The sequence below is a fragment of the Methylobacterium sp. genome (assembly GCF_028290105.1).
Lineage (GTDB): Bacteria > Pseudomonadota > Alphaproteobacteria > Rhizobiales > Beijerinckiaceae > Methylobacterium.
On record NZ_JAQGKL010000016.1, the window covers coordinates 1 to 51,873 of the forward strand.

Sequence of the window (51,873 nt, forward strand, 5' to 3'; positions counted from 1 at the left end):
CGGCGCCCCGCCGGCGGAGCCCGCCCCGGGGAAGCCGGGCGCCTGGGCACGCCTGTGGTCCGCCCTGCGAAGCCGCACGGGCCGGGACGCCTGATCCCGCCGCGATCCCCTTTCCCTTCCCGACACTCCCCTTCCCTCCCCTCCCCGACCCTCATGCTCCCGGAGCGTCCCATGAACATCCTGTCCCTGCGCCGTTCCCGCCCGCTCGCCCTCGGCGTCGCGATGCTGGTGGCCCTCGCCAGCCCGTGCGCCGCACAGGGCGCGGCCGTCGCCCTGCCCTGGGGCGACGTCCTCGCCAGCGCCGTCCAGGGCCTGGGCTCCGTGCTGGTGCCCCTGGCCGCGACCGCCGCGCTGGCGGCCCTGGCGCGCCTGGCCGGGCCGCTGCGGGTGCTCGTCACCACCACCCTGGTCGAGCGCCTCGTGCGCAACGTCGGCGATTACGCGATCAACGCCGTGGCGGGCGCGGTGCGCGGGCGGACCCTGACGGTGCCGGTGGGCTCGGCGGTGATCGCGGGCGCGGTGCAGCACGCCCTCGACCAGGCGCCCGGCTGGCTCGTGCGCGCGGCCGGCGGAATCGACGGGCTCGGCGAGAAGGTCTTCCGCAGCCTGCCCCTCGAAGAGGCGGCGACGGAGGCCAACACCCTCGCCCCGGCCTTGCGGGCGACGCGGGCGTCCCGGTCGCGGTCCGCGCCCTGACGGCGCGGCGTCGCGATGGGGATCGCGCCTTTTGAGGAGATCGGACCCCTTTTGAGGAGATCGGACCTTGGAAAAGATCGCCCTCGAAGCCGCGCGTCTCCTCGTCTCCCAGGAAGGCGCCGGCTGGATCGTCGCCGTCCTGCTCGGGCTCGCCTGCCTCCACCTGCACCGAGAATCGCTTCGCGCGCAGGAGGCGCGCCTCGGCGATACGGGGGCGACCGCCACGGCGCTCGAACGCGCCTCGCAGACCAACGCCGCCGTGGCGGCGGCCCTCGAGAGCCGGACCCGCGTGCTCGAGGACCTGTCGCGGCTCGCGGCCGAGATCGCGCGCGGCATCGAGCGCAACGACGAGCGCGCGCGCGAGAAATTCGACGAGATCCTGCGCCGGCTCGCCGAGCCCCGGCCCCGCCCCTGAGGACGACGCCATGAACCGCATCCGCCGCCTGCTCACCCGGCACCCGGATCGCCGCCGCAGCGCGGCCCTACGCCTGCGGGTCGCCCGCGGGCGCTTCGAGCGCTCGACGCAGGCCCTGCGTAAAGCCGCCCTCGATCACATCGACGATCAGGTTCCGATCGGCACGATGCTGGAGGCGACCCTGGCCCGCCTGACCACGCCGGACGGCGGCCTCGGCTGACCCCGCCGTCCCGACGCCCGCGCAGCCCGACCCTGCCCGCGCGGCCGGGTCGGGAACCGAATGGCCGAGGTTGTGCTTGGCTCCGCATTCAGGGCGCATTCAGTGCCCCGAGCCTAGATCTCCGGTCCATGCGTATCCTCCTCGCCCTGTTGTTGATCGGACTGACCGTCGCGGGGTTCGCGACGGGTTCGATCGACACGCTCGCGGAGGAGACCCCCGGGACCGGCACCGTCGCGGTGCCGCTGACCGCCATGCCCCGCAGCGAGACCTGCCTCAGCGCGGCGGACCTGCGCGAGGCGGTGGCCGACAAGCGGGTGATCGCCCCCGTGGCGGCGATCCGCGCCGCGCGACAGGTCATCCCGCGGGCGGAGATCCAGCGGGCGCGCCTCTGCCGGAACGACGAGACGCTGGTCTATTTCCTGACCGCCCTGCGCCGGGACGGGCAGTTCGTCCACGTCATGGTCGATGCCACCACCGGGCAGGTGACCGGTCCGTGAGGTCGGCAAGCGTGTTTCGCGTAAGGCGGGAGCCGTCTAACGTGCGGCACTCGGGCAGGACGTGTTCCAGGCCAGTATCGTAGGAGTTCGGGACCGTGCGCTTGCTCGTGGTGGAGGACGACCGGGACATCAACCGGCAGGTGGTGAACGCCCTCGAGGAGGCCGGCTACGTGGCCGACAAGGCCTTCGACGGCGAGGAGGGCGGCTATCTCGGCGAGAACGAGCCCTACGACGCGATCATCCTCGACATGGGCCTGCCCAAGACCGACGGCGTCAGCGTGCTCCAGAAATGGCGCCGGGCCGGCATCAAGACGCCCGTCATCATCCTCACCGCGCGGGACCGCTGGTCGGACAAGGTCGACGGCTTCGACGCCGGCGCCGACGACTACGTCACCAAGCCGTTCCACATGGAGGAGCTGATGGCCCGCGTGCGCGCCCTCCTGCGGCGCGCGGCCGGCCACGCCACCAGCCAGATCGCCTGCGGGCCGGTGGTGCTAGACACCCGCTCGGGCCGCGTCTTCGTGGACGGAAACCCCGTCAAGCTGACGAGCCACGAGTACCGCCTGCTGTCCTACCTGATGCACCACACCGGCCGCGTGGTCTCGCGGGCCGAACTCACCGAGCACCTCTACGACCAGGATTTCGACCGCGACTCGAACACCATTGAGGTCTTCGTCGGCCGCCTGCGCAAGAAGCTCGCGGTGGACCTGATCCAGACCGTGCGGGGCCTCGGCTACCTCGTGGACCCGACCCAGCCGCCGCCGCGGGTGTGATGTCAGCGCGTTCCGGCGAGGTCGGTCTGCGAAAAGTCGTTTCCCTTGAAGAGCAGGGGAGCGGCCTGGATCGTCGCCATCGCATAGGCGAAGCAATCACCCATGTTGAGTTGGGCCGGATGACCTGTTCCCTTGCCGTAGCGAGCGAAGGCTTCGATCGCCCGCACGCCCGCCTCCGGTGGAATCGCCACAAGGTGGATGTCGGCGGCCTTCAGGAAGGCGGACAGGTCCGCCTGCACGATGTCGACATGGCTCTGCCGCTTCCGGCACAACGCCAGCACCGTTTCATAGACGGCAATAGCGGACGTGCATCGGTCGGAGGCGAGTTCCAGGCGATCGAGGAGTTCGTCGCTGCCGGTCTCCGATGTCAGGATCGCCACGAGGGCCGACGCGTCGACAAACATCAGGCATCACCGCTGAGTTCGTCGTAGAAGGCTTTGTCGGCTTCGAGCCCGGTGGGTGGGTAGGAGGCGATGCGTTCCTGGATCGGCCGAATCCGGTCGCGCAAGCTGGGCTTTTCGGTCTCGCGGCGCAATTCGTTTCCGACAGCCAGCTTGATCGCGTCCGTGAGGGCGATGCCTTTCTGTTCCGCGAGCGCGCGCACGAGGCGGTCGGTCTCCGGGTCACGGATGTGAAGCGCCATGGTCGATCCTTTCATCCCACGCATGTACATAAGGCTGTCGCCGCGTCTACACCAATCCGTCGCCGTATCGGGCGCATAACGAGACGCGGATCACGCATGACGACGAGACCCGCATGATCGCCTTTCCCAACTGGCTCCCGATGCGTCGGCGCTCCATCGCCGTGCGCCTCGCCACCTCGGCGCTGCTGGCGAGTTCCGCGATCCTGCTCATCGCCGCCTGGATCCTCACCACCCTGTACCGCGAGAACACCGAGCGCGCCTTCGACAGCCGGCTCCTCGTTTATGCCAACAACCTCGCCACCGACCTCGTCTCGCCCAACGATCCCGAGAGCCGCTCCTTCACCCTGAGCGACCCGCGCTTCGACCTGCCGCTCTCCGGCTGGTACTGGCAGATCGGGCGGGCGGACGCGAAGCCCCGCGACCTGCGCACCTCGCGCTCGCTGGTCGGCGTGCCCCTGAAGGCGGCGGGCACCCCCGACACCAAGGCCGGCGTCGGCCAGATCCGCCAGGGCTACGGCCGGGCGCAGGACGAGCGCCGCCTGCGCATCATCGAGCGGGACGTCGATCTCGGCGAGGAGGGCCGCTACACCGTTCGGGTGGCCGGGCCCGCCGACGAGATCGAGAACGACGTCGACCGCTTCCGGTTCTCGCTGATGGTCACCTTCGGCCTGCTGGGCCTGTCGCTGGCACTCACCACGCTGCTGCAGATCCGCTTCGGTCTGGCGCCGCTCGCCAAGCTGCGCACGGCGCTCGGCGCCATCCGGCGGGGCGAATCCGACCGGATCACCGGCGAGTATCCGCGTGACATCGCGCCCCTGGCGGGGGAGGTGAACCTGCTCATCGAGACCAATCGCGAGATCCTGGAGCGGGCGCGCACCCAGGTCGGCAACCTCGCGCATGCCCTCAAGACCCCGCTCTCGATCATCGTCAACGAGGTGGGTGCCGCCGACGCGCCGGGGGAAGTCGCGGCCAAGATCCGCGAGCAGGCCGCGGTGATGCGCGACCAGGTGAACTATCACCTCGACCGCGCCCGCGCCGCCGCGCTCGCCGGCACGCTCGGCACCTCGACGGAGGTCGAGCCGGCGCTCGCCGGCCTGGTGCGCACCTTCGGCAAGATCTACCGCGACAAGGACATCGCCTACGAGGTCCACGTGCCGGCGGGCCTGCGCTTCCGGGGCGAGCGTCAGGATTTCGAGGAGATGATCGGCAACCTCGTCGACAACGCCTCGAAATGGGCCCAGGGCCGCGTGGCGATCCGGGCCGAGGCCGTGGGCAAGGACGATTATCCCCACCTTCTCGTGGCCATCGAGGATGACGGGCCGGGCCTCGCCCCCGAGGACCGGGCGGCGGTGCTCGGGCGCGGCCGCCGCCTCGACGAGACCAAGCCGGGATCCGGGCTCGGCCTCTCCATCGTGGCCGATCTCGCCGCCCTCTATCGCGGGCGCTTCCGCCTGGAGGAGGCGACCCTCGGGGGCCTGCGGGCGGTGATCGAAGTGCCGGGCGACGCGCCGGCGGGCGTCACCCCGCACTGAGGCCGAGCCAGGGCGTCCGATTGATCCGCCGGACGTATCCGCTAAGGTTGCAACCCGCTCACCGACAGCCGCGCGTGACACCGTGTCGCCCGAGGTCCGCATCGTGCCGGCGGAGAGCCGCGTCTACATGCGGGCGGGGCAGCATCTGGGGCGTGATGACGGCACTCTGGTTCATTCTGGCGTTCATGACCGGCGCGGCGGTGCTCGCCCTGCTCTGGCCGATGTCGCGCCGTCCGCATCCGGCCGTCACGCCGGAGACCGGCGGACTCGCCACCGAGACGGGCTTCTACGAGGATCAGCTGCGCGAGATCGCACGCGACGAGGCGCGCGGCCTGATCGCCGCCCCCGAGGCCGAGGCCGCCCGTACGGAAGCGGCGCGCCGCCTGTTGCGGGCCAACCGGGCCGGCGTCCCCGTCGTTCCCGGCATGGCCGAGCCGGCCCTGCGCCAGCGCCGCGCGGCCTCCGCCTTCGCCCTCTCCACCATCCCCCTCGTGGCGCTGATCGCCTACGGGATCTACGGCTCGCCGCACATGCCGGCCCAGGGCGCGGCCGAGCGCCAATCCGTGCAGAACGCCGACCAGGATCTCCTCAAGGCCATCGCCCAGATCGAGGCCCGGCTCGCCGCCGAGCCCACGGACGGGCGCGGCTGGTCGGTGCTGGCCCCCGTCTACATGCGGATGGGGCGCTTCGACGACGCGGCGCACGCCTACGAGGCCGCGACCCGGCTGCTCGGCGAGACGCCACTGCGCCTGTCCGATTGGGGCGAAGCCCTGGTGGCTGGCGCCAACGGCGCCATTCCACCTCAGGCCAAGACCATCTTCCAGCGCGCGATCGACCTCGACGGCCAAGTCGCCAAGCCGCAATTCTACCTGGCGCGGGCGGCCGAACTCGACGGCGACATCCCCGGGGCGATCCGGCGCCTCCAGGCCATGGCGGACGCGGCACCCGCCGATGCACCCTGGCTTCCCCTCGTCACCGAGAACCTGACGCGCCTGAGGGGGGAGGCCCCAGGCCAGGCCCCCGATTCCGGCGCGGCCGCCGCGCTCCAGGCCCTTCCACCGGCCAGCCGTGACGGCGCCATCCGCGCCATGGTCGACAGCCTCGACAAGCGGCTCGTCGACCGGGGCGGCAGCCTCGACGACTGGCTCCGGCTGGTGCGCTCCTACGGGGTGCTCAAGGAGCGCGACAAGGCCAGCGCCGCCCTGGAGCGGGCGCGCAAGGCGCTCGCGGACGATCCCGAGGCCAGGGAGCGTCTCGACGCGATGGCGCAGGAGGCCGGCCTCACCGCCGCTCCGGCGCCTATCGCGCCCGCACCTTCCGACGATGCGGGGCGCGCCGGCACCGAGGCCGCCGTTGCGGCGGTCAAGGCGATGCCGGTGGCCGAGCGCGACGCCGCCATCCGCAGCATGGTGGCTGGCCTCGACCGCCGTCTCGCGGCCAAGGGCGGCAGCGTCGACGACTGGCTGCGCCTCGTGCGGTCCTACAGCGTGCTCGGCGAGCGCGAGCGTGCGGTCCAGGCCCTGGATCGAGCCCGCATGGCCCTGAGCCCCGATCCGGGTGCGATCGAGCGCCTCGACGAATTGTCGCGCGAACTCGGGCTTCGCCCGGCGCCGCCTCGCTCCCCGGGGCAGGCGGCCAGGCCCTAGGGACGCCGCCCGAGCCCGGCCGGCTCCGCCCCCTCTGACAATCGGTCCCGGCTCCGGCCCTTGACCGCGCCAGCCGGCCGGCCGACACCGGGAGCAACCCAAAGTCTTATCCTGGATCATGTTCGCAGGCGCCCGACGCACCACGCGAGCCCACCGAAACGGAACCGACACCTCTGACCCGCGAGAGCTTCCCGTGACCCGCAAGAGCCGCCTGTGACCCGCAAGAGCCGCCGCCTCGCCCTGATCGCTGCCTGCGGTGCCGTGCTGGCCCTGGCGCTCGGCCTGATCCTGTCGGCGATGAGCGGGTCGATCGTGTTCTTTCGCTCGCCCACCGAGGTGGCCTCGCAGGTCGTGACGCCGGGCACGCGCTTCCGCCTCGGCGGCCTCGTCAAGGACGGCTCGCTGCAGCGCGGGCCGGACCAGACCGTCGACTTCTCGGTGACCGACACCAACGCCACCGTGCAGGTCCAGTATCGCGGCCTCCTGCCCGACCTGTTCCGCGAGGGCCAGGGCGTGGTGGCGGAGGGTACCCTGCAGCCCGGCGGCGTGTTCCGAGCCGACACTGTGCTGGCCAAGCACGACGAATCCTACATGCCGCGCGAGGTCGCCGACGCGCTCAAGGCGCAGGGGCGCTGGCAGGAGGGCAAGGGCATGACGGTCGCGCCCGCGAGCCAAGCGTCGGAATCGAAGGCGTCCGAGGCGCAGCCCGCGCCGGCTGCCGACAAGACCCTCGGCCAGCGCAGCGAGCGATGATGCGCGGGCTCCATCGGCAGACCCTTACCCGGAAGGACATCCCACCTTGCTGATCGAGGTCGGCCATTTCGCGCTGGCGCTGGCGCTCGCCCTGTCCCTGGTCCAGGCGGTGATGCCGGTCTGGGCCGCGCGCTCGGGAGACGGCGCCCTGCGGGCGGTGGCGACGCCGGCCGCGCTCGGTGCCTTCGCCTGCATCCTGTTCAGCTTCGGCGCGCTGACCTACGCCCACGCCACGTCGGACTTCTCGGTTCTCAACGTCATCGAGAACTCGCACACGACGAAGCCCTTCATCTACAAGCTCTCGGGCGTATGGGGGAACCACGAGGGCTCGATGCTGCTCTGGGTCCTGATCCTCGCTTTGTTCGGGGCACTCGTGGCTGTGGCGCGCGACTCCGTGCCCCCGACGCTGCGGGCGAACACGCTGGCGGTGCAGGGCCTGATCACCTTCGTGTTCGTGCTGTTCATCATCACGACCTCGAACCCGTTCACGCGGGTCAATCCGGCGCCGGCCGAGGGCAACGACCTCAACCCGCTGCTGCAGGATTTCGGCCTCGCGGTGCATCCCCCCCTGCTCTACATCGGCTATGTCGGCTTCTCGATCACCTTCGCCTTCGCCATCGCGGCGCTGATCGACGGGCGCATCGACGCCGTCTGGGCCCGGGCCGTGCGGCCCTGGACCCTGACCGCCTGGAGCTTCCTGACGCTCGGCATCGCGTTGGGCTCGTACTGGGCCTATTACGAGCTCGGTTGGGGCGGCTGGTGGTTCAGGGACCCGGTCGAGAACGCCTCGCTGATGCCCTGGCTCGCCGGCACCGCGCTGCTGCACTCCACCGTCGTCATGGAGAAGCGCGATGCGCTGAAAGTCTGGACGGTGCTGCTCGCCATCCTGACCTTCTCGCTCTCGCTGCTCGGCACCTTCATCGTGCGCTCGGGCGTGCTGACCTCGGTCCACACCTTCGCCACCGACCCGACGCGCGGCGTCTTCATCCTGGCGATCCTGATCCTGTTCATCGGCGGCTCGTTCACGCTGTTCGCCTGGCGCGCTCCGATGCTGCGCCAGGGCGGCATCTTCGCGCCGATCTCCCGCGAGGGCGCGCTGGTGATGAACAACCTGTTCCTGGCCGCCGCTTGCGCTACGGTGTTCGTGGGCACGCTCTATCCGCTGCTCCTGGAAATGCTCACCGCCGAGAAGATCTCGGTGGGGCCGCCCTTCTTCAACTACACCTTCATTCCCCTCGCGATCCCGCTGCTCCTCATCGTGCCGTTCGGCCAGACCCTGGCCTGGAAGCGCGGCGACGTGCATGCGGCGACCCAGCGCCTGTTCGCGGCGCTCGCCGTGGCCCTCGTGGTCGGGCTCGCCGTGCTGGCGCTGACCTGGGGGGGACCGATGATGGCCCCCGTCGGCATCGGCCTCGGGGCCTACCTCGTCGTCGGCTCGGTGATGGAGATCGTGTCCCGGGCGCGCGGCTACGGCGCCAGCCGCACCCGGGGTGCCGCCGCGATCTGGCGCCGTACCGTGGGCCTGCCGCGCTCGGCCTGGGGCACCGCGCTCGCCCACGCGGGTGTCGGCGTGGTGGTGCTCGGCATCGCCGCGCAGGGCTGGGCCACGGAGGGGTTGAAGACCCTGAAGCCCGGCGAGTCCCTCGCCTCCGGCCCCTACGTGGCGACCCTCGACCGGGTCGGCCCCCGGGCGGGCGAGAACTACGCCGAGACCACCGCCTTCCTCACCGTCCGCAATGCGGGCGGCGACTTCGTGGGCACCGTGGAGACGGGCAAGCGCTTCTACCCGAGCCGCAAGATGACGGTGACGGAATCCGGACTCCTGACCATCGGCGCGAGCCAGGTCTATGCCAGCCTCGGCGAGGTGCTGCCGGAGGGCGCCATCGGCCTTCGCCTCTACTACAAGCCCCTCGTCCTGCTGATCTGGCTCGGCGCCGTGGTGATGGCGCTCGGTGGCGCGGTCTCGCTTACCGACCGGCGCATGCGCGTCGGCGCCCCGGCGCGGGCGAGGCCCAAGTCCCTGCCCTCCGACATGGCCGCCGCCGAATGAGCCGCGCCTTCATCCGGCGCGGGGCGCTCGCGCTGTCCCTGCTGCTCGCCGCAAGCGGCGGAGCCAGGGCCGTGCAGCCGGACGAGGTCCTGAAGGACCCGGCCATGGAGGCGCGGGCGCGGGACATCTCCTCCGGCCTGCGCTGCCTCGTCTGCCAGAACCAGTCCATCGACGATTCCGATGCGCCGCTCGCCCGGGACCTCCGGCTGATCGTGCGCGAGCGCCTGAGGGCCGGCGACGACGACGCGCAGGTGCAATCCTACGTGGTCGGGCGCTACGGCGAGTACGTGCTCCTGCGCCCGGTCTTTGCGCTCCACACCCTGCTCCTCTGGCTCACCCCCGTCGCGGTGGTGGCCCTCGGACTGTTCGGACTCTGGCGCCTGTCGCGCCGCCGTACCGATCCGGCGCCGCAGGCCTTGAGCGCCGACGAGCGGGCACAGATCGCCGCGCTGACCCGGCGCGACTGAGGGCCTGCGTCTGCGAGTTCGGGGCGCCTCGCTTTCGCCCCACTGGGACGGAAGATGGCGATGGGTGCGGGCCTGCGCGGCCGGTGCGCCTTTACGATTTCTTCACCCTGAGCCGCGAGCGTCCCGTGCCATGCCGATCGCGCCGCTCCGCCTCCTCACCATTCTCGGGACGACACTCGCGGCCGTGAGCCTCGCCACGCCGAGCCTTGCCCATCCCCACGTCTGGGTGACCACCAAGGCGGAGATCGCCTACGGCGAGGGCGGCCGGGTCACGGGCATCCGCCATGCCTGGACCTTCGACGCCTCCTACTCGGCCTTCGTGACCCAGGGGCTCGACGCCAACAAGGATGGCAAGCTGACCCCGGACGAGCTCGCGGGCCTTGCCGCCGAAAACACCGCGAATCTCGCCGAATTCGCCTACTTCACCAAGATGAAGGTCGCCGGCAAGGAACAGGCCTTCGCCGACCCCACCGAGCCCCGCATGGCGATGGAGGGCGACAAGCTGACCCTGAGCTTCCTCCTGCCCCTGAAGAATCCGGTGGCGCAGGGGCGCGGGGTCACGGCCGTCGAGGTCTACGACCCCACCTTCTTCGTGTCGTTCGCGCTGGCGGAAGGGACCGACGTCGCCCGCCTGTCCGGCGCCCCCAGCGGCTGCGCCGCCACGGTGACGCGCCCGAAGGCCGATCCCGCGGCCGAGGGCAAGACGGCGGACGGAAAGACGGCCGAGGCCAAGCCGGGCATGTCGGAGGCCTTCTTCGAGGCCCTGACCTCGGCCTCGAATTACGGCGTCCAGTTCGCCAACCGGATCATCGTCGCGTGTCCGTAGGCACGGCCCTGGAGGCCGCACCGGCGCGTCCACGCTTCGTCCGGCAGGCTTTGCTGGCGCTCGGCGCCGTGGCGCTGGCGACGCTGATCGTCATGGGCCTCGCCTGGTTGGTGAGCCCGAATCTGGCGCCAGCGCCGCGCTCGCCCTTCGGCATCGGATTTCGCGAGGCCGCGCCCGCCGCGACCGGCCTCGGCGGCTGGATCCTGGCCCTGCAATCGAGCTTCTCCCGCAGCCTCCAGGCCGCCGTCCAGGGCCTGAAGCGGGACGGCGCCTGGGGGCCGATGATGCTCCTCGGCTTCGCCTACGGCGTCTTCCACGCCGCAGGGCCCGGCCACGGCAAAGCGGTGATCGCCGGCTACATCGTCGCCGGGGAGCGCGCCCTGACGCGCGGCTTCTCCTTGAGCTTCGCCGCCGCTCTCCTCCAGGCCCTCGTCGCCATTGCGCTGGTCGGCATCGGCACGCTGGTCCTTGGCGCCACCGCCTCGGGCATGACCCGCGCCGGCAGCCTGATCGAGACGGTCAGCTTCGCGCTCGTGGCGCTCCTCGGGCTCAGCGTCACCTGGCGCAAGGCCGGACGCCTGGCGGGCCGGGCGGACGCGTCCTGCGCGCCCGATTGCGGCCATGTCCATCTCACCGACGCCACGGCCATGGCCCGCCTCGAGACCTGGCGGGAGCGGGCGGGCGTCGTGCTCGCGGCCGGGACGCGCCCCTGCGCCGGGGCCGTGCTCATCCTGGTCTTCTCCGCCTCGCAGGGGCTTCTGGCCGCCGGCATCGCCGCGACCCTGGCCATGGCGCTCGGCACCGCTCTGACCACGGGGGCGCTGGCCAGCCTCGCGGTCTTCGCCAAGGCCCTAGCCCTGCGGCTCGCGGGCGGGCGCGGCCGCAGCGGTGCCCTGGCGGTCGGCGGCCTCGAACTGCTCGCGGGCGCCTTCGTGCTGGTGCTCGGCCTCGCCATGCTGGCCGGCCTCGCGGCCGACCTCGGAGGCTGACTTGGCCAGCGGACTCGGCCGGCTGACTTGGCCGGCTGACGGCCGGGCTCGCCAAGGGCCCGGGCCCGTGCCAGTCTGCAGCTCTGGCGAATGAACGAGCGCGGGCATGGCGGCGGGCTTCGAGCATATCCTGAACTGGCGCCTCCTGGCGGGGTCGCATGATTTCCCCGGCCCCGACGGCGGCACCTGCATCAACGAGGCCGCCATCGTCGCCGCCGGCCTGCCCTACCGGGCCGTGCGTGCCTCGGCCGACTGCCCGCCCTGTTTCTCCCAACCCCTGGCCGCCTACGCCCTCGGGCTCAACGATGCCATGCCGGATGCCGAGCGCCCCCGGCTGATGGCCTTCGTGCTGCGCCTCTCCGGTTCGGCGGACGACCCGGAGACCGAGGCCCGGCGCGTGACCTTCCTGGCGATGGCGAGCGTTCGCCGCATCCTGCCCCCGCTCCTCGACGGCGCCGGCCTGTCCGCCCTCGCCGCCCGCTGCGATGGCGCGCACGACGCCTTTCAGGCGATGGCGGCGGCAAAGGCCGCGGCGTGGCAGGGCGGAGCCATGGCGGATGCCGCCTCGCACCGACGCGCCTGGGCACGAGGGGCGCGTGCCTCGGCGGTGGCGCGGACGGCGTCCGCCGCCATGAAGGCGTTCAGCGATGCACGCTGTGCCGCCGAGGTCGCGGAGGGAGCCGCTCCGTTCGTGGACGGCACCTGGGCGGCGGCCGTGTCGATCCTCGACGAGGCCCTCGAACTCGGACGCGGATCTCCCATGATCGATGCCGAGGTGGCACGGGCTCGCCTCGACGCCGCGCGGGCGCGCTGAGAGCCGAACTCAGGCGTGCGCGGGCACGGCCGTCGGATCGAACGCCACCGTCTGACAATTGTCGAGCCAGGTCCCGGTGAGGTGGAAGAAGAACGTCCCGTGGCCGACCACCGCGATGCTGCGCTCGGGCCGGGCCGCGAGCCAGTCGCGAAAGCCTCGGACGCGGGCGTCGAACAGGGCGCGCGGCTCGATATGCACGCCGCCGGCGTCGGGCTCGCCCTCGGCGTGCCACCAGATCTCGGGGAGATGATCGACGGCGACATCGGGAAATTCGGCGGCGAGGATCGAGGCCGCCCGGCCCACATCGCAGCTGCTCTCCTGGCATTCCCGGTGCAGCACCTCGACCAGGATGCGCGGCCGGCTCGGATGATCGCCGAAGATGCCCTGGGTGGTCTGGATCGCCCGGGTCAGCGGCGAGGTCACCACGAGATCGAAGGGGATGTCGTGGAGCGCCGCCCGCGCCGACCGGACCTGGGCCAGTCCGCGCTCGGTCAGCCGGGCGTCGACATGGCCGGGGTCGCGTCCGGTCAGGCGATGGGCGGCGTTGAAGGTCGATTCGCCGTGGCGGACGCAGACGATGCGGGAGGGTGCCATGTCGATCCGGGTATTCAGGGGGAGGTGCCGAGGCGGCGCGAGCGTCAACCCGGCGGGGCCGGTATCGTTGCGCGGTCGGCGTCGCCCGTTTCCAAAGAAAAAGGCCCGGTTGCCCGGGCCTCGAATGTCACGTCCGGTGCCGTTCCGGTCAGGCCTTGCGGGCAACCGGACCCCGGCGGCGCAGGCGCACGATGACTTCGACGCCGGCGATTTCCATGCCCTCGGGGGCCTCGGGCAACGAGTCGACGGTGATTCCGCAATCCGGCATGTCGAGCACCTGTCCCTCGTCTTCGAGGAAGAAGTGGTGGTGCTCGCTCGGGTTGGTGTCGAAATAGGCCTTCGAGCCATCGAGCGCGAGTTGGCGCAGGAGGCCCGCTTCCGTGAACTGGTGCAGGGTGTTGTAGACCGTCGCCAGCGAGACCGGCACCTTGGCCCGCATGGCCTCGTCGTAGAGCATCTCCGCCGTGAGGTGACGGTCGCCGCGGCCGAACAGCAGCCAGCCGAGGGACAAGCGCTGACGGGTCGGGCGCAGGCCCGCCCGGCGCAGACGATCACGCAGCGTCGACAGAGGACAGCCGCTCCGGCCGGCCGCCGCATCTCCGACGGGAACGGTGGCCCGGGCGTTCAACACGGCCTGCAGAGGCAGAAGGTTCGACATCGGGCTGATAAACATCCCACGCAAATACGGAACTTGAGACCCTAGGTATACGGAACCCCTCGCCCCGCCGCAACCCGACGCGCGTGCACGGCTGGCATCCGCGTCGACGATGCAGCCGGGCCGACGCAGGTCGGCCCGGCGGGACCGCCGATCACCGCGTCGGAATCTTCGGCCTCGCGATCGTGGATCCTTGTTTGCTGCGACGGGTTGCGGTTCGACCGTGCTGCTTTGAGGCGCACAGGCCCTGTGCTAACGAGGCGCCGATTTCGCGCTGCGTTCTTCGGCGGGACCGGTGCGTGCCGGTCATCTCCGGAGGCAAACGGCCATATCGTATGGGGGCTCGCCCGCCCCTGGCGTCATTTCGAGGACCGATCCGCTCATCATGTCTTCCGCTTCCGATTCGAACGCTCCGTCGGGCACCACCCCGTCGACCGTCGCGCCCGGCAGGGCCTCGCACTATTCCTATGAGGAATTGCTCGCCTGCGGACGGGGCGAACTGTTCGGCGCCGGAAACGCGCAGCTCCCGCTGCCGCCGATGCTGATGTTCGACCGCATCGTCTCCATCGGGTCGGAGGGCGGCGCCCACGGCAAGGGTCACGTGCTGGCGGAGTTCGACATCCGCCCGGACCTCTGGTTCTTCGGCTGCCACTTCAAGAACGATCCGGTGATGCCGGGCTGCCTCGGCCTCGACGCCCTCTGGCAGCTCGTCGGCTTCCATCTCGGCTGGCTCGGTGCGCCGGGGCGCGGCCGGGCGCTCGGCGTCGGCGAGGTCAAGTTCTCCGACCAGGTCCTGCCCACGGTGACGAAGGTCGTCTACGGCATCGACATCAAGCGCGTGCGCCTGGGTAAGCTGGTGCTCGGCATCGCCGATGGCTGGCTCGAGGCCGATGGCCGGCGCATCTACGAGGCGAAGGATCTGCGCGTCGCGCTGTTCCAGGCGCAGGCCGAGACCACGGGCGGCTGAGCCCGGGGCGGTTGAGATCGGGACGCGCGCGTCCTACCTGAGATGAAACGAAGGTGCCGTCGTCGGAACAAGCACCGCGAAGAACAAGCCCCAGCGGCGGAGAGCATCGTGTCCATGCGGCGTGTCGTGATCACCGGGATGGGCATCGTCTCATCCATCGGCAACAACACCGAGGAAGTCCTGGCCTCCCTGCGCGAGGCCAAATCCGGCATCGCGCATTCGGACTCCTACGCGAAGCTCGGTTTCCGCAGCCAGGTCGAAGGCCGCCCCAGCCTCGACCCCGAGGGCGTGGTCGACCGGCGCGCCATGCGCTTTCACGGCGGCGGCACCGCCTGGAACCATGTCGCCATGGATCAGGCGATCCGCGCCGCCGGCCTGGAGCCCGGCGACATCTCCAACGACCGCACCGGCATCATCATGGGTTCGGGCGGCCCGTCCACGAAGGTGATCGTGGATTCCGCCGCCATCGCGGTCGAGAAGGGGCCGAAGCGCGTCGGCCCGTTCGCGGTGCCCAAGGCCATGTCGTCGACGGCCTCGGCGACGCTGGCGACCTGGTTCAAGATCAAGGGGGTGAACTACTCGATCTCCTCCGCCTGCGCGACCTCGAACCACTGCATCGGCAACGCCGCCGAGATCATCCAGGGCGGGCGCCAGGACATCATCTTCGCGGGCGGTTGCGAGGACCTCGACTGGACGCTCTCGGTCCTGTTCGACGCCATGGGCGCCATGTCCTCGAAGTACAACGAGACACCGGCCCGCGCCTCGCGGGCCTATGACGCCAATCGCGACGGGTTCGTGATCGCGGGCGGCGCCGGCGTGCTGGTGCTGGAGGAATACGAGCACGCCAAGGCGCGCGGCGCGACCATCTACGGCGAGCTCGCCGGCTACGGCGCCACCTCGGACGGACACGACATGGTGGCTCCCTCCGGCGAGGGCGCCGTGCGGTGCATGAAGCAGGCGATCGAAGGCCTGAAGGGCGCGAAGATCGACTACATCAACCCGCACGCCACCTCGACGCCGGTCGGCGACGACAAGGAGATCGAAGCCATTCGCGAGGTGTTCGGGAGCGGCGATGCCTGCCCGCCGATCGCCGCCACGAAGTCCCTCACGGGCCACTCGCTCGGTGCCACGGGCGTGCAGGAGGCGATCTACTCGCTGCTGATGATGAACAACGACTTCATCTGCGAGAGCGCACATATCGACGAGATCGACCCGGCCTTCGCCGACATGCCCATCCTGCGCCAACGCCGCGACGGGGCCAAGCTCGGCCACGTCTTGTCGAATTCCTTCGGCTTCGGCGGCACCAATGCCACACTGGTCCTGAAGAACGTCGACGCTTGAGGCTTGACGCCGGCGCGTTAACGCACCGGCCGAAAGCATTAAGGAACCGGTGACACTGCTCGGCGTTCAATCTGCCTACGATCGGCAGGACATAACCGCCATGCTCTGGTTCACGCTCGGCACTATCGGCGGAATCGCCATCGCGGGAACCACCGCCATCTACATCAAGCAGGCCATCATCGACCGCGCGAACTGCGACACGGACGGCTACTTCTAGCCTCGCGCCGGCCTTTTTCTCCAACGCCTGACCAGAACCCCGCGTCGGCCCGAGTGCCGACGCGGGGTTCTGTCGTTTGCAACCGGCTCCGCCGCTGACTCGGGCGCCTGGATTGGACAGGGCCACGACCCGCGCGCTAAGCCTCGTCCCAACGATCGAGACGGGCCGCGAGGGTGCTGGTTCCGCGTCCGGGGGAAATGCATGACGGGTTTGATGGCGGGAAAGCGCGGCCTCATCATGGGCGTCGCCAACGATCACTCCATCGCCTGGGGCATCGCCAAGGTCCTGCACCGGCACGGCGCCGAACTGGCCTTCACCTATCAGGGTGATGCCCTCGGGCGCCGGGTGGCGCCGCTGGCCGCCTCCGTCGGGTCCGACATCGTACTGCCCTGCGATGTCGAGGACGTCGCCAGCGTCGACGCGCTGTTCACCGCCCTCGACGCGCGCTTCCCCGAGGGCCTGGATTTCGTCGTCCACGCCATCGGGTTCTCCGACAAGGGACAGCTCAAGGGCCGCTACGTCGACGTCACCACCCGCGAAAACTTCTCGCGCACGATGACGATCTCCTGCTTCTCGTTCACCGAGATCGCGCAGCGCGCGGCCAAGCGGATGCCGCGGGGCGGCTCGCTCCTGACGCTGACCTATGGCGGCTCCACCCGGATCATGCCGAACTACAACGTCATGGGGGTGGCCAAGGCCGCGCTCGAGGCGTCCGTGCGCTATCTGGCGGGCGACCTCGGCCCGGACCGCATCCGGGTCAACGCCCTCTCGGCCGGCCCGATGCGGACGCTCGCGGGCGCCGGCATCGCCGACGCGCGCCTGATGTTCAACCACCAGAAGGCCCACGCCCCCTTGCGCCGCACGGTGACCCAGGAAGAGGTCGGCGGCTCGGCGATGTACCTGCTCTCCGACCTCTCCGGGGGCGTCACCGGCGAAATCCACTTCGTGGATTCCGGCTACAACATCATCTCGATGCCGCGCCCCGACGTGCTCCAGGCCCAGGACGAGGCCGGCGTGATCGGCGACGCGGTCTAGCGCCCGGCGGAGATCGGCTCGAACAGGTCCGGCCGGCGGACCCGCAGGGCGAGGACGAGCGTCAGGGTCTTGAGGTCGGTCAGTTCGCCGCGGTCGGCCCGGGCCGCGAGGTCCGCCAGCGGCAGCTCGACGACCTTGATGTTCTCGTGCTCGCCTTCGGCGCCGCCCCCGCCACTCACGCGGTCGGCGCTGGAATAGGCACTCAGGAACAGGTGGATGCGCTCCGTCGAGATGCCGCCGCAGGAATAGGTCGCGCCCACCGGTTCCAGATCGCGCAGGCGAAGGCCAACCTCCTCCAGCACCTCTCGGCGGGCATTCTCCTCCGGCGTGCCGTCGTCGATCAGCCCCGCCGGCGCTTCGAGCTGGCTCTGCTCGCCCGCCGCGTACAGGGCCGGCACGCGCAGTTCCCGCACGAGGGTCGCGACCCGGCGCTCGGGGTCGTAGGGCAGCACGCCGACGGAATTGCCGTGGTCCTCGATCTCACGTTCGGCCTCGGTGCCGTCGGCCAGGCGAACCCGGGCGAGGGAGAAGCGGGTCCAGCCGTCGTGGATGGTGCGCAGGCTCAGGATCTCGGCCTTCATCGGCGGACTTTCTCGTCACTTGGGCGCGGCGCGCCGGACTGGTTTGGGCGCAGGGCGCCGGACTGACTTGGGCGCAGGGCGCCGGACTGAGTTGTGGTGAACCGGCCTTCAGGGTCCGCCGGCGAGCGCGCCCTCGATCACCATGATGAGCGCGTCGAGGTCGATCCGGCCGTTGACGGTCAGATAGCCCGGCTCGCTGGCGTCCACGGTGGGCCCGGGCTCGCCGATCTCGGCCTGACGCTGCAGTTCGGCGATGATCGCCTCCGCGATGGTGGCCTGAATGTCCATGCCCGTTTCCCTGTCCGGTCTCACGCCTGCTTCGGCTGTCCGTTCGAGGCCATGAGGCCGCCGTCGACGGGCAGGTTCACCCCCGTGACGAAGCGGGCGTCGTGGCTCGCCAGGAAGGCGATCACGTCCGCGACCTCCTCCGGCTCGGCGCCGCGCCCCATCGGGATCCGGTCGGCGAACCTCGCCATCAGGGCCGCGTCGTCCTTCATCCCCTCGGTCAGGCCGGTGAAGGTCAGGCTCGGATTGACCGCGTTGACGCGCACGCCCCTGGCGCCGAGTTCGAGGGCGAGCGAGCGGGTGAGGTTGCTCACAGCGCCCTTGGCGGCGTTGTAGAAGCTCATGTTCCAGTCGCCGCCGAGGCCCGACACCGACGAGACGTTGACGATGTTGCCCCCGGTCTCCAGCAGGTGCGGCAGTGCGGCACGCGTGCAGAAGAAGACGCCGTCGACGTCGATGGCCATGACCTTGCGCCAATCTTCCACCGACGCTTCGAGGAAGGGCCCGGTCGGTGCGACGCCGGCATTGTTGACGAGCACGTCGAGCCGCCCGAAGCGCGTGAGCGTGGCCGCGACCATCGCCTCGGCACTGGCCCCATCCGAGACATCGCCGGGGTGAACCAGGGTCCGCTCCGGATCGAGCGTCCGGGCCACCGCCTCCAGCTTTTCGCGGGTGCGCCCGTTCAGGACCACATTGGCCCCCTCCCGTGCGAACCGATGGGCGGTCGCGGCGCCGATGCCGGAGCCCGCGCCGGTGACGAGAACGGTCTTGTCGGTGAAGCGTGTCATGCGGTCGGGCTTTCCGGCGGTCGCGCCCGCTGACGCGATGGCCCCTGCGGCCGGCGCCTTCCCGATCGGACGTCCTTCGGCAAACGCGGGGCTTGGCCGATGGTTCGCGAAGCCCTCGGCCGGCGACGCGCAGGCTCCGGCTCAGTCCTGGCTCGCGCCCACGCTGTCGGCGGCGAAGGCCCGGCGGACGCCCAGGGGCTTCGGCCGGCCCTCGGTGCTGTCGCACCCCGTCTGGCGCTCCATCTCCGAATTCACCTCCGCGCCCAGCAGCACGATGACGATGGAGAGCCACATCCAGGTCATGAAACCGATGCCGGCACCGAGCGAGCCGTAGATGCGGTTGTAGCTGTCGAAGCTCGCAACATACCAGGAGAAGACGCCCGAGGCGCAGACCCAGAGCAGGGCCGCCAGGCTGCCGCCCCAGGTCACCCAGCGCCACTTCGCCCGGTTCCGGCTCGGGCCGTAGCGATAGATCAGGGACAGGCTGAAGGTGACGACGGCGAGCAGGGCCGGCCAGCGGACGACCTGCAGGATCGTGTCGGTGGCGGTGACGAAGCCGAGCCGGTCCAGGATCGCGGGCAGCAGAACGACCGCGGTGGTGGAGACGAGGAAGAACACCACGCTGGTGATCGTGAACACGAAGGTGGTGGCGTAGAAGCGTACGAGGGTTCGCTTCTCGCGCTCCTTGTAGATCACGTTCAGGGCGTCGAAGAGCGCGCTGACGCCGGAATTGGCGCTCCACAGGGCGATGAGCAGGCTGATCCCCGAGGTGGTGCTGAGCGAGCCGGTGCTGCGCTGCGCGATCCGCATCAACTGGTCGGAGAAGAGATCGAGGGCGCCGGGGGGCAGGATGTCCGCCAGCAGCCTGACATGCTGGCCGATGACGTTCGGGTCCGAGAACAGCCCGTAGATCGAGACCACGGCGACGAGGCCGGGAAACACCGCGAGCAGGGCGAAGAACGCGACGCCGCCCGCCGTGGTGAGCACCCGGTCCTGCGGCATCGCCCAGAACACCCGCCACAGGATGTCCCGCCAGCCGGCCGGCGGGATGTCGGTGGGATCGGTCGCCTTCCGGCCGCGTCCGGGCTCGTGCGCGCGCTGGCGGGCCTCCTCCAGTTCCTCGGGACCCAGCGGCCGGGTGCTGACCGAGCGCCAGTCCTGCCCCTCTTCCGCGTCCTGCGCCATGCCGACCCCCGCCGAACCGTTCGTACCAGACCCTCGTGCCCGGGCTGTCGCGCGGCGCTCAGGGTCCTCGGACGTCACGACCGGCCGATCTCCCCTTATAGGCCCCCGGCCCGCCAAGCCCAGGCGCCGGATTTTCCGCCTGCGGACCGGCGCCGCCCACCGGCCGGCGGGTCAGCTCCGCCCGGACGTGCTCGCGGAAGAGACGCACGCGCGCGGGAAGTTCGCGGCCCGCCAGCGTCACGGCGCGCAGGGTTCCGCCCCGGCTCGCCCAATCGGGCAGGATGCGCACGAGCGCACCTTCGCCCAAGGATTTTGCCGCGACCAAACTCGGGATGTGCCCGATTCCGGCCCCCGCGAGCGTCAGGCGCAGGACCGTGGCGAAGTCGGTGGCCCGCACCGCCGGACGCACCGCGATCCGCTCCTCGCGCCCGCCCGCATCCGAGACGAGGAGTTGCGCCGCGCCGAGCCGTTCGCGGGCGAACACCAGGTCATGCGCGGCGAGGCCCGCGAGGTCGGCGGGGGCCGGATGGCGGGCGAGGTAGGCCGGGGCCGCGTAGAGGCCGATCGTCAGGTCGGCCAGGATCGGAGCGGTGTAGCCGCTGTCGGGATGGTCGCCACCGCCGAGGCGCAGCGCGAGGTCGACGCGGTTGGCGGCGAGATCGAGCCGGCTGTCGGTGATCAGGAGTTCGATCGTGATCCCGGGGTGCCGGGCGCGAAAGCTCGCCACGAGATCCGGCAGGACCTCGACCCCGAAATCGATGGAGGCGGTGACCCGCAGGTGCCCGCGCGGCACCGTGCGGGCACCGCGCGCCGTCTGCAGGGCCTCGTCGAGGAGCGCGAGGCTCTCCAGGCCGGCGGCATGGAACGCCAGTCCCTCGGCGGTGGGCGAGACCGCCCGCGGCGTCCGGGCGAGCAGGGTCACCTTGAGCACGGATTCGAGGCGGGCGACCCGCCGGCTCACGCTGCCCTTGGTCTCGTGCAGGAAGGCCGCCGCCTGCGTCATGCTGCCGAAATCGACCACCGCGCAGAAGGCCCGCACGTCGTCGAGGTTTCCGGCGAAGGTTTCCAGATGCGCAACCATGTGTCCCCGACTAGCGCGCTATCGCACCCCGGGGAAGCGGCCTATCTGCGCTTCACCGAAGCGACGCCCCTGCCGCGCCGCCACCCCCGGAGCAGCCCGTGATCCGTCTTTCCACCTCCCTCCTCGCCCTGACCCTCGCGCTCGCCGCGCCGGCCCTGGCTCAGACGCCGCCGACCCGCGACCCCGCACAGATCCAGGCCGGGACCTACCTCGTCGATCCCGGCCACACCCAGGTCGGCTTCACCGTCTCGCATATGGGCTTCTCGAACTATTCGGGCGGCTTCTCGGAGGTGTCGGGCACCCTCGAATTGCAGCCGAAGAACCCGGGCGCCAGCAGCCTCAAGGTCAGCGTACCGGTGGCTTCGGTCTCGACCACCAGCGCCAAGCTCACCGACGAGCTGAAGAGCGCCCAGTGGCTCGACGCCGCCCAGTTCCCGCAGATGACCTTCGTCTCCACCAAGGTGACGCCCGAGGGCAAGGACAAGGCGAAAGTCAGCGGTGACCTCACCCTGCACGGGGTGACGAAGCCCGTGACCCTGAACGTGACGTTGGTCGGCGCGGGCGTGAACCCGCTGAGCAAGAAGGTCACGGTCGGCTTCGAGGCCACCGGCACGATCAAGCGCTCGGAATTCGGCGTGAAGACCTACGTGCCGCTGATCGGCGACGACCTGCACCTGACCATCGCGGGCGCCTTCGAGCGCAAGGACTGATCCCCGTCCCGAAGGGAGAGCGTCATGACCGAGACGGCACGCCCGCGCCGCTACACGCATGTCGCCATCGCGCTGCACTGGATCAGCGCGCTGGCGGTGCTGGCGCTCATCGGGATCGGCCTCGTCATGACGCACGCGGATCTGGCGCCGATGCGCCGGTTCCAGCTCTATCAGTGGCACAAGTCCGTCGGCCTCACGGTGCTGGGCCTATCGCTGCTGCGCCTCGGCTGGCGGCTGACGCATCGGCCGCCGCCCCTGCCCGCCACGCTGCCGCCCCGGGAACGCGCCGGGGCGCATGCGGCCCACGCCCTGCTCTACGGCCTCGTCCTCGGCCTGCCCCTGGTTGGCTGGGCCATGGTCTCGGCCTCCCCCTTCAACCTGCCGACGATGCTCTACGGCGTCCTGCCCTGGCCGCACCTGCCCATCCTGCCGGAGCTGCCCAACAAGGCGGCGGTCGAGGCCGGGCTGAAATGGGTCCATGCCGTTGGCGCCTGGTTCCTCGTCGCCCTCCTGGCCCTGCATGTCGGCGCGGCGCTCCGGCACCACGTTTTCCTACGCGACGACACCCTCAGGCGGATGCTGCCCCGCCCGTTCCCCGATACCGGAGCCCACCCATGACCGCCGCCCGCCTCGCCCTCGTCGCGGCCCTGCTGAGCCTGCCCGCGCAGGCCCGGGCGGCGCAGTGGATCGTCGATACGGGAAAGAGCCGGATCGGCTTCTCGGGCGTGCAGGTCGGCGCGCCGTTCCAGGGTCGCTTCAAGCGCTTCTCCGCGCAGATCGACTTCGACCCCGCCGCACCGGACGCGGGTCGCGCTCTGGTCGAGATCGACCTGACGAGTGCGGAGACCGGCGACGCGCAGCGCGACACGGCCCTGCCGCAGGCGGAGTGGTTCGACACCAAGGCGAACGCGCAGGCCCGGTTCGAGGCGACCCGCTTCGTGGCCAAGGGTAGCGAGACCTACGAAGCCGTCGGCACCCTGACGATCCGGGGTGTCCGGCGGGACGCGGTGCTGCCCTTCCGCCTGACGCGCGACGGTCCGAACGCCCGCGCCGTCGGTCATCTCGATCTCGTCCGCACGCAATTCGGCATCGGACAGGGCCCCTGGGCCTCGGGCCAGTGGGTCGCGCTGGAGGTCGGCGTCGACATCGACGTGACGGCAATGGAAAAGAACGCCGGCCCCTGAGGCGAGGTCGGCCAGCGTTTTCGCAAGTCTTCGAACGCCACCCCGCTCCGCTTGCGAATGTTTGCGAGTCCGGGCCGCACCGGTTGCAACCGTATTGCCGCGCCCATTTCTGATGGCCTGAACCGCCCAGCGATCGGTCGATACCGTCGCACCGGCCGTGAAATCTTGTTTCCACCTCGTAAACCTCGTGCGCCGGAACTGGGTTGGGGGGAGCCCTCGCGCGGCGTTCGGGTTATCTCCTCAGTGCGCGCTTGCCGACCGAAGGTGTCGGCGAGCGCGGCGCAGCGGCGTCCCAGCCAGACGGCGATGAAAAAACGAGGGAGAGATCCATGCCCGTGCCGACGATCGACCGCCGCGCCCTGCTCGGCTCCGCGAGCCTCGCGCTCGTCGGAACCGGAGGTGCCGTCGCTCCCGCACAGGCCGCGCCGGACGCGAAGGCCGCACCCGAGCCGAAGGCGGTGCCTCCGGAGGTCACCCGGATCCTGGCCCGCTACGTGGTCGGCGCCCGCTACGCGGACCTGCCCGAGACCGTTCGCCACGAGGGCGCCCGCACGTTCCTGAACTGGGTCGGCGTCGCCATCGGCGGCTCGCACCACGAGACCCTGGACGTCGCGGTCTCGGCCCTGAAGCCGTTCTCCGGGCCACCACAGGCCGGGCTGTTCGGACGGACCGAGCGCTTCGACATCATGAACGCCGCCTTCCTCAACGGCGTTTCCAGCCACATCTTCGACTACGACGACACCCACTTGAAGACCGTGATCCACCCCGCCGGCCCCGTCGCCTCGGCGATCCTGGCCTATGCGGAGATGAACCCGGTCTCGGGCGCCGACTTCCTCAACGCCCTGGTGCTCGGCGTCGAGACCGAGTGCCGGATCGGCAACGCGGTCTACCCGAACCACTACGATGTCGGCTGGCACATCACCGGCACGGCGGGGGTGTTCGGCGCGGCCGCCGCCACCGGCAAGCTGATGGGGCTCACCGAGCAGCAGATGGTCTGGGCGCTCGGGCTCGCCGCCTCGCAGCCCGTGGGCCTGCGCGAATCCTTCGGCTCCATGAACAAGAGCTTCAACCCGGGCCGGGCCGCCTCGAACGGCCTGTTCGCCGCGATCCTGGCCTCCAAGAACTACACGAGCTCGGACGGGATGATCGAGGCCAAGCGCGGCTGGGCCAACACCATCGCGACGAAGCAGGATTGGCGCGAGATCACCGAGGGGCTGGGCACCCGCTACGAGGCGGCGCTCAACACCTACAAGCCGTTCGCCTGCGGCATCGTCATGCATCCGGCCATCGACGCGGCGGTGCAGTTGCGCGGCGAGAACCACCTCACCGCCGACGCGATCGAGCGCGTGGACATGAAGGTCCATCCCCTGGTGCTGGAACTCACCGGCAAGACCGCCCCGCGCTCGGGGCTCGAGGGCAAGTTCAGCATCTACCATGCCGTCGCGGTGGCGCTGGTCGAAGGGGCCGGAGGCGAGAAGCAGTTCAGCGACCGGGCGGTGGCCGACCCCGTCATCGCGGCCCTGCGCGCCCGCGTGAAGCCGGTGGTCGACCCGGCGATCCGGCCGGAGCAGGTCGAGATGACCGTGATCCTGAAGGACGGCCGCGCCTTCGATCGCCGCATCGAGCACGCCATCGGCAGCGTCGAGCGGCCGATGTCCGACGCCGCGCTGGAGACCAAGTTCCGCGATCTCGCCGAGGGCATCCTGCCCGAGGCTCAGGTCCGCCGGGTGATGGACCTGTGCTGGCGCATCGGCGAACTGCCGAATGCCGGGGACGTGGCCCGGGCGGGCGTGCAGGCCTGATCAGGCGGGCGGAGAAACACGGGCGACGAGACGCGGGCATACGGGCATCGACGCGCCGGACCCGGCCACGTATGGCGAAGCTCCGACGACAGCCTCGCCCGCGGCTTTCGCGTGGGATGGGCGCCGAACAAGGACAGCGGACCTGAAGGCCGAGTTTTCGACGACCCGCCTCATCGTGATCCTGGCTTTCGCGGGCTTTGCCAGCACCTTCGCGGGTCGCTCCATCGAGCCGCTCGTCGGCGTGCTGGCGCGCGACCTGCACAGCGATCCGCACACGGTGGCGCTGCTCTCCACCGCCTTCGCCCTGCCCTACGCGCTGATCCAGCCGATCCTCGGTCCCATCGGCGACGCGCTGGGCAAGGAGCGGGTCATCGCGACCTGTCTCGCCATCCTCACCCTGGCGCTCGCCTGCTGCGCCCTGACGACCGACCTCGACACCCTGTTCGGTCTGCGCATGGTGGCGGGGGGCAGTGCCGGGGGCGTTGTTCCCCTGGCGCTGGCGCTGATGGGCGACCGCATCCCGATCGAGCGCCGGCAGGTGGCCATCGGCCGCTTCCTCGTGGCGGTGATCCTCGGGCAGCTCTCGGGCTCGACCTTCGCCGGCCTCATCGAGGGGGCGATCGGCTGGGCCGGGGTGTTCGCCATCACGGCGGCGGTGGCCGCACTCGGCTGCGCCGCCGCCCTCCTGGGGTTCGACCGCAGCGCCGGTGCGCCCCCGAGACGCCCCGAGTTCCGCCTCGCGGTGACGCGCTACCGCGGCATCATCGCCAATCCGCGCGCCCGGATCCTGTTCGGGGCCGTGTTCATCGAGGCGATCGCGGTGTTCGGGATCTTCCCGCACCTCGCGCCCCTGATCGAGGCGCGCGGCGAGGGCGGCGCCCGCGAGGCGGGCCTGGCGCTGGCGGGTTTCGCCGCCGGGGGGTTGCTCTACGCGTTCTCCGTCAGCCTGCTGCTGCGCTTCCTCGGGATGTCGCGGATGCTCATCGGCGGCGGGCTCATCTGCGCGGGCGCCCTCGTCACCATCGGGCTCGCCGGGAGCTGGCAACTGGATTGCGCCGCCCTGGTCGCCATGGGGCTCGGCTTCTACATGCTCCACAACACCTTCCAGGTTCAGGTCACCGAGGTCGCGCCTACCGCGCGGGCCTCGGCGGTGGCGCTCCACGCCTTCTCGTTCTTCTGCGGCCAGGCGCTCGGCGTCGCGATCCTCGGCGGCGCGCTCCAGGGCCTCGGGCAGCTGACCGCGCTCTGCCTGTGCGCGCTCGTGATCGCCGGGCTCGGCATCGTCACAGCGCGGCGTCTCGCCACGACCCCGTCGCGGTGACGGACCGGGAGCCCAAGTTCGACCGGGAACCCAAGATCGACCAGGGCCGCGACTCGGCCCTGGTGTCCGCAAATGGCCGGAACGGCCGAAACCGGGAGGAGACCCTCATGACCGATTCGACACGACGGACGATCCTGGCCGGGACGCTGGCGGCCTCTACCCTTGCCGGCACGCGTGCGGGCGCGGAGGCCGGTGCGGCCCCGGATGCGACGCGGACCCCCGCCCAGGCACCCGGATATTATCGCTACCGGGTCGGCGAGGCGCGCGTCACCGCCGTGACGGACGGCGCCAACACCTTCCCGCTGCCCGAACGCTTCGTGCTCAACGCGGACCGCGCCGCCGTCTCGGCGGCCCTCGTCGCGGATTTTCGCGATGGGGCGAGCCTCACGGTGCCTTTCACGCCCCTGGTGATCGAGACCGGCGGCCGACGCATCGTGATCGACACGGGCAACGGCGAGGCCGCCTTCCAGGCGAGCCAGCGGGCGGTGGGGCAGTTCCACGCCAACCTGCGGATGGCGGGCTTCGACCGGGCGGCCATCGACACGGTGGTGATCTCGCACTTCCACGGCGACCACGTGAACGGCCTGCTGACAGCGGATGGCCAGCCCGCGTTCCCGAATGCCGAGATCCTCGTGCCGGAGCCTGAATGGGCCTACTGGATGGATGACGGCGCGATGAGCCGGGCACCGGCCGGCCGCCTGCAGGACGGTTTCCGCAACGCCCGCCGGGTGTTCGACGCGCTGGCGCGCAAGGTGACGCCCTATGCCTGGGACCGGGAGATCCTGCCGGGCCTCACCGCGCTCGGCGCGCCCGGGCATACGCCGGGGCACACCGCGTTCCTGCTCGCCTCGGGCAGCGAAAGCCTCTTCGTGCAATCCGACGTCACCAACGTGCCGGTGCTCTTCGCCCGCAATCCGGGCTGGCACGTGATGTACGACCAGGACCCGGCCATGGCGGAGGCCACGCGGCGCCGGATCTACGACCGGATCGCCACCGAGCGCACCCTCCTCCAGGGTTTCCACTATCCCTTCCCGGCGGTCGGCCACCTGGAGAAGACGGCGCAGGGCTACCGCGAGGTGCTGGTGCCCTGGAACCCGGTTCTGCGCTGAGGCGGACCGGCCCGCCATGTGTCCCGCGTGGTGTCCTGCGTGGTGTCCCGGCGCAGCCGTGGAGCCAAAAGCGGCCTCGGCCCCTTATCCCACGAGGTGGTGCCCGATGGCGCCCAAACCAAAGTGGGTGTCATGCGGACGCGATCCAAACTCGGCCTGGCGGCCCTGGCCGTCTTCCTCCTTGGCGGTGCCGCCTTCGTGCGCTTCATCGTCTATCCGGAGCGCGCGACCCTCGAGGCGTCCGCCGGCCAGGGCGCGAGCCCGACGCTGCCGGCGCCCAACCCGACCCTGATGCCGACGGTGAACATCGCCCGCGTCGCCCGCTGGCAGAACGGCGCCAAGCCGCAGGCGGCGGCCGGGCTGCAGGTCGCGGCCTATGCGGAGGGGTTCGAGCATCCGCGCTGGATGTATCTCCTGCCCAACGGCGACGTGCTGGTGGCCGAGGCCAACAAGCCGCAGACCGACGATGCCTCCACGGGCATCGCCGACTGGGTGGCCGACAAGGTCAAGAGCCTCGCCGGGGCCGGGGTGAAGAGCCCCGAGCGCATCGTGCTCCTGCGGGACAAGGACGGCGACGGTGTCGCCGAGGAGCGCCACGTCTTCCTGTCGGGCCTGCACTCGCCCTTCGGCATGGCGCTGGTCGGCGGGGACCTCTACGTCGCCAATGCCGACGCCTTGGTGAAGGTGCCCTACCAGCCGGGCCAGACCGAGATCGGCGCGACGCCGGACAAGGTCGTCGACCTGCCGTCGGGCATCAATCACCATTGGACGAAGAACGTGATCGCGAGCCCGGATGGCGCCAAGCTGTTCATCACGGTGGGCTCGAACAGCAATGTCGGCGAGAACGGCCTCGACAAGGAGACGGGCCGCGCGGCGATCTGGGAATACACGATCGCCACGAAGCAGATGCGCGAATACGCCAGCGGCCTGCGCAACCCCAACGGACTCGGTTTCGAACCCGTCACCGGCAAGCTCTGGACGGCGGTGAACGAGCGCGACGAGATCGGCAGCGACCTCGTGCCGGATTACGTGACCTCCGTGCAGGAGGGCGGCTTCTACGGCTGGCCCTACAGCTACTGGGGCAAGCACGTGGACGAGCGGGTCCAGCCGCAGAAGCCCGATCTCGTCGCCAGGGCGATCGCCCCCGACTACGCGGTCGGCACCCACACGGCCTCGCTGGGACTCGCCTTCTCGCAGGCGAGCAGCCTGTCGGAGGCCTGGAAGAGCGGCCTTTTCGTCGCCCAGCACGGCTCCTGGAACCGCAGGCCGAAGAGTGGCTACAAGGTGATCTACGTGCCGTTCCGCGACGGCAAGCCCGCCGGACAGCCGGTCGACGCGCTCACCGGCTTCCTCGATGCCGACGAGAAGGCGCAGGGGCGCCCGGTGGGAGTCATCCTCGACAAGACCGGCGCGCTGCTGGTGTCGGACGATGTCGGCAAGGTGATCTGGCGCGTGAGCGGCGCGAGCCAGACGAACTGACGGATCCGCTTCCCATTGCGCCGTTCCGGCGCGAGCGAACGAATGCCGGTGGCGTGCGGTTGACCCGGCATCAGGTCCGCCTCTTTCCCGGCCTCTCGCCCGCCTGTGCCTCGGCGCGCCGCATCATCCAGCAACGAAGGCCTTCATGACCGAGACGAAGACGGATCCCGCGCGCCGCGCCCTCGTCGGCGGCCTGTCCGCCGGAATGGTGGCGGCGTTCACGAGCGCGGGACACGCGCAGGAACAGGTGGCGCAGGTGGATCAGGCCCCCAACGCGGCGCATGCCTACCCGAAGCCCCCGTTCGAGAAGCAGCAGCAGGATTGGCCAGGCCTGGCGAGCCGGATGGTGCCGCGCCCGGACCATGGCGAGACGAGCTACCGGGGCTCGGGGCGGCTGACCGGCCGCAAGGCCCTGATCACCGGCGGGGATTCGGGAATCGGCCGGGCCGCCGCCATCGCGTATGCCCGCGAGGGCGCGGACGTGGCCTTCAACTACCTTCCCGCCGAGGAACCCGATGCGGCCGAAGTGGTGGCGCTGATCCGTCAGGCGGGCCGGAAAGCCGTGCCGCTGCCCGGCGACATCCGCGACGAAGCCTTCTGCCAGCGCCTCGTCGCCGGCGCGGCCTCGGCCCTCGGGGGGCTCGACATCCTCGTCAACAACGCCGTCTACCAGAAGTCGCAGGCCTCGATCCTCGATCTCACCACCGAGCAGTTCGACCAGACCTTCAAGACGAACGTCTACGCGATGTTCTGGATCACCAAGGCGGCGCTGGCGCATCTCGGCCCCGGGGCGGCGATCATCAACACCGCGTCGGTCAACGCCTACGAACCCTCCGAGAATCTGCTCGACTATGCCGCCACCAAGGCGGCGATCGTGAACGTCTCCAAGGGCCTCGCCAAGCAACTGGCCGCGAGCGGCATCCGGGTGAACGCGGTCGCCCCGGGGCCGTTCTGGACGCCGCTGCAGGTCTGCGGCGGTCAGCCGCCGGAGAAGCTGCCCAGCTTCGGCAAGGACACGCCGATGGGCCGGCCCGGCCAGCCGGCCGAACTGGCGGGGATCTACGTGCTGCTCGCCTCCAACGAGGCGAGCTACTCGACCGGCCAGGTCTTCGGAGCGGTCGGCGGACGCGGCGGCCCCTGAGGGTCGGCCACGGACGACACCGTTCCGAACCGAGGAAGCGACATGACGAACAGAGCTTACGGCGTGCAGGTCACGGTGACACCGCCGGATGCGCCGGACGCGACGGTGGTGCCCGTCGTTGTGGTCGCGCGGGACGAACAGGACGCCGCGCTGGTGGCGGCGCAAGCCGCGGGCGTCGGCGCGCAGGCGGAGGCCCTGCGGGAGCTCACCGCCGAGGAGATCGCGGAGCACGGACTCGATCTCGCGGCACATGGCAGCATGAAAGCGCTGCCCGTGCTGAGGCTCTGACGGACACGGACGTTCGGGCCGGTCCGCAGAACATCCGCCGTCGCGCCCGGGTTGGCTGCTGGCCCGGCTCGACCGGGCGCCATGCGCGGAAGACCCGGATGACCTCGAACCCCGCCACGCTGCAGCGCCGCGACACGCCCGCCTTGCCGCGCGACCGCGCCTTCGACAGCACCCTGGCCCTGCTCTCCGAGGGCTATGCCTTCATCCCGAACCGATGTCGGCGCTACGGTTCCGACCTGTTCGCGACCCGGCTCATGCTGAGTCCCGCCCTCTGCATGTCGGGCGCGGAGGCCGCGCGCCATTTCTACGACGACCACCGCTTCACCCGGCGCCACGCCCTGCCACCGAGCTCCTTCGCGCTGATCCAGGACCACGGCAGCGTGATGGTGATGGACGGCGCGGCGCATCGCCGGCGCAAGGCGATGTTCCTGTCCCTCGTCGGCCCCGAGGCGCTGCGACGCCTGGCCGAGACCACGACGCGTCACTGGCGCGACGCGGTGGCGCGCTGGTCGGGCCAGGACGCGGTCATCCTCCTCGACGAGGCGCATCTCGTTCTCACGGCCGCGATCTGCGAATGGGTCGGCCTGCCCTTGAGCTCCGAAGAGACTCGCGAGCGGGCGACCGAATTCGCCGCGATGATCGCCGGCACGGGGGCGATCGGCCCGCGCAACTGGCGCGGCCACCTCCGCCGCGCTCGCACCGAGCGCTGGGCGCGGCGGGTCATCACGGAGATCCGGGAGGGCCGGCGGGACGCGCCGGAGGGAGCGGCCCGGACGATCGCCGAACATCGCGACGTCGAGGGCCGGCATCTCGACGTGAAGACCGCCGGGGTCGAGCTCATCAACGTCCTACGCCCGACCGTCGCCAATGCCCGCTACGTCGTGTTCTGCGCCATGGCGCTGCGGGACAACCCCGCCTGCCGGGAAGCCCTGACGGGTGGCGATCCGGCCGAGCTCACGCGCTTCACCCTCGAGGTGCGCCGGGCCTACCCGTTCATCCCCTTCATCGCCGGGCGTGTGCGGGAACCCTTCACCTGGCGCGGGCACGATTTCCGGATGGGCGCCTGGGTGCTGATGGACCTCTACGGCACCAACCACGATCCCCGCGTCTGGCGCGACCCCGACCGGTTCGACCCGGAGCGTTTCCGGGACACGCATCCCGATCCCTTCACCCTAGTGTCCCATGGTGGCGGCTCGGCCGAGAACGGCCATCGCTGCCCGGGCGAAGGCATCAGCCAGATCCTGATCGAAACCCTCGCGGACCAGCTCGCCAACGGCATGACCTACACGGTCCCGCCCCAGGATCTGACCCTCGACCTCGCCTACATCCCGGCCCGGCCCCGCAGCGGGTTCGTCCTGCGCGCCGTGCAGGCGGCCTAGGAGCAACGCGACAGGGGCCTCGCAGTCTGGGCCGCGACCTCTCCGAAGCCGGCGCCCGGTCGACCGCCTCGGCGGAGGTGTGCGATGACGGAGAACCCGCGCGCTCCGCCCCACCCGGATTCCCATGCTCCTCTATCACCCCATCCTGGTTCCGACCCTGGTGGAGGCCTGGGTGCTCGATCGGCTCGCGGTGGAACCGACGGCGGACCGCGACCGCCCGAGCCTGCGCTTCTTCCGGGACTACGCCGTGGCGCGCGTGACCGCCGAGGCGATGCAGGACCTCTGGGACCGGGGCGCCGGTGCCGGAATGGCGCGGGATGGCGTTCAGGGCGCCGTCCTCGCCTTCGATCGCGCGACCCTCTCGTCGGCCACCCCGCTCGTCTCCGTGCGGGAGACGCGGGACGACCTGCGCGAGGACGAGACGGAGCTGCGCGCGCGCTCCGACCTCGTCCGTTTCCGGGCCCGGATCAGGACGATCCATCTCGACGACGAGGACATCGACGCCTGGCTGGCGGCCTACGCCGGGGGACACCCGGACGACGACGGAACCGGACGCTGGACCGAGGCCGTGCGCGGGGCCCTGGAGGATCTCTATCGCGATCCGAGGCGCATCCCGGCCGATCCGGTGGCCCCGACGCGAGGGCGATAGGACGGCGCTTGGCGCGCCGGGATGCGTTCACGCACAGGCCGAGCGTGTCCGCCCGTTGTCGGCGTTCAGTGCGTGCGGGCCGGTTTGCGTTCGACCTTGCAGCGCACTTCCGTCGCTCCGCCTTCCGGCACTTGCGTGTCCACCGTACTCAGGATGTCCATCGCGCGCCGCGCGCATCCCTGCACGCCGCCGGCCCCCGTGAACTGCGTCTCCACGCTCCTGGGCTGTTCGCCCGGCAGGCTGACGATCACGAGAAGGGTGATGACGAGGGAATCCATCCGGGCCGGCTTTCTGAACGCAATCCCGGATGGAACCCGCACGCCCCTGCCAATGTCAATTGCAGTGCGCTCCGCTCCGCGCCTGACTGATCCTCGCAGGGTCGGCCGTTGGACGGGTGGGGTCTTCGGCTTGCCGCATCTTTGCGCTATCTCGCCCGCATGGCAGCAAAGTCCACGACCGGCAGATCCCCTGCGTCAGCGGCGTCCTCCCATGACAGCGGCGTCATGGCAGTGAGGGCCGCGATGCCCCGCGCGTCATCGCGCCCGCTCCGGCCAATCTGCCGTTCCCAGGCTCCGACACCCGATTCTGATCGGGACCGGTGAGCGATGCCGGAGCGGCAGCCCTTCACGCGCGGACTGCGCCGGGCCTTTCGGGACCTCGTCGCCCCCGCGAGGCCGGGGGACGGGCCGGTCAACCACATCTCCCTCGGCACCCATTGCCACATGGCGCATGTGCTGAAGACCGAGGGCCTGCGGACGTGGTCGGGGCCCTTCGACTGGATCTTCTCGACCCCCGGCATGGTGCGCGATTGTCTCGTGGACGATTTCGCGTCGCTGCTTCGGCGCGCGGATCTCGAGACCATCCCCATCTCGGAACGGCCCGACCCCTCGCTCGGGCGCTGTCGCCACAGGGTCTTCAGGGAGCGCTACGGGCTGCCCTGCGTGTTCAACCACCATGATCCGGCGTCCAGCGACGCCGATTACGCGTTTCTCGAGGCGGGCGTTCGCAGGTTCCGAACTGCGGTCGACGATCCAGCCGCCCGCAATCACCTCTGGCTCATGACGGAACAGGCGCTGGACCCCGATATCGTCCGGGACATGGCCGAAACTCTCGCCACACGGAAGAGCCGCAACACCCTCATCGTCATCGGTGTTCACCCGGGTCGGTCCGAGGCCCGCGAAGCCGGGCGCGTCGACGGTCCTGGCTCGCGCTGGCTGACCGTCGAGGTCGCCGCCGCGTCGAAGGGTCTGCGCTTCGGATCGCGCGAGGACGATCGGTTCCTGTCGAGCCTCGTCACCCGCGAAGCCGCGGAGATCTGAGGCCGGGCACGGAAACCCGCGAGGTTTACGATCCTGTCCGCGTTGGCAGGCTCTCGGGGCCGCAAGCGGCCTGACCACCGTCGATGTCCCCGACCCGTGCGAGCCCCGGTGAGGTGTCCCGGCCGGATCGTGTGTCGTCGCGACACTCGACGCTGTGCTGCACTGCACGCGTTGCGGCATGGAATGGGACGGCCCGGCACCACCGATACGCTGGCCAGGCCCGCGGCTCGGTGCGAGAGCCACCGCCAGTCGGGCATTCAGCTGCCACCTTCAACAAACCCAAACAATTCGCTTTTCTTTCATGCTCCTAGCGAATGGGTCAGCGTTCCACGACTTCTGGTAAATCCATCCGATCTACGGCTAAGATGCCGCGCTCACGGACAATTTATCTTTTTTATACGCCGAGAATTTTCGATTTATTTACGGAACGGTTTTTGCTGCGTTGCGATTGAGTGTGCTGGTGCCATCAGGATGCTGATCAGGAACATGGCAACGTGAAGCTAAGTCAAAGCGATTGAGATTTATAATACAAATCTTCGAGCGCTTCCGACGATCAGTTCACGAATTTTCCTTCAGTATAACGATATATATCTATAGATATTCAGGTTGCGCGCCTCAAACGAGCGACAATAAGGCCGTAATTCCATGAATTCACATTGAAACTCGGATTCCAGCAAAATAACGTCTTTTGTTTATGAAAATTCAAGAGTTGCCAAACTGTTAACGCAAGTCTAGCGTGACCATCGACCCGGGCGAGCTCACGTCAAGCAACGTTCAGGCACAAGCTTTCAGCATGGATCGATCCCCGCTTGCATCGCAACGGTGCGCGCTGGACCGGCTTGGCCCAAGGCAACGCTTCAACTGATCTTAAGACGACCCGCAGGCTCGACCTGCCCGTCGATGATGTGTCATTCATCCTGGAGAGTCCCATGCCTCACCCCTTGCCGGCCTCCCCGCCAAAAGCCGTCCAGAAGCCGGCGCACACGCGGATGGTCCGGGTCTCGGCCTATTCGGTGGCCACGGTCCTGGCTCTCCTGATGACGACGGCGACGCTGCCGCCGCTCCTCGCCGATCAGTCGGACCGGGCGGTGATCAATGCGCCGATCAGCCTGCTGACGGCGCCGATCGCCGGGCAGATGACCGAGGTCTCCGCCACCATCGGGCAGCATCTCGGCGCCGGTGCCCCGGTGGCGCGCATTCAGAACGCGCGGATCGACCGCACCACCCTGATCACCCTCGACGGCAAGGTCGACGAGTTGCGCGGCTCCCTGCTGGCCGCCCGCCAGAAGAAGGAATCGGATCAGGCCTACGTGACGGCCCTCGACGGCGAGATCCGCCGGCAGGTCGAGCAGACCGTGGCCAAGCTCGACGGGGAGGTCGCGGAGGCCCGGGCCCGGGTCGCATCGGCGGATGCCGAGGGCCAATCCACCAAGGCGGTCGTGGACCGGCAACAGGCCATGGTCGACCGCAACACCGCGAGCCTCGATCTCCTGCGCCCGACCCAGCACAAGCTCGAGGCCGCCCGCTTCGACAAGGATGCCGAGACGGCCAAGCTGAACCAGAAGCTCGCCGAGCTCGGAGCGGTCAAGAAGAGCGTCTTCGTCGGCAACCAGTCCAACAGCCTGGCGGTGCTCACCCAGAAGCGGCGTGACCTCGCCTTCGACGCGCAGCGCCTCGCCATCGAGGAAGTGCAGCTCACCGCCAGCCTGAAGGCGCAGGAAACCCTGCTCGCGGCGGAGAGCAAGCGCCTCGACAGCCTCGCCGACGCGGAGATGCGGGCGATGAACGGCGGCGTCGTTCTGGGCCTCGGCGTCGCAGAGGGACGCCACGTCAATCCCGGCGACTCCGTGGCCACGCTGGTGGATTGCGAGCAGGCCTTCGCGGTCGGGATCTTCTCCTATCGGCAGGCGCAGGAGCTCGAGGTCGGAACCCCCGTGCGGATCTCCGCCACCGGCAGCACCATCCCACAGCGCGGCTGGGTCAGCGAAATCCTGCCCAAGACCAGCGACAAGACCGACCAGCAATACGCGGTCCCGTTCCCGCAGACGGAGCGGCGCGAGATGTACGTGCTCGTCAGCCTCGACCGCGACTCGGTGCCGGAATCGGCCAATTCCGCCGCGCCCGCGCAGGCCTCGCGTCGCACCACGCCCTGCTCGGTCGGCCAGTGGGTCACGATCACGCGGGAGAACGGCTGGGTTCCCTCGGCCTCGGTCGCCTGGAAGGCGATGGCGGCGGGCTTCAGCGGCCCCGAGGCCAAGGCGGCCTGGAGCGTCCTCGCCTCCACCGCCAGCGGCACGGCCACGAAAGCCTCCGATCTCGTCAGCCGCGGCGTGCATTCGCCGGAGGTGAAGGAGACCTGGGCTTCCGTCGCGAGCGGCTTCACCCAGGCGGCGGGTGCCGTCTCGACGGGGGTCCGCGATCTGGTCGCCCGGGTTTCGGGCCGCCGTGAGAACGATCCGGCGGACCGGGCCGAGCGGCGCCAGCACGCCGCCGAGAACACGCATTGATCCCGACCGCCGCACGGGCCGGGCGCCCGTCCTGCGCGGCGCTCGTCGTCGCGCCGATGCTCTTGGCCACCCTGATGGTATCGCCGCTGAGCGCGAAACCGGCGCCGCCCGAAGCGGCGCGGGGAGCCTCGCCCCTCGCGCAGACCCTGTGCCGGTCCCTGTCCGACGCGGTGGATGCGGCGGAGCCGGGGCCGGTCTTCGTGGCGAGCTACCGTCCGGGACCCGACGAGACCGAGGTGCCCGCGCCTCTGCGAACGTCCGCCTTCACCTACGACAATGCCCTGGCGGCGATCGCACTCACCGCCTGCGGCGAGGTGGATCGCGCCCGGCGCATCGGCGACGCGCTGCTCGCCGCCCTGGCGCGGGACCGTACCTTCTCGGATGGGCGTGTCCGTAACGCCTATCGCGCCGGCCCAGTCGGTGCCGGCCCCCTCGCCCTGCCGGGCTGGTGGGACGCCAAGCAGAAGCTCTGGGCCGAGGATGCCTATCAGGACGGCACCGCGACGGGGAACGTCGCATGGGCCGCTCTCGCTCTCCTCAACCTCGACGCCGCGGCGCCGCAGGGCGGCTACCGTGCCGGTGCCCGGCGGATGCTGGCCTGGATCGATGGCCAGGCCAGCGATCAGCGTGAACCCCAAGGCTATTCCGGCGGTGTCGACGGCTTCGATCCGAGCCAGACGCGGCTGACGTGGAAATCCACCGAGCACAACCTCGATGTCCATGCGGTGGCCGCCTGGCTTCACCGCCTCGACGGCAAGCCGGACGTAGCCCGGATCGCCGCCACGGCACGCGGCTTCCTCGATGCCGTCTATGCGCCCGATTCTGGCGTGTTTCGCCTCGGCACGAACCCGGCGGGCCAGCTCCAGCCCACGACCCATATCGCCCTCGACACGCAGCTCTGGCCGCTGATCGGGGTGGTGGATGCACCCGAATCCTGGCGCCGAGCCCTCGACTTCGCCGAGCGCAATCTCGCGACCCGGGGGGGCTTCGACTTCAACGAGGACCGTGACGGCCTCTGGGTCGAGGGTACGGCCCAGGCCGCCCTCACCCTGCGCGCCCTGGGGCGCGGCGCCGATGCCGAGCGCCTTCTGACCACCCTCGGGCGTCAGGTCTCGCCCTCCGGCTTCCTGTTCGCCACCGATGTCGAGCGCCTGACCACCGGCATCGCCATCGGCCCGGCGAGCGTGGAGCCCGACTTCTACTATTTCCGCCGGCCTCATCTCGGCGCCACCGCCTGGGGCGTCCTCGCGGCCAGGGGCTGGAATCCGTTCACCGGGCGGAGCGTGGAGTAACCCCGACCATGTTCGAAGCACCCCAGGACGTCTTTGCCGTCCTCACCATCGATCTGGGCATCCTGATCGGTCTCCTGGTGATGGCCGGCCTGCTCGATCGCACGCGTGCGGCCGACCGCATCCTGTTCGGGCTGACCACGGCCGTGTTCATCCTCTGCTACGCCGCCTGGCGCTGGCACGACACCCTGCCGCGCCTGGAGCCGGGGCTCGACAAGCTCTGGCCCTACCTGTTCTTCGCCTTCGAGATGGTGGCGATCGTCTACACGCTGATGTCCATCGTCATCCTGTTCCGCTTTAAGGACCGCTCGGCGGAAGCCGACCGCGAGGAGGCGCGGCTGACGGCGAGCGGCGCCTGGCCCGCCGTCGACATCTTCATCTGCACCTACAACGAACCCCTCGACGTGGTGGAGAAGTCGATCATCCCGGCGCTGGCGGTGGATTACCCGAACGCCACCGTCTGGGTCTGCGACGACACCCGCCGCGACTGGCTGCGCGCCTATTGCGAGGAGGTCGGGGCGAATTACGTGACGCGGCCCGACAACGCGGGCGCCAAGGCGGGCAACCTCAACAACGCGCTCCAGCACACGGCGCGCATCACCAACGCGCCGATCATCCTGGTGCTCGACGCGGATTTCGCGGTGGCGCCCAACATCCTGCGCCGGGCCGTCGGGCTCTTCCACGACGCCCGGGCCGCCGTGGTCCAGACGCCGCAGTTCTTCTTCAACGCCGATCCGATCCAGCACAACCTGATGGCCTCCGAGGCCTGGGTCGACGACCAGCGCATCTTCTTCGACGTGTTCCAGCCCGCCAAGGACGCCTGGGGCTGCGCCTTCTGCGTCGGCACCTCGTTCCTGGTCCGGCGCGACCGCGTCGTGGAGATGGGCGGATTCCCGCACGACGCCATCTGCGAGGACATCAACCTGACCTACTCGCTGATGCGCCACGGCTATCGGACGCATTGGCTGAACGAGCGCCTCAGCGCCGGCCTCTCGGCGGAGGGCCTGCCGGAATACATCACCCAGCGTACCCGCTGGTGCCTCGGCACCATGCAGGTCGCCCTGCTCAAGGCCGGGCCGTTCCGGGGCGGCGACTACACGCTAATGCAGCGGCTGCACTACCTGCACGGCGTGCTGAACTGGCTGTGCAAGCCGTTCATCGTGCTCATGCTGGTGGCGCCGTCGATCTACTGGTTCTTCGACATGCCGGCCTTCTTCGCCGACTACCTCTCGTTCCTGCGCTACGGCCTGCCCGCGCTGTTCGCGCTCTGGACCTATAGCGGCTGGGTCTCGGGCCGGCGCACGCTGCCGCTGTTCATGGAGGTGACGCACATCATGACGGCGCTCGCCATCAGCCTCACCCTGGTCTCGGCGGCGATCCGTCCGTTCGGGCGCCCCTTCAAGGTCACCGACAAGGGCGGCGACCGCTCGATCTCGATGGTGCGCTGGCGCATGGCCGCGGGCTTCGGCGCGATCTGCCTGCTCTCGGCCGGTGCCATCGTCTGGTCCTTCGTGTCGCCGTCCGGCGCCACCGAGATCTCGCCCATCGACTACTTCAACCTGATCTGGGCCGGGGTCGCGATGCTGTTCAGCTTCGTCGCCTTCCTCGTCTGCTTCGAGCGGCCACGGGGGCCGGAGGAGTTCCGGATCGAGGAGCCGGTGCGGGTCCGGTCCGGCGGCGTCGCCTATGACGGGGTTCTCGCCCGCCTCGGCATGGAGACGGCCCAGCTGCGGTTGGCGGCGCCCGGCGCGTTCGTCCCCGGGGACGCGCTGGAGGTTTTGATCGAGCCGACCGGCTGGGTGCCGGCCCGCTTCACGGCGGCGGAGGCGGGAACCTGCGTGGTCGCCCTCGCGCCGACCCCCCTGCAGCGGCGGACCCTGATCCTGCGCCTGTTCACCCAGGCGGTGGACCCCATCGCCCGCACCGCCAGCCTGCGCCTGGCTTTGCGCGGCCTCCTCGCCCGCTGCTTCCAGGCCGCGTGATGCGCCGGCCCGACTACGGTTTGGCGGGGCCCGGCGCGCGGCGCGCGAGAGCGTAGGCGAGGTCCGCGATCTCGGCGGCGGACAATTCGCCCGCCACCTCGTTCATCTGCGGGTCGAACCCCGCACGCTCGCTGGTCTTGTAGGCGCTCAGCGTGCGGCCGAGGTACTCCTCCCGCTGGCCGGCGATGCGGGGAATGCCCTTGTCGCCGCCGAGGTCGCGCCCGTGGCAGGAGGCACAGCGATGTTTGCCGATGGCGGCCTCGGCGCGGGCCATCCGCGCCGGCTCGCCGGGCTCGCCCTCATAGGCGGGCGGCGGCAAGGCGACGATGGCGGCGGCATAGGCTTGCAGATCCTCGTCGCTCATCGGTTCCGCGAGCGCGTTCATGGGCTCGGCCTTGCGCTGCCCCTCCCGGAACATGAAGAGCTGGTTGGTGACATAGACCGCCGGCATGCCGCCGAGGGACGGCACCCCCTCCGATTGCGAGGTGCCGGCCCCATGGCATCCGGTGCAGGCCTCGATGGAGGGCGCGGCGGTCGCCCCGGCGGCGAGCGTCACGGCGAAGGCGGCAACGAGGAAAAGGCGCATCGAGCGGGACCTGCTGGGCTTCGGGCATCCCGACGCCCTGCATGGGCCGGACACCCCTGGAAGGCGCGGGTCGCGCGTGCCGACGCGACCCGCCGGGCGGCTACTTCGACGCGTGCTTGGCGTGAGCGTCGTAGCTGACGCGGTAGATGGCGCCGTTGAGGTCGTCGGAGACCAACAGCGTGCCGTCGCCCGCGACCTGGACGTCGACGGGCCGGCCGATCAGCTCGTTGTTCTCGAGAAAACCCGTCAGGAACGGCTCGACCGAGACGACCTTGCCGCTGTCGTCGAGCTTGGCGAAGACGACCTGTGCCCCCGACTTCTTCGTCCGGTTCCAGGAGCCGTGCTGCGCGATGAAGATGCCGTTGCGGTAGGCCTCGGGAAACTGAGCGCCCGTGGAGAACCGCATCCCGAGCGAGGCCGTATGCGCGCCCAGGAGCGTCACGGGTGCGGTGAACTCCTCGCAGGAATGACCCCAGCCATATTCAGGGTCGGTGAAATTGCCCTGGTGGCAATAGGGGAAGCCGAAATGCTGCTTGCCGGGCTCCGCCAGCACGTTCAGTTCGTCGTTGGGCAGGTCTTCGGAGATCCAGTCGCGCCCGTTGTCGGTGAACCAAAGCTGGCGGGTCTTCGGGTTCCAGTCGAAGCCGACGGTGTTGCGCACGCCCCGGGCGATCACCTCGACGTTCTTGCCATCGAGATCCATCCGACGGATCTGCGCATGCGTGTCCGGGGGAATCAGGGAATTGCCGGGCGCGCCGACCGGCACGTAGAGCTTGCCGTCGGGACCGACCTTGATGAATTTCCAGCCGTGCGCCTCGTCCTTCGGCAGGTCCTCGTAGACCGTCACGGGCGCGGGCGGGTGATCGAGGTTCGCCTCGATCTCGGGCATCTTCGAGATCTTGGAGACCTCGGCGATGTAGAGAGTGCCATCGTGGAAGGCGACGCCGTTGGGGCGATGCAGGCCCTTGGCGACGATCTTCACCTCGCGTTTTCCGTCACGCTCGGTGACGGCGTAGACGCGGCCGGCGATTCGGCTGCCGACGAACAGCGTGCCCTTGTCGCCGAGCTGCATCGATCGCCCATTGGCGAGGCCGGAGGCGTAGACCTCGAGCTTGAAGCCGTCCGGCAGATGGAGCTTGTCCAGCGGCAGCTTGTCGGGAGGCGTCGCCGTGATCGGCATCGTCATCGACTTCAGGGCCAGCACCGCATCGCTGTCGGTCTCCGGCCGGTCGACGTTGTTGGTCACCACCGGCGGGTCACCGGGCTTCTGCTGGGGGACGGGCTTTGCCCAGGCGCTGCCCGCGAAAGCCAGGACGGCGGCCACGGACACGAGGGTACGCATGCGGAAACGGGGGTTCCGGCTCATCAGACATTCCTCCCTGCCGGCGCTTTGCGCGGCGGCGACGGTCCTTATGATTCGGCGTGGACCTATCTCTGGTATACCTAATTTCTGCGCGGAAGCAGAGTGCCGGGTCAGCCCGGCGAACCAGGGTCCGGGCCGCAGCCGCGATCGCGAGAAAGGCCGGTCCCGCGCTGTTGCTCGCGACCCGGCGAGGTGGTCCAACCCGTGACCCGCGATGTTCCGCGGGTGGGAGACAACGATGCAAAGAACATCGACGAAGCGCCACATGACGAAACGCCAAGTTCTCGGCAGCCTCGCCGCCCTCGGCGCGGCCGCGACATATCCGGCGATGATGGGCGGAGCCGTCCGCTCGGCCGAAGCGAGCTCGCCGGAGCCGATCCTGATGGAGAGCTTCCGGGTTCCGACGCACGACCCGGACATCACGCTCTACGTCCGCAACAAGCGCGCCGCCGGCATGCGCGCCTTCCCGGCCGAGAAGATCCTGCTCTACGTGCACGGGGCGACCTATCCGGCCTCGACCTCGTTCGATCTGCCCCTGAACGGGCTCTCGATGATGGATGACCTCGCGCGACAGGGCTACGACGTCTACCTCGTGGACCTGCCGGGCTACGGCTTCTCGGATCGCCCGGCGCAGATGCGCCAGCCGGCCGGCGACAACCCACCGTTCATGCGCACCCCGGATGCCGCCCGCTCCGTCGGTCAGGCGGTCGACGCGATCCTGAAGCGCCGCGGCGTCGACAAGCTCAACCTGATGGGCTGGTCCTGGGGGACCTCGACGATGGGCCTCTACACCACGCAGAACAACGAAAAGGTGAACCGCCTGGTGCTCTATGCGCCGCAATGGCTCGCCAAGGCGCCGCCGAACCTCGGTAACACCGGCCCGCTCGGCGCCTATCGCAGCGTGTCGCGGGACAGCGCCCGGGAGCGCTGGCTCAAGGGTGTGCCGGAGGACAAGAAGGCCGGTCTCATTCCGCCCGGCTGGTTCGAGCAATGGGCCGAGGCGACCTGGCTGACCGACGCGGCCGGTGCCGCCCAGACGCCGCCGGTTCTGCGCGCGCCCAACGGGATCATCGCCGATTCCCTGGAGTTCTGGCAGGCCGGCAAGCCCCTCTACGATCCTGGCCTCATCCGCGTGCCGACCCTGGTGATCCATGCGGAATGGGACGCCGACCTGCCGAGCTACCAGGCGCAGGAGTATTTCACCAAGCTGACGGCCGCGCCCTACAAGCGGTTCATCGAGCTTGGCGAGGGCACCCACACGGTGATGATGGAGAAGAACCGCATGCAGTTCTTCCGAGAGGTCTCCGCCTTCCTGAACGAGCGAGATCCACTCGCGCTCAACTAGCGTCCTGCGGCGACGGAGGGCAGCGGAGACGCTTCACCGCTGCCCTCCGTCGCCAAGCGCCGGGCACGTCCTCGACCCCGGCGTGGCCGTCCGGGGCCGTGGACCGCGCCGCCGAACCGGGCATGCGCTCCGGCGCGTCCGACTGCGCAAGACTTCAGATTTTTCGTGACGACAAGGACCACACCATGACCGCATCCCGACGCGACCTGCTCGCGTTCGCCGCCGTGGCCACCGCCGCCGGGCCCCGACCGGCGGCGGCGCAATCGACGCCGGAGCCGCTCTTCGCTCTCCCGAATATCACCGTGCCCGTCGTCGGCGAGAGCCGAGTCTTTCCGGTCCGACGCATCTAGTGCATCGGGCGCAACTATGCGGCGCACGCCCGTGAGCGGGGGTCCGATCCGGATCGTGAGGCCCCGTTCTTCTTCCAGAAGCCGACCGACGCGATCCAGAACGTCGCGATCGGCGCGGTTGCGGAGCATCCCTATCCGTCGCTGACGAAGAACTACCATCACGAGGTCGAACTGGTCGCCGCCCTGCGCTCGGGCGGCGTCGACATCCCGCCGGAGCACGCCCTCGATCACGTCTACGGCTACGCGCTGGGGCTCGATATGACCCGGCGCGATCTCCAGAACGGCATGGCGGCCGAGAAGAAGCCGTGGGAGATCGGAAAGAGCTTCGACCACGGCGCGGTGATCGGCCCCCTCACGACGGTCGCCAAGGTCGGACACCTCCGGAAGGGTGCCATCTCGCTCTCGGTCAACGGCGTGCTGCGACAGAACTCCGACCTCGACAAGATGATCTGGAGTGTGGCCGAACAGATCTCGAAACTGTCGCAAGCCTTCGCGCTGAAGGCGGGCGATCTCATCTATTCGGGAACGCCGGAGAATGTCGGCCCGGTGGTCAGGGGCGACGTTCTGCTCGGCCGGATCGAGGGCCTGCCCGACCTGTCGATCCGCATCGTCTGACAAGGATCGACGTCGCGCGAACCGGATGCTGTGCTGAACCGTTCCAGCGTCGGGAGGAGCGTGAGACGTGATCGCGATCGGAACCGCCGGGTGGAACGTCCCGAAGGCCCATGCCGTGGCGTTTCCAGTCCAGGGTAGCCACCTCGAGCGCTACGCCCAGCGCCTCGACGTGGCGGAGATCAACACGTCGTTCTATCGCTCGCATCGCTTGGCGACCTACGAGCGCTGGGCCGCGGCGGTGCCCGGGCAATTCCGGTTCGCCGTGAAGGTGCCGCGCACGATCACGCACGAGCGGCGCCTCGTGGACGCCGAGGCGCCCCTTCGCCAGTTCCTGGAAGAGGTGGCGGGCCTCGGCCGAAAGCTCGGCCCCCTGCTGCTTCAGCTGCCGCCGAGCCTTCGCTTCGACGAACGGACGAGCCGGGCATTCTTGAATGCGTTCCGGCAGGCCCATGGCGGCGACATCGTCTGCGAGCCCCGGCACGCGAGCTGGCTCGACCCGGCCGTCGACGCGCTTCTGGTAGACCTGCGGATCGCACGGGTGGCGGCCGATCCGGCCCCGGTCCCCGGCGCCCAGGAACCGGGTGGCTGGCGCGAACTGCACTATTACCGGCTGCACGGCTCGCCCAAGATCTATTACTCGGCCTACCCGGCGAGCGTGCTCGACGCGACCGCGGACCGGCTGGCAAAGGACGCGTCGGACAGGCGTCCGAGCTGGTGCATCTTCGACAACACCGCGGCCTTTGCCGCTGCCGGCGACGCGCTCGCGACGCTGGAGCGCGTCCGGCATCTCGTGTCGCGCGACGGAGGCTGACGCGCCGCCGGCGAGCCGGCGACGCAAGCATCTGGAGCGATCCCGAACCGCTCCGGTCTCAGGAGGGCTGCTCCTCGCTGACGTGTTCTTCCTCCTCGGTGAGCTCCGGCTTTTCGTCGGTATCGTCGCCGACGAGTTCATCGAGCTCGTCGATGAGATCGTTCACCTGATCCTCGCTGGCGAGGATGCGGAAGATCTCCCCATCCACGCACTCGAAGGTCAGCCGATAGCCGCCCTCCGTCTCGTCGGTGAGGACACGGGCCAGCTTCTTTGTCGCGATCATGCGGTTTCCGGATTTTTGCCAAGAGTCTTGCAAGGAACAACCCCGTCGACGCGCCCGTCGGCGCGGTTCAGATCAGGTCGGAAAAGACGCGGTCGGACCAGACCAGGGGCGCCGCCCGATGCGGAGGAGCCGGCTGGGGCGCGGCGCGCGCAGGCCGTACGCCGCGCGGACCGGGCGTGGACTTCGTCTGCCGCTTGGGCTTCTGCGGGCCCCCGACCGCGTCGTGCTCGAAGAGGAGGCAGGCCCCGTCCGCGTCCGAAATCCAGCCTCGGTCCGCCCAGCCGATGAAGCGGCCGTCATAGGCGTAGACCTTGTCGTCGTGGATGTAGGCGGCGGCCTTGCCGCTCCAGAGATAGAGCGACTGCCCATCGTGGCAGAACGCCGCCTCGCCGCCGGCCCGGTCGAAGAACTCGATCATGGACGGCTCATGCCCCGATCTCGCTGTTGTGGAGGGCACGCAGATCGACGTAGCTCATGGTCTTGCTGCTCCAGGTCGGCCCGTCGCAATCGTGGAGTCTCTTGGGCAGGGGCTTGTGCTTGTCGCCCTGGTAGAACCCCATGATGACGGTCTGACCGTCGGAATCGTCCCGCTCGATCCGGTAGGCGGGCTGTCCACCGGCTCCGAGGCGGCTGAGCCGCACGCGCAGGGTCGGATTGCGCGCCTGATCGGGGACCATGTTGAGGTAGACGCCCTTCAGATATTCCAGGCGTTCGGCTCTGCGGCCCGCGATATCGGCGATGGAGACGTTCTCGACGAGCATGTTGGTCTTGGTCATGGGGTTTTTCGCTTTCTGTGGTGTGTGGTGCCGACGCGTTCGGGCGTCGGCGATGACGGGCGCCGTCCTGCGGCCGCTTCAGGCGATGGCCGGGGCTTCTTCGGTGGTAACCAGGAACTTCGTCAGGGTGTTCGCCCCGAAGGTCAGGGTGAGCGGCACGTCGGCGGCGTCCCGGCCGTAGGCGATCAGGATGCGGCCGATCCGCGACGCGTTGTTGCGCGGATCGAACGTGTGCCAGCGGCCATCGAGATACACCTCCATCCAGGCCGCGAAGTCGCCTGGCGCGTGCGGCAGCGGAAGGCCGATGTCGCTCACGTAGCCGTTGCAGTAGCGGGTCGGGATGTTGAGACACCGGCAGAACGCGATGGCGAGGTGCGCGTAGTCGCGGCAGACGCCGCGCTGCTCCTCGAACACCTCGAACGCGGTCCGCGTGGCGCGCGCATGCTCGTAGCCGAAGGTGATGCGATCATGCACGTAGTCGCAGATCGCCTGGACCCGGCTCCAGCCAGGGGATAAGTGCCCGAACAGGTCCCACGCGATCTGCGAGAGCCGGTCGGTCTCGCAGTAGCGGCTCCCCAGCAGGAAGAGGATGCTGTCCGTGGGCAGCTGGGCGATGGGCGTCTCCGCGGCCTCGGGCACCGGACGGTCGCCCTTGCCCGCGTCGCGCACGACCGTCTCGGTCTTCAGCGTGAACAGCCCCGCCGGCGCGGTCATGCGCTGGCACCAGTTCCCGAAGGTATCGCGATACCCTTCCAGCGGCACGGAGGGGCTGGTGATGAGGTGGTCCGGCCGCTCCAGATCCGAGACCCGCGACGCATGAACGTTGAGCGTCGCGATGACGGGCGTGGGCTGGGCAAACGTGTAGGTCATCTCGCAGCCGACAAGGATGCGCATGGGCTCTCTCCTGGAATGTCGCCACGCCTTTCCGCGCGACCCGACCGCAATCGTCGATGGAAAAATCGGGTGCGTGTCAGTGCAACGTCGGCGGGGGCTCCAGGAACGCGCGCATGCCGCCCCCCTCCTCCACGGCATCGGCGAAGGCGTCGAGCGCGTCCTCGTCGGAGGCGAAGGTATCGCGCCAGACCGTCGACCAGCCCGCCTGATCGATGACTTCCAGCGTCCAGGGATCCTGCGAGCCGGCGAAGCGATAGACGTTGACCGTCACCGTGACGCCGTCCTGGGTCGCCCGGCCGGTCAGATCCGAGAATTCCATATTCGGCTTCTCGTCGGCCATGGGTGTCCCTCTCGTGCTGCGAGTTCACCGCAAGGACCCGGATGTGTCCCTATCTCATGAGCCGAATTTCTACGTCCTAGCAGATTTTCCAATCAAAAGGCACAGAAAAACATCAATGAAACGCCCGTAGAATGAGGCGTTCGTTTTTAAAGAACAAATCTCGGCCGTCTCTCGGCGCCTCCAATAATACCGCTCGTCCTTCAAGAACTTGTCTTGGTCGGGCAAGCAATACGGATTTCCGCCCGTCGTCTCCGAACGCCGCGCGGCGTGCGTGCCGACCGGCTCGACCGGCAACCGAAGGACCTGCAGCGTCCGGCGCGAATCTGCCTCGCGCCGAAGGCCGGATGCGCCCGATGGTCCGATGACGGATCAGGCGCACCGGAGAGTCGCGTCCCGGCGGGTCAACGGCCCGGCGTGAGCAACGCGCTATTGGGCAACGCGCTCTTGGGCATCAGCATGTGCACGCCCTTGTTGCCGTCCACCGTCTGGGTGATGCGCAGGTTGCCCGCGAGCGAGCACAGCATGTAGGCTTGGTTGCGCGTCAGGCTCGTGCGGGCGCAGACGTGGCGCACCATTTCGCGCACCGCCTGGCGCATGGCCTCGTCGAGGCTCTCGTGCAGGCCGATCGACATCAGGTCCGTGGGCGTCTCGGCGAAGGGCCAGGTGAAGCCGAGGTCCTTGCGCACGGTGAGGCGGAACGTGCCCGTCAGCCCGGTCTCCAGGGCGGTGATGCAGACCTCGCCGTCGCCCTGCACCCCGTGGCCGTCGCCCGCGTAAAAACCGGCGCCGGCATTGTAGACCGGCAGGTAGAGGGTGGTGCCGACCTTGAGTTCCTTGTTGTCCATGTTGCCGCCGAACCCCCGCGGGACCGGGGTGCCGACGCGGCCCCAGGCGGCGGGCGGGGCCGTGCCCATGATGCCGAAGAACGGGTCGAGGGGAAGTTCCGTGCCCCAGGGCAGCACCGCGACGCCCCGCGCCACGTCGATGTCCGGGTGGATGGTCTCGTAATCCGTGAACTCGTCCGGCAGCGTGCCGAGCAGCGGCAGGATCGCCACGAAGCCCCAATCCATGCGGAACTTCAGGTCGAGGATGTCGACCTGCAGCACGTCGCCGGGCTCGGCCCCGCGCACGTGGACCGGCCCCGTGACGAAGTGGGGGCCGGGGCCCTGCGCCAGCGTGTCGAGGGCGCGGCGGTAATCCTCCGGCACCCGGACCGGATCGGGATGGAGGGATTCGCGTCCGCCGGCCGGGAACGAGTGCAGCGTCACGGTATCGCCGGAGGCGATCTCCAGGACGGGAGGCAGCGCGGCGTCGAAATAGCCCAGCACCATGCTCTCGGGGGTCGCGGGGATCTCGTGATGCGTGGACATGCGGGCTCCTTCGGGTTTCGGGTCAGACGGCGATGTGCCGCGAGACGGCCTCGTGGTTCAGATCCTCGGCCGAGCCCTGCTCGACCACGCTCCCGCGCGCGAGCACGACGAAGGCGTCGGCGAGGCGGATCGCGAAATCGAGGTATTGCTCGACGAGGAGCACGGTGATCCGGCCCTTCAGACCCTCGATCACCGCCTCGATGGCCGAGACGATGGACGGCTGGATACCCTCCGTCGGCTCGTCGAGGAGCAGGATGCGCGGCCGGGTCGCGAGGGCCCGGGCGATGGCGAGTTGCTGCTGCTGCCCGCCCGAGAGATTGCCGCCCGGGCGGTGCCAGAGGTCGCGCAGGGCCGGAAACAGGGCGACGGCCTCCTCGATGGCGCCGCTGCGCTCCAGGCCATGCGCCCGGGCGGCCACGCGAAGGTTCTCGGCGACGCTGAGGTCGGCGAAGATCTCGCGGCCCTGGGGCACGATGGCGAGCCCCGAGCGGGCGCGCCGGTCCGAGGGCAGCCGGGCGATCTCGGCGCCGTCGAGGCGGATGGTCCCACGGGTCGCGGGGATCAGCCCGGTCAGGCAGCGCAGCAGCGTGGTCTTGCCCGCGCCGTTGCGGCCGAGCACCGCGAGGCAGGCGCCCGGCGTCACGCTGAAGCCGACGTTCCGCAGCACCTGGGCGCTGCCGTAATGCTGGTCGAGGCCCGAGACGTCGAGGGCTGCCGGGGGGTGGATCGCGGAGGGGCTGCTCATCGGCCGAGGAACACCTCGATCACGCGGGCATCGGCCCGGGCGCCCGTCATCGAGCCTTCGAACAGGGTGCGGCCCTCGTGCAGCACGGTGACCCGGTCCGCCACCGCCTCGACGAAGGCCATGTCGTGCTCGATCACCAGGATGGCGCGGTCGGGCCGGCGCAGCGCCCCGATCAGGTCGGCGGTGCTGGCGGTCTCGGCATCCGACAGGCCCGCCACCGGCTCGTCGAGGAGGATGAGGCGGGGCTCGGAGGCCAGCACCATGCCGATCTCCAGCCACTGCTTCTCCCCATGCGCCAGCGCGCCGGCGAGGGTGTCCGCCCGGGCTTCCAGGCCGGTCTCGGACAGGGTGGAGGCGAGGCGGGCCGGCCGCGTGCGCGCCGGGCATTCGGGGCCGCAGCCGATGGCGAGGTTTTCGCGGACCGTGAGGGCGGGAAAGACGCTCGGCTTCTGGAACTTGCGCCGCACCCCGGCCCGGGCGATCTCCGCCTCCGAACAGGCCGTCAGGTCGTACGTGTCGCCGAGAAGGATGCGCCCGGAGCGCGGCCGGGTGATCCCCGTGATGGCGTCGAGGAGGGTGGTCTTGCCGGCGCCGTTCGGGCCGATCACCGCGCGCACCTCGCCGGAATCGACGGCGAGCGACAGGGCGTCGAGGGCCCGAAAGGCGCCGAAGACGACATGGAGGTTGTCGATCACGAGCGCGCTCATGCCAGCGGTCCGCCTCGGCGCAGCCAAGTCGGCGTCCAGCGCAGGGCCGCGAGGTCGAGGAGACCATTGGGCAGGCCCAGCACCACCACGAGGACGAGGCCGGACAGGATGAAGGGCCAGGCCTCGGGCATCGCCGCGCTCAGCCAGAACTTCAGGGCGTTGACCGCCACGGCCCCGATCACCGCGCCGCCGAGCCGGCCCATTCCGCCGATGGCGACCCAGACCGCGATCTCGATGGAGAGATCGGGGCTGAGGATGCGCGGATTGATGATGCCGACCTGGGGCACGTAGAGGACACCCGCCAATGCGGCGATCATGGCCGAGAGGCACCAGATCCCGAGCTTCAGGCGGGTGGTGCCGTAGCCGAGGGTGCGCAGGCGCGCCTCGTCGTCCCGGCAGGCGAGCATCCGGCGGCCGACCGGGCTCGCCACCAGCGCCCGCGCGCCGACGAGCACGCCGGCCAGGACGCCGAGGGTGGTCACGGCGAGGCCGGTGACGACGCCCGGCGCCCCCATGGGCCAGCCGAACAGGAGGGCAAAGCCCGTCATGCCGTTGTTGCCGCCGAGCCCGGTGTCGTTGCGAAACATCAGCAGCATGGCGACGTAGACCAGGGCCTGACTGATGATCGAGAAGTAGACCCCGTTCACCCGCGAGCGGAACGAGGCGAGACCGAACAGGAAAGCGACGCCCGCCGCCAGCGCCAGGGCGAGGGCCAGTGCGTAGGGCGCGCTGGTCAGGCCGGTCCAGTAGGCCGGCAGGCTCTTCCAGCCCATGAACTGCATCAGGTCCGGCGCGACGCCCGTGAGCGCGTAGCCATGCGCCAGGAGATGCATGGCGCAGACATAGCCGCCGATGGCGAAGAACAACCCGTGCCCGAGGCTGAGGATTCCGAGATAGCCCCAGACGAGGTCGAGGGAGACGGCCAGGATCGCGAAGGCCGCGAGTTGCCCCACCATGTTGATGAGATAGGGGGCCGGCTGCAGAGCCAGGAGGCCGAGGGCGGTCGCCGCGATGAGGGCGATGAGGCCCGTTAGAAGCGGATCACGCCCCAGCGTCGGACCGATCCGCCGGAGGGGTGCGCGGTGCGGACGATCCAAGGCGCCGCTCATCGCCGGCGCCGGAGCGCGAACAGCCCCTCGGGCCGGCGCTGCAGGAACAGGATGATGCCCACCAGCACGATCACCTTGGCGGCGACCGCCCCGTAGAGCGGTTCGATCAGCACGTTGGCGCCGCCGATGCCGAGCGCCGCCACGAGGGTGCCGGCCACCGTGCCGACGCCGCCGAGCACAACCACCATGAAGCTGTCGACGATGAAGTTGGCGCCCATGCCGGGGTTCACGCTGTAGATCGGGCAGAGGGCCACGCCCGCGAGGCCCGCGAGCCCCGAGCCGAAGCCGAAGGCGAGCCGGTCGACCCGGCGGGTGCGGATGCCGAGGCAGGCGGCCATGTCGCGATTCTGCGTCACCGCGCGGATGTCGAGGCCGAGCGGCGTCCGCTTCAGGATCAGCAGGGTGAGCACGAGGGTGACGACGGCAAAAGCGATGGCGAAGAGGCGGTTCCAGGTGACGACGAAGTCGGCGTAGAGCGGTACGCCGCCGCTGACGTAGGACGGCATCGCGAATTGCAGGTTCTGCGAGCCCACCGCGACCCGGACTCCGTTGACGAGGAACAGGCTGACCGCCCAGGTGGCGAGGAGGCTCATCAGCGGGCGCCGGTAGAGGTGGCGCAGGATCAGCGCCTCGATGGCGATGCCCACCAGCGCGGACGCCAGGAACGCCACGGGGATCGCGGCGAGCAGATAGGCGTCGAGCCAGCCCGGTGCGAAGCGGCGAACGGCCTCCTGCACGCCGTAGGTCGCGTAGGCGCCGATCATGATGAACTCGCCCTGGGCGAGGTTGATCACCCCCATCAGCCCGAAGATGATCGCGAGGCCGGCGGCGGCCATGAACAGGATGCTGGCAAAGCTCAGGCCGTTGTAGAGGATCGCGAGGCCGTTCCCCACCGTGACGGCACGCTCCACCCGGGCGAGGCCGGCATCCAGCGCCGCGCGGAAGGCCGGGTCCGCACCGTAGGCCGGATCGGCCTTGAGGGCGGAGAGACGCGAGAAAGCCGCGCCCGAGGGTGAATCGGACACCGCCTGGATCGCCGCGCGCCGGCGCGCGGGATCGGGCGACGACAGGGCGGCGGATTGCGCGACCGCTCCGATGGAGGCCCGCAGGCCCGCGTCGCCCTCGGCGGCCCCCGCGCGCAGGAGGACAGCATCCGGCACCGAGGCGATCCGGCGCTCCAGGGCGGCGAGGCCGGTTCTGCGCGCCTCGACGCTGGGCGCGGTCAAGAGGGTCGCGACCCCGGACGCGGTATCGACGAGGGCGCGCTGGCGAAGGCCGAGCACCGGGGAGCGGCCGCCTGTGGCCGGACGCGCCGCGCCAGTGGCCGCCTCGGTGCCCTCGGGTGCGCCGGCCCGGTCGAGCAGCAGCGC

General features: G+C 70.0%; 54 protein-coding genes and 2 pseudogenes. 34 read left to right on the forward strand and 22 right to left on the reverse strand.

Annotated elements, in window-relative coordinates; genetic code table 11:
- Nucleotides 1-171 precede the first annotated feature (171 nt).
- The 5 genes from JWQ05_RS01250 (at nt 172) to JWQ05_RS01270 (ending at nt 2,601) form a co-directional block, all read left to right on the forward strand.
- The gene (locus JWQ05_RS01250; protein ID WP_299653222.1) at nt 172-696 is read left to right on the forward strand and encodes a hypothetical protein; all 525 of its coding nucleotides are present in this window, start codon (nt 172-174) and stop codon (nt 694-696) included.
- Nucleotides 697-763: 67 nt separating this feature from the next.
- On the forward strand, nt 764-1,111 hold the full coding sequence (locus JWQ05_RS01255) for a hypothetical protein (protein ID WP_299653225.1): 348 nt from the start codon (nt 764-766) through the stop codon (nt 1,109-1,111).
- Nucleotides 1,112-1,121: 10 nt separating this feature from the next.
- Nucleotides 1,122-1,331: a hypothetical protein gene (locus JWQ05_RS01260; protein WP_299653228.1), complete on the forward strand. Its 210-nt coding sequence runs from the start codon at nt 1,122-1,124 to the stop codon at nt 1,329-1,331.
- Nucleotides 1,332-1,459: 128 nt separating this feature from the next.
- Nucleotides 1,460-1,828, forward strand: coding sequence for a hypothetical protein (locus tag JWQ05_RS01265; RefSeq protein WP_299653231.1), 369 nt, complete (start codon nt 1,460-1,462; stop codon nt 1,826-1,828).
- A gap of 95 nt (nt 1,829-1,923) precedes the next feature.
- Nucleotides 1,924-2,601, forward strand: coding sequence for a response regulator transcription factor (locus JWQ05_RS01270; protein ID WP_299653234.1), 678 nt, complete (start codon nt 1,924-1,926; stop codon nt 2,599-2,601).
- Nucleotides 2,602-2,603: 2 nt separating this feature from the next.
- Here the strand turns inward: JWQ05_RS01270 and JWQ05_RS01275 are convergent, their stop codons facing one another.
- A complete protein-coding gene (locus tag JWQ05_RS01275) occupies nt 2,604-3,005 on the reverse strand; it encodes a type II toxin-antitoxin system VapC family toxin (RefSeq protein WP_299653237.1) in 402 nt (133 codons plus the stop codon).
- Entirely contained in the window at nt 3,005-3,244 is a 240-nt protein-coding gene (locus JWQ05_RS01280) for a type II toxin-antitoxin system VapB family antitoxin (protein WP_299653240.1), read from the reverse strand. Before JWQ05_RS01280 ends, JWQ05_RS01275 begins: the two co-directional genes overlap by 1 nt.
- A gap of 113 nt (nt 3,245-3,357) precedes the next feature.
- Here JWQ05_RS01280 and JWQ05_RS01285 point away from each other — a divergent pair, with 113 nt between their 5' ends.
- The 8 genes and pseudogenes from JWQ05_RS01285 to JWQ05_RS01320 all read left to right on the forward strand — a co-directional run bounded on the left by JWQ05_RS01285 (nt 3,358) and on the right by JWQ05_RS01320 (nt 12,321).
- On the forward strand, nt 3,358-4,776 hold the full coding sequence (locus JWQ05_RS01285; RefSeq protein WP_299653243.1) for a sensor histidine kinase: 1,419 nt from the start codon (nt 3,358-3,360) through the stop codon (nt 4,774-4,776).
- Between the two features lie 155 nt (nt 4,777-4,931).
- The gene (gene ccmI / locus JWQ05_RS01290) at nt 4,932-6,422 is read left to right on the forward strand and encodes a c-type cytochrome biogenesis protein CcmI (protein ID WP_299653246.1); all 1,491 of its coding nucleotides are present in this window, start codon (nt 4,932-4,934) and stop codon (nt 6,420-6,422) included.
- A gap of 213 nt (nt 6,423-6,635) precedes the next feature.
- Nucleotides 6,636-7,067, forward strand: a pseudogene (gene ccmE, locus JWQ05_RS01295) (cytochrome c maturation protein CcmE); the annotation flags it as partial.
- Nucleotides 7,068-7,221: 154 nt separating this feature from the next.
- Nucleotides 7,222-9,225: a heme lyase CcmF/NrfE family subunit gene (locus tag JWQ05_RS01300; protein WP_299653252.1), complete on the forward strand. Its 2,004-nt coding sequence runs from the start codon at nt 7,222-7,224 to the stop codon at nt 9,223-9,225.
- Nucleotides 9,222-9,692, forward strand: coding sequence for a cytochrome c-type biogenesis protein (locus tag JWQ05_RS01305; RefSeq protein WP_299653255.1), 471 nt, complete (start codon nt 9,222-9,224; stop codon nt 9,690-9,692). The genes JWQ05_RS01300 and JWQ05_RS01305 overlap by 4 nt, the downstream gene beginning before the upstream one ends.
- A 130-nt stretch (nt 9,693-9,822) precedes the next feature.
- Nucleotides 9,823-10,518: a DUF1007 family protein gene (locus tag JWQ05_RS01310; protein ID WP_299653257.1), complete on the forward strand. Its 696-nt coding sequence runs from the start codon at nt 9,823-9,825 to the stop codon at nt 10,516-10,518.
- Between the two features lie 8 nt (nt 10,519-10,526).
- Nucleotides 10,527-11,507, forward strand: a complete 981-nt coding sequence (locus JWQ05_RS01315) for a nickel transporter (protein WP_366944538.1) — start codon at nt 10,527-10,529, stop codon at nt 11,505-11,507.
- A gap of 106 nt (nt 11,508-11,613) precedes the next feature.
- On the forward strand, nt 11,614-12,321 hold the full coding sequence (locus JWQ05_RS01320; RefSeq protein ID WP_299653263.1) for a hypothetical protein: 708 nt from the start codon (nt 11,614-11,616) through the stop codon (nt 12,319-12,321).
- 9 nt (nt 12,322-12,330) lie between these two features.
- On the opposite strand, the gene JWQ05_RS01325 is transcribed toward JWQ05_RS01320, so the two are convergent.
- Both JWQ05_RS01325 and irr read right to left on the reverse strand, forming a co-directional pair.
- Nucleotides 12,331-12,915 carry a histidine phosphatase family protein gene (locus JWQ05_RS01325; protein WP_299653266.1) on the reverse strand — a complete coding sequence of 195 codons (585 nt, stop codon included), beginning with the start codon at nt 12,913-12,915 and terminating at the stop codon, nt 12,331-12,333.
- A gap of 148 nt (nt 12,916-13,063) precedes the next feature.
- The gene (gene irr / locus JWQ05_RS01330) at nt 13,064-13,573 is read right to left on the reverse strand and encodes a Fur family transcriptional regulator Irr (RefSeq protein WP_299653269.1); all 510 of its coding nucleotides are present in this window, start codon (nt 13,571-13,573) and stop codon (nt 13,064-13,066) included.
- A gap of 382 nt (nt 13,574-13,955) precedes the next feature.
- Between irr and fabA the strand changes: the two genes are divergently transcribed.
- The 3 genes from fabA to fabI all read left to right on the forward strand — a co-directional run bounded on the left by fabA (nt 13,956) and on the right by fabI (nt 17,130).
- Complete coding sequence (gene fabA, locus JWQ05_RS01335; protein WP_299653272.1) at nt 13,956-14,537, forward strand: 3-hydroxyacyl-[acyl-carrier-protein] dehydratase FabA; 582 nt, start codon at nt 13,956-13,958, stop codon at nt 14,535-14,537.
- Nucleotides 14,538-14,651: 114 nt separating this feature from the next.
- Nucleotides 14,652-15,878: a beta-ketoacyl-ACP synthase I gene (gene fabB, locus JWQ05_RS01340; RefSeq protein WP_299653275.1), complete on the forward strand. Its 1,227-nt coding sequence runs from the start codon at nt 14,652-14,654 to the stop codon at nt 15,876-15,878.
- Nucleotides 15,879-16,296: 418 nt separating this feature from the next.
- Complete coding sequence (gene fabI, locus JWQ05_RS01345; RefSeq protein ID WP_299653278.1) at nt 16,297-17,130, forward strand: enoyl-ACP reductase FabI; 834 nt, start codon at nt 16,297-16,299, stop codon at nt 17,128-17,130.
- Here the strand turns inward: fabI and JWQ05_RS01350 are convergent.
- From JWQ05_RS01350 to JWQ05_RS01370, 5 genes are all read right to left on the reverse strand, one after another.
- The gene (locus JWQ05_RS01350) at nt 17,127-17,711 is read right to left on the reverse strand and encodes an NUDIX hydrolase (protein WP_299653280.1); all 585 of its coding nucleotides are present in this window, start codon (nt 17,709-17,711) and stop codon (nt 17,127-17,129) included. The two genes, fabI and JWQ05_RS01350, sit on opposite strands and share 4 nt — an antisense overlap.
- A 108-nt stretch (nt 17,712-17,819) precedes the next feature.
- The gene (locus JWQ05_RS01355) at nt 17,820-17,999 is read right to left on the reverse strand and encodes a hypothetical protein (protein ID WP_299653283.1); all 180 of its coding nucleotides are present in this window, start codon (nt 17,997-17,999) and stop codon (nt 17,820-17,822) included.
- A 20-nt stretch (nt 18,000-18,019) separates the two neighbouring features.
- Complete coding sequence (locus tag JWQ05_RS01360; protein ID WP_299653285.1) at nt 18,020-18,784, reverse strand: SDR family NAD(P)-dependent oxidoreductase; 765 nt, start codon at nt 18,782-18,784, stop codon at nt 18,020-18,022.
- 141 nt (nt 18,785-18,925) lie between these two features.
- The gene (locus JWQ05_RS01365) at nt 18,926-19,969 is read right to left on the reverse strand and encodes a YihY/virulence factor BrkB family protein (RefSeq protein ID WP_299653288.1); all 1,044 of its coding nucleotides are present in this window, start codon (nt 19,967-19,969) and stop codon (nt 18,926-18,928) included.
- A 58-nt stretch (nt 19,970-20,027) separates the two neighbouring features.
- Nucleotides 20,028-21,050 carry a LysR family transcriptional regulator gene (locus JWQ05_RS01370; protein WP_299653291.1) on the reverse strand — a complete coding sequence of 341 codons (1,023 nt, stop codon included), beginning with the start codon at nt 21,048-21,050 and terminating at the stop codon, nt 20,028-20,030.
- 101 nt (nt 21,051-21,151) lie between these two features.
- Between JWQ05_RS01370 and JWQ05_RS01375 the strand changes: the two genes are divergently transcribed.
- The 11 genes from JWQ05_RS01375 to JWQ05_RS01425 all read left to right on the forward strand — a co-directional run bounded on the left by JWQ05_RS01375 (nt 21,152) and on the right by JWQ05_RS01425 (nt 32,112).
- On the forward strand, nt 21,152-21,760 hold the full coding sequence (locus JWQ05_RS01375) for a YceI family protein (RefSeq protein ID WP_299653367.1): 609 nt from the start codon (nt 21,152-21,154) through the stop codon (nt 21,758-21,760).
- A 24-nt stretch (nt 21,761-21,784) separates the two neighbouring features.
- Nucleotides 21,785-22,378, forward strand: coding sequence for a cytochrome b (locus JWQ05_RS01380; RefSeq protein ID WP_299653294.1), 594 nt, complete (start codon nt 21,785-21,787; stop codon nt 22,376-22,378).
- The gene (locus JWQ05_RS01385; RefSeq protein ID WP_299653297.1) at nt 22,375-22,944 is read left to right on the forward strand and encodes a YceI family protein; all 570 of its coding nucleotides are present in this window, start codon (nt 22,375-22,377) and stop codon (nt 22,942-22,944) included. The genes JWQ05_RS01380 and JWQ05_RS01385 overlap by 4 nt, the downstream gene beginning before the upstream one ends.
- Before the next feature lie 329 nt (nt 22,945-23,273).
- A complete protein-coding gene (locus tag JWQ05_RS01390) occupies nt 23,274-24,746 on the forward strand; it encodes an MmgE/PrpD family protein (RefSeq protein WP_299653300.1) in 1,473 nt (490 codons plus the stop codon).
- A gap of 142 nt (nt 24,747-24,888) precedes the next feature.
- Nucleotides 24,889-26,067, forward strand: a complete 1,179-nt coding sequence (locus tag JWQ05_RS01395; protein WP_299653369.1) for an MFS transporter — start codon at nt 24,889-24,891, stop codon at nt 26,065-26,067.
- 107 nt (nt 26,068-26,174) lie between these two features.
- Nucleotides 26,175-27,176, forward strand: coding sequence for an MBL fold metallo-hydrolase (locus JWQ05_RS01400; RefSeq protein WP_299653302.1), 1,002 nt, complete (start codon nt 26,175-26,177; stop codon nt 27,174-27,176).
- 132 nt (nt 27,177-27,308) lie between these two features.
- Nucleotides 27,309-28,655, forward strand: a complete 1,347-nt coding sequence (locus tag JWQ05_RS01405) for a sorbosone dehydrogenase family protein (protein WP_299653305.1) — start codon at nt 27,309-27,311, stop codon at nt 28,653-28,655.
- Between the two features lie 145 nt (nt 28,656-28,800).
- The gene (locus tag JWQ05_RS01410; RefSeq protein WP_299653308.1) at nt 28,801-29,796 is read left to right on the forward strand and encodes an SDR family oxidoreductase; all 996 of its coding nucleotides are present in this window, start codon (nt 28,801-28,803) and stop codon (nt 29,794-29,796) included.
- Nucleotides 29,797-29,838: 42 nt separating this feature from the next.
- Nucleotides 29,839-30,084: a hypothetical protein gene (locus JWQ05_RS01415; RefSeq protein WP_299653311.1), complete on the forward strand. Its 246-nt coding sequence runs from the start codon at nt 29,839-29,841 to the stop codon at nt 30,082-30,084.
- A gap of 98 nt (nt 30,085-30,182) precedes the next feature.
- Nucleotides 30,183-31,463 (forward strand): cytochrome P450, encoded by a 1,281-nt coding sequence (locus JWQ05_RS01420; protein WP_299653314.1) that lies wholly within the window; start codon nt 30,183-30,185, stop codon nt 31,461-31,463.
- A gap of 124 nt (nt 31,464-31,587) precedes the next feature.
- Nucleotides 31,588-32,112 (forward strand): hypothetical protein, encoded by a 525-nt coding sequence (locus JWQ05_RS01425; RefSeq protein ID WP_299653316.1) that lies wholly within the window; start codon nt 31,588-31,590, stop codon nt 32,110-32,112.
- A gap of 65 nt (nt 32,113-32,177) precedes the next feature.
- Here JWQ05_RS01425 and JWQ05_RS01430 read toward each other — a convergent pair whose 3' ends face one another.
- Nucleotides 32,178-32,390: a hypothetical protein gene (locus JWQ05_RS01430; RefSeq protein WP_299653319.1), complete on the reverse strand. Its 213-nt coding sequence runs from the start codon at nt 32,388-32,390 to the stop codon at nt 32,178-32,180.
- A 327-nt stretch (nt 32,391-32,717) separates the two neighbouring features.
- Between JWQ05_RS01430 and JWQ05_RS01435 the strand changes: the two genes are divergently transcribed.
- The 4 genes from JWQ05_RS01435 (at nt 32,718) to JWQ05_RS01450 (ending at nt 39,209) form a co-directional block, all read left to right on the forward strand.
- The gene (locus JWQ05_RS01435; protein ID WP_299653322.1) at nt 32,718-33,431 is read left to right on the forward strand and encodes a DUF1796 family putative cysteine peptidase; all 714 of its coding nucleotides are present in this window, start codon (nt 32,718-32,720) and stop codon (nt 33,429-33,431) included.
- 929 nt (nt 33,432-34,360) lie between these two features.
- Entirely contained in the window at nt 34,361-35,938 is a 1,578-nt protein-coding gene (locus JWQ05_RS01440; RefSeq protein ID WP_299653325.1) for an HlyD family efflux transporter periplasmic adaptor subunit, read from the forward strand.
- Complete coding sequence (locus JWQ05_RS01445; RefSeq protein WP_299653328.1) at nt 35,935-37,230, forward strand: hypothetical protein; 1,296 nt, start codon at nt 35,935-35,937, stop codon at nt 37,228-37,230. Before JWQ05_RS01440 ends, JWQ05_RS01445 begins: the two co-directional genes overlap by 4 nt.
- Nucleotides 37,231-37,238: 8 nt before the next feature.
- Nucleotides 37,239-39,209, forward strand: a complete 1,971-nt coding sequence (locus JWQ05_RS01450; protein WP_299653331.1) for a cellulose synthase catalytic subunit — start codon at nt 37,239-37,241, stop codon at nt 39,207-39,209.
- Between the two features lie 13 nt (nt 39,210-39,222).
- Here JWQ05_RS01450 and JWQ05_RS01455 read toward each other — a convergent pair whose 3' ends face one another.
- Together JWQ05_RS01455 and JWQ05_RS01460 are read right to left on the reverse strand one after the other, a co-directional pair.
- Nucleotides 39,223-39,795: a c-type cytochrome gene (locus JWQ05_RS01455; RefSeq protein WP_299653334.1), complete on the reverse strand. Its 573-nt coding sequence runs from the start codon at nt 39,793-39,795 to the stop codon at nt 39,223-39,225.
- A gap of 100 nt (nt 39,796-39,895) precedes the next feature.
- Nucleotides 39,896-40,975, reverse strand: a complete 1,080-nt coding sequence (locus JWQ05_RS01460) for a PQQ-dependent sugar dehydrogenase (RefSeq protein WP_299653371.1) — start codon at nt 40,973-40,975, stop codon at nt 39,896-39,898.
- A 448-nt stretch (nt 40,976-41,423) separates the two neighbouring features.
- On the opposite strand from JWQ05_RS01460, the gene JWQ05_RS01465 reads away from it, so the two are divergent.
- The 3 genes and pseudogenes from JWQ05_RS01465 to JWQ05_RS01475 all read left to right on the forward strand — a co-directional run bounded on the left by JWQ05_RS01465 (nt 41,424) and on the right by JWQ05_RS01475 (nt 44,279).
- A complete protein-coding gene (locus JWQ05_RS01465) occupies nt 41,424-42,503 on the forward strand; it encodes an alpha/beta fold hydrolase (protein WP_299653337.1) in 1,080 nt (359 codons plus the stop codon).
- A 185-nt stretch (nt 42,504-42,688) separates the two neighbouring features.
- Nucleotides 42,689-43,468: pseudogene (locus tag JWQ05_RS01470) on the forward strand (fumarylacetoacetate hydrolase family protein).
- Nucleotides 43,469-43,535: 67 nt separating this feature from the next.
- Nucleotides 43,536-44,279, forward strand: coding sequence for a DUF72 domain-containing protein (locus tag JWQ05_RS01475; protein ID WP_299653340.1), 744 nt, complete (start codon nt 43,536-43,538; stop codon nt 44,277-44,279).
- Between the two features lie 58 nt (nt 44,280-44,337).
- Here the strand turns inward: JWQ05_RS01475 and JWQ05_RS01480 are convergent, their stop codons facing one another.
- The 10 genes from JWQ05_RS01480 to urtB all read right to left on the reverse strand — a co-directional run.
- Nucleotides 44,338-44,562, reverse strand: a complete 225-nt coding sequence (locus tag JWQ05_RS01480; protein ID WP_299653343.1) for a hypothetical protein — start codon at nt 44,560-44,562, stop codon at nt 44,338-44,340.
- A gap of 67 nt (nt 44,563-44,629) precedes the next feature.
- Nucleotides 44,630-44,980 (reverse strand): 4-fold beta flower protein, encoded by a 351-nt coding sequence (locus JWQ05_RS01485; RefSeq protein WP_299653344.1) that lies wholly within the window; start codon nt 44,978-44,980, stop codon nt 44,630-44,632.
- A gap of 7 nt (nt 44,981-44,987) precedes the next feature.
- A complete protein-coding gene (locus JWQ05_RS01490; protein ID WP_299653347.1) occupies nt 44,988-45,338 on the reverse strand; it encodes a hypothetical protein in 351 nt (116 codons plus the stop codon).
- A 78-nt stretch (nt 45,339-45,416) separates the two neighbouring features.
- Nucleotides 45,417-46,232 (reverse strand): transglutaminase family protein, encoded by an 816-nt coding sequence (locus JWQ05_RS01495; protein ID WP_299653350.1) that lies wholly within the window; start codon nt 46,230-46,232, stop codon nt 45,417-45,419.
- A gap of 76 nt (nt 46,233-46,308) precedes the next feature.
- The gene (locus JWQ05_RS01500; protein ID WP_299653353.1) at nt 46,309-46,572 is read right to left on the reverse strand and encodes a hypothetical protein; all 264 of its coding nucleotides are present in this window, start codon (nt 46,570-46,572) and stop codon (nt 46,309-46,311) included.
- Between the two features lie 401 nt (nt 46,573-46,973).
- Nucleotides 46,974-47,942: an acetamidase/formamidase family protein gene (locus tag JWQ05_RS01505; RefSeq protein ID WP_299653356.1), complete on the reverse strand. Its 969-nt coding sequence runs from the start codon at nt 47,940-47,942 to the stop codon at nt 46,974-46,976.
- Between the two features lie 22 nt (nt 47,943-47,964).
- Nucleotides 47,965-48,687: an urea ABC transporter ATP-binding subunit UrtE gene (urtE, locus tag JWQ05_RS01510; protein WP_299653359.1), complete on the reverse strand. Its 723-nt coding sequence runs from the start codon at nt 48,685-48,687 to the stop codon at nt 47,965-47,967.
- Entirely contained in the window at nt 48,684-49,394 is a 711-nt protein-coding gene (locus tag JWQ05_RS01515) for an ATP-binding cassette domain-containing protein (RefSeq protein ID WP_299653361.1), read from the reverse strand. Before JWQ05_RS01515 ends, urtE begins: the two co-directional genes overlap by 4 nt.
- Entirely contained in the window at nt 49,391-50,503 is a 1,113-nt protein-coding gene (urtC, locus tag JWQ05_RS01520; RefSeq protein WP_299653363.1) for an urea ABC transporter permease subunit UrtC, read from the reverse strand. The genes JWQ05_RS01515 and urtC overlap by 4 nt, the downstream gene beginning before the upstream one ends.
- The coding region (gene urtB, locus JWQ05_RS01525; protein WP_299653365.1) for an urea ABC transporter permease subunit UrtB at nt 50,500-51,873 on the reverse strand (1,374 nt) is incomplete at its 5' end. The genes urtC and urtB, both read right to left, overlap by 4 nt.

Excerpts from the sequence above, each read along its gene's own strand:
- JWQ05_RS01435 (WP_299653322.1), top strand. The coding sequence starts at position 32,718 with ATGCCGGAGCGGCAGCCCTTCACGCGCGGACTGCGCCGGGCCTTTCGG.
- JWQ05_RS01425 (WP_299653316.1), top strand. The coding sequence starts at position 31,588 with ATGCTCCTCTATCACCCCATCCTGGTTCCGACCCTGGTGGAGGCCTGG.
- JWQ05_RS01285 (WP_299653243.1), top strand. The coding sequence starts at position 3,358 with ATGATCGCCTTTCCCAACTGGCTCCCGATGCGTCGGCGCTCCATCGCC.
- JWQ05_RS01440 (WP_299653325.1), top strand. The coding sequence starts at position 34,361 with ATGCCTCACCCCTTGCCGGCCTCCCCGCCAAAAGCCGTCCAGAAGCCG.
- JWQ05_RS01490 (WP_299653347.1), bottom strand. The coding sequence starts at position 45,338 with ATGACCAAGACCAACATGCTCGTCGAGAACGTCTCCATCGCCGATATC.
- JWQ05_RS01515 (WP_299653361.1), bottom strand. The coding sequence starts at position 49,394 with ATGAGCGCGCTCGTGATCGACAACCTCCATGTCGTCTTCGGCGCCTTT.
- JWQ05_RS01385 (WP_299653297.1), top strand. The coding sequence starts at position 22,375 with ATGACCGCCGCCCGCCTCGCCCTCGTCGCGGCCCTGCTGAGCCTGCCC.
- JWQ05_RS01420 (WP_299653314.1), top strand. The coding sequence starts at position 30,183 with ATGACCTCGAACCCCGCCACGCTGCAGCGCCGCGACACGCCCGCCTTG.
- JWQ05_RS01480 (WP_299653343.1), bottom strand. The coding sequence starts at position 44,562 with ATGATCGCGACAAAGAAGCTGGCCCGTGTCCTCACCGACGAGACGGAG.
- JWQ05_RS01410 (WP_299653308.1), top strand. The coding sequence starts at position 28,801 with ATGACCGAGACGAAGACGGATCCCGCGCGCCGCGCCCTCGTCGGCGGC.
- JWQ05_RS01415 (WP_299653311.1), top strand. The coding sequence starts at position 29,839 with ATGACGAACAGAGCTTACGGCGTGCAGGTCACGGTGACACCGCCGGAT.
- JWQ05_RS01390 (WP_299653300.1), top strand. The coding sequence starts at position 23,274 with ATGCCCGTGCCGACGATCGACCGCCGCGCCCTGCTCGGCTCCGCGAGC.
- JWQ05_RS01275 (WP_299653237.1), bottom strand. The coding sequence starts at position 3,005 with ATGTTTGTCGACGCGTCGGCCCTCGTGGCGATCCTGACATCGGAGACC.
- JWQ05_RS01250 (WP_299653222.1), top strand. The coding sequence starts at position 172 with ATGAACATCCTGTCCCTGCGCCGTTCCCGCCCGCTCGCCCTCGGCGTC.
- JWQ05_RS01460 (WP_299653371.1), bottom strand. The coding sequence starts at position 40,975 with ATGCCGATCACGGCGACGCCTCCCGACAAGCTGCCGCTGGACAAGCTC.
- irr (WP_299653269.1), bottom strand. The coding sequence starts at position 13,573 with ATGTCGAACCTTCTGCCTCTGCAGGCCGTGTTGAACGCCCGGGCCACC.
- urtC (WP_299653363.1), bottom strand. The coding sequence starts at position 50,503 with ATGAGCGGCGCCTTGGATCGTCCGCACCGCGCACCCCTCCGGCGGATC.
- JWQ05_RS01280 (WP_299653240.1), bottom strand. The coding sequence starts at position 3,244 with ATGGCGCTTCACATCCGTGACCCGGAGACCGACCGCCTCGTGCGCGCG.
- JWQ05_RS01310 (WP_299653257.1), top strand. The coding sequence starts at position 9,823 with ATGCCGATCGCGCCGCTCCGCCTCCTCACCATTCTCGGGACGACACTC.
- fabI (WP_299653278.1), top strand. The coding sequence starts at position 16,297 with ATGACGGGTTTGATGGCGGGAAAGCGCGGCCTCATCATGGGCGTCGCC.
- fabB (WP_299653275.1), top strand. The coding sequence starts at position 14,652 with ATGCGGCGTGTCGTGATCACCGGGATGGGCATCGTCTCATCCATCGGC.
- JWQ05_RS01450 (WP_299653331.1), top strand. The coding sequence starts at position 37,239 with ATGTTCGAAGCACCCCAGGACGTCTTTGCCGTCCTCACCATCGATCTG.
- JWQ05_RS01430 (WP_299653319.1), bottom strand. The coding sequence starts at position 32,390 with ATGGATTCCCTCGTCATCACCCTTCTCGTGATCGTCAGCCTGCCGGGC.
- JWQ05_RS01320 (WP_299653263.1), top strand. The coding sequence starts at position 11,614 with ATGGCGGCGGGCTTCGAGCATATCCTGAACTGGCGCCTCCTGGCGGGG.
- JWQ05_RS01485 (WP_299653344.1), bottom strand. The coding sequence starts at position 44,980 with ATGATCGAGTTCTTCGACCGGGCCGGCGGCGAGGCGGCGTTCTGCCAC.
- JWQ05_RS01400 (WP_299653302.1), top strand. The coding sequence starts at position 26,175 with ATGACCGATTCGACACGACGGACGATCCTGGCCGGGACGCTGGCGGCC.
- JWQ05_RS01380 (WP_299653294.1), top strand. The coding sequence starts at position 21,785 with ATGACCGAGACGGCACGCCCGCGCCGCTACACGCATGTCGCCATCGCG.
- JWQ05_RS01360 (WP_299653285.1), bottom strand. The coding sequence starts at position 18,784 with ATGACACGCTTCACCGACAAGACCGTTCTCGTCACCGGCGCGGGCTCC.
- JWQ05_RS01355 (WP_299653283.1), bottom strand. The coding sequence starts at position 17,999 with ATGGACATTCAGGCCACCATCGCGGAGGCGATCATCGCCGAACTGCAG.
- JWQ05_RS01260 (WP_299653228.1), top strand. The coding sequence starts at position 1,122 with ATGAACCGCATCCGCCGCCTGCTCACCCGGCACCCGGATCGCCGCCGC.
- JWQ05_RS01505 (WP_299653356.1), bottom strand. The coding sequence starts at position 47,942 with ATGTCCACGCATCACGAGATCCCCGCGACCCCCGAGAGCATGGTGCTG.
- ccmI (WP_299653246.1), top strand. The coding sequence starts at position 4,932 with ATGACGGCACTCTGGTTCATTCTGGCGTTCATGACCGGCGCGGCGGTG.
- JWQ05_RS01455 (WP_299653334.1), bottom strand. The coding sequence starts at position 39,795 with ATGCGCCTTTTCCTCGTTGCCGCCTTCGCCGTGACGCTCGCCGCCGGG.
- JWQ05_RS01350 (WP_299653280.1), bottom strand. The coding sequence starts at position 17,711 with ATGAAGGCCGAGATCCTGAGCCTGCGCACCATCCACGACGGCTGGACC.
- JWQ05_RS01265 (WP_299653231.1), top strand. The coding sequence starts at position 1,460 with ATGCGTATCCTCCTCGCCCTGTTGTTGATCGGACTGACCGTCGCGGGG.
- JWQ05_RS01500 (WP_299653353.1), bottom strand. The coding sequence starts at position 46,572 with ATGGCCGACGAGAAGCCGAATATGGAATTCTCGGATCTGACCGGCCGG.
- JWQ05_RS01305 (WP_299653255.1), top strand. The coding sequence starts at position 9,222 with ATGAGCCGCGCCTTCATCCGGCGCGGGGCGCTCGCGCTGTCCCTGCTG.
- JWQ05_RS01405 (WP_299653305.1), top strand. The coding sequence starts at position 27,309 with ATGCGGACGCGATCCAAACTCGGCCTGGCGGCCCTGGCCGTCTTCCTC.
- JWQ05_RS01325 (WP_299653266.1), bottom strand. The coding sequence starts at position 12,915 with ATGGCACCCTCCCGCATCGTCTGCGTCCGCCACGGCGAATCGACCTTC.
- JWQ05_RS01465 (WP_299653337.1), top strand. The coding sequence starts at position 41,424 with ATGACGAAACGCCAAGTTCTCGGCAGCCTCGCCGCCCTCGGCGCGGCC.
- JWQ05_RS01495 (WP_299653350.1), bottom strand. The coding sequence starts at position 46,232 with ATGCGCATCCTTGTCGGCTGCGAGATGACCTACACGTTTGCCCAGCCC.
- JWQ05_RS01365 (WP_299653288.1), bottom strand. The coding sequence starts at position 19,969 with ATGGCGCAGGACGCGGAAGAGGGGCAGGACTGGCGCTCGGTCAGCACC.
- fabA (WP_299653272.1), top strand. The coding sequence starts at position 13,956 with ATGTCTTCCGCTTCCGATTCGAACGCTCCGTCGGGCACCACCCCGTCG.
- urtE (WP_299653359.1), bottom strand. The coding sequence starts at position 48,687 with ATGAGCAGCCCCTCCGCGATCCACCCCCCGGCAGCCCTCGACGTCTCG.
- JWQ05_RS01370 (WP_299653291.1), bottom strand. The coding sequence starts at position 21,050 with ATGGTTGCGCATCTGGAAACCTTCGCCGGAAACCTCGACGACGTGCGG.